Source organism: Stenotrophomonas veracruzanensis, from assembly GCF_032911525.1.
Taxonomy (GTDB): domain Bacteria; phylum Pseudomonadota; class Gammaproteobacteria; order Xanthomonadales; family Xanthomonadaceae; genus Stenotrophomonas; species Stenotrophomonas africana.
The window spans coordinates 1-55,492 of record NZ_JAWJTI010000007.1 but is presented as its reverse complement, the minus strand read 5'-3'; the positions used below and the strand labels follow the sequence as shown (position 1 = coordinate 55,492).

Below are 55,492 nucleotides of genomic sequence, written 5' to 3'. Positions count from 1 at the left end.
CCACTGCGGCGCGATCCCTGCGAGCGGCAGCCACCGCTTCACCAGGTGTGCCTGCCGGCCCCGGCCACGGCTGTCCATCGGCGGCGTCCCCGGCCTGGATGCGCTGCAGGCAGCCGGGCAGGTTGATGGGCGCGGGCGCCTCGTTGGCGGCGGCGAAAGCGGCTTCCAACGGCTGCGCCAGTTCGGGTGGCAGGCGCAGCGCGGCCTCGCCAAGGGTGGCGGTCAGGTACGGGTGATGGGTCTTGGGCATGCGGGCGTCCTCGTCGGCAACAGAGGTGCCACCCGAAGAGGGTGGCGGGCGATGCGTGGCTTCCAAGACCGGGTCAACGAATCGGCGGGCACGAGGCCCCCACGCACCGCCCGCCGTCGATCGGCTAACGGATTGCCAGCCGGCGCCGCCCCTGAAAGGACGACGCCGGCTGGCAAGCGTATACATCGTTGACAACACGGGCTTGGAAGTCCCGACCACCTTTGCAGGTGGCGATTCATCATGCGCACGCGAAATCCCCGCCTGCCAGTCGTTTGTTTCGATGGCATCGGGTGATCTGAAAGGAAAAATGAATTATCGCGTTTGGCCCGTTTCGAGCAGTGCAATGCCAGAAGCGACATATCGCGCAGCGCCGTCATCATCGGCTATCCGGGCCGCGCCACTGTTGCCGCACGGCTTACAGTAGCGTGCGACGTAAAGCTGGCTTAACAGCCTCGGTAAGGCACCAAGGCAACGATACCAGACGTGAATCCCCACGCGCGCTACCGGATCTTGATATTCCTCACGGACCGCCCGCAGCGCCCACCGCATACTGCCGCTACACGCCCACTTGGGCCCCTTCGGGATCCGCACATGCGTCGCCACGCCCTGTCGCTCACCGTCGCACTGTTGTCCACTGCGGTCGTGGCCCCGGCCATGGCTGCGGTACCGTTCTTCAACGCCAGCTGCCCGGGCGGCATCGATGTTCACGCCGACGATGGCGGGCCGGTCTACGTGCAGGGCCGCGAGGCCACGCTGAAGCGCTACAACGACCGCTATTTCGAAGCACGCGATGCCAACAGTGGTATCACGTTGTCGATCAGCCGCAGCGATGACGGCACGCCGCAGATCAGCTACACCGGCCGTGGCGGCGCCAATGGCATCTGCCAGGTCAGTACTCGCGGCACACCCGCGCCCGCCGCAAGTGGCGCGCAATCTCACCACGCCGCCGGTGGCGATGCCGCGCTACCCCGCGAAGTCACCTGCGAATCCACCGGCCAGCAGCAGGTGTCGTGCGATCTGAATACCCGCGGCAACGTGGAAATCGTGCGCCAGCTCAGCCGTACCCGCTGCGAGGAAGGCAAGAACTGGGGGCTGGCGCGGCATTCGGTGTGGGTCAACGGCGGCTGCCGCGCGGTGTTCCGCAATGTGTCCTCGGTGGCCACCCCGGCGCCGGCAGGCGATACCGCGCTGGGTTCCTGCAACATGCGCAAGGGCGCGCAGGGCACGCTGGTGACCCAGATGCCGGTGGGTAGCGACTACCAGGAACTGATCATCGATTACCCCGATGGCCGCTTCCTGTGCATGATGCGCAACAACGGCCAGGTGCAGAGCATGACGCCGGTTCGCCGCCGCGGCGGTTGAGTTCCTCGTGGGCAGGAACCTCCGTCAGCCGCTGCTCTTCCGCAGCAGCACCCACGCCAGCATCAGGGCGAACATGCCGACGACGGTCAGGCCGAACCACAGCGCGGCCACCTTCACGTTGCCGATCAATACCTCCAGCGCGCGGTGCAGTTCGCTTTTCACGATCGGGTATTCAGCGTGTGCCTTGCGCAGGCGCTGCCACCCCAGTCCGAGGAACAGCAGAAACGAGAATGGCGTCAGCAGCAGCGTCGCCTGCATCAGCCAGGCGTTCGGCGACGCATCAATCGAGCTGCTGAAAAAAACCGCAAACGCAGCGATGGGCAGCGCGCCGATGAAAAAGCGGGGCCAGGCGGTGTTGATGAAGGGCGACATCGCAATCTTCCATGAAGGACGGTCGGGTCCGCGCGGCATCATGCCATGCCAATGCCCTGCTGCACCGCCGCGAGTGGTGTCACACAGCTCTGGCTAGACTGTGCTTCTTTTTCCCCCGCAGGAGGCACCCATGGCCCATCCCATCTCCGTATCCCTGATTGGCGTTCCCACCGACGTGGGTGCGGGCCATCGTGGTGCCCGGCTGGGGCCGGAAGCGCTGCGCGTGGCTGGGCTGCCGGAGGCGCTGGAAGCACGTGGGGTGGACGTGCGCGACCTGGGCAATCTGGATGGTCCGCGCAACCCGTGGACCGCGCCGGTGGAAGGCTACCGCCACCTGGATGAAGTGGTGGCGTGGAACCATGCACTGATGGAAGCCAGCTATGCCGAACTGCAGGCCGGCCGCATGCCGATCATGCTCGGTGGCGACCACTGCCTGGGCATCGGTTCGATCACTGCGGTGGCGCGCTGGTGCCGCGAGCAGGGCAAGACCCTGCGCGTGCTGTGGCTGGATGCGCATTCCGATTTCAACACCAGTGATGTCACCCCGTCCGGCAACATCCACGGCATGCCGGTGGCCTGCCTGTGCGGCCTCGGCCCGGACGCGTTGACCCAGCTGGGTGGCAGCGCACCTGCGATCACCCCGTCGCAGATGCACCAGATCGGCATCCGCTCGGTGGATCCGGAAGAAAAGCGCCTGATCAAGACCCACAAGGTAGATGTCTACGACATGCGCTACATCGACGAGAACGGCATGAAGCGCGCGGTGGAAGCGGCGCTGGCCGGTATCGACGAGAATACCCACCTGCATGTCAGCTTCGATGTCGACTTCCTGGACCCGAGCATCGCACCGGGCGTGGGCACCACCGTGCCGGGCGGGGTGAACTACCGCGAGGCGCAGCTGGTGATGGAGATGATTGCCGACACCGGGCGCATGGGGTCGCTGGACATCGTCGAGCTCAACCCCTTGCTGGACAAGCAGAATGCCACCGCCGAACTGGCCGTGGACCTGGTCGAAAGCCTGTTCGGCAAGTCCACTCTGATGCGCGATTGACGGCTCGGCCTGAACGGATCCGTGATCCGTTCACACCCGCTCCACGCCCCTGCCGCCAGATTGCACTTCACGCGGCGGCAGTGGGCATTGGTGCCCTCCCGCCGAGCGAAAGAATCCCATCCGCGAATGAAGCGGTGTAGCGGTGAACCCAAGGAGAAGCCCATGAAGCGCGTAGTTGCCCTGATGCTGTTGTCGATGTTCTCGGTGGCCCTGCTGGCCGGTTGCAACACCATTGCCGGTGCCGGCAAGGACGTGCAGAAGGCGGGCGAGAAGGTCGAGGACACCGCGAAGGGCCGTTGAGCCCTGCACGGAACGGAAAGAGAAAAAGGCCGGGGATTTCCCCGGCCTTTTTTTGCGCGCGTTTCACCGCATGACTGTCTAAGCGGAGTGAACCATTCAAGCAGGTGAGCATCTATTTCATGGCTGGTTGACCGTTAGTCAACAGCCGTTGCGCGAAGCTAGAGCCACGGTAAGAACGCCGTTGCAACCAAGGACTCCCAGCAATGAACAAAGACATCATTTCCGGCAAGTGGTCGCAGCTGAAGGGCAAGGCCCAGGCCAAGTGGGGCGATCTGACCAACGACGACTTCGATGTGGCCGAAGGCAATGCCGAGTATCTGGCCGGTCGCCTGCAGGAACGTTATGGCTGGGCCAAGGACCGCGCTGAGAAGGAAGTCCGTGAGTTCCAGGATGCGGTAAGCAAGGACTACCCGGACTACAAGTAAGCGCTACGGTTTCCCCCACAGCACAACGCCCGCACCGAGAGGTTGCGGGCGTTGTGCTGTGGGGCAGGCGATCAGCGCGCCGGCGGGTCCGGCACGTAGCGGTTCGGGAACGCCTGCGGTTCGCGCGGCAGGCGCGAGGGCGCATCGACCAAGATGCCGCGCGCGCGCAGGTTGCGGGCGCTGTCGTAGCGCAGCTGCAGGACCTGCGCCGGGCTGCGGCTGGCGCGTTCGAAGTCGGTATCGCGTACCGAGGACTGCTCGCGTGCGCCGTGGCCGGTGCCCAGCGCTGGCGCCTGCGACTTGCTGGCGTAGCCCTCGATGCGGCTGTTGCTGGCGCTGGCATCGGCCGCCGCTTCGGCCTGTGCGGCCGGTGCCGGCAGCGGCAGGCCACGGCGCAGGATCGGCTCCGGGCGCCAGCGCCGCGCTTCCTCGAACACCGCAACACCGACCACGCCGATGTTGTTCGGGCGGCCGGTGCGGCTGGCATAGCTGCCGCTGGGGCTGCTGAACACGAACTGCGCCACTTCATCCTGGCTCTTTCGCCAGCCGGTGATGTCGGCGCGCTGGCCGGGGTTGAGCACGTAGCCGGTCTGCGAGGGATCGGCATCCTCGCCGGAGATGGCGTTGACGCCGTCCACCGACAGCACCACCAGCACCCGGCGCGGGCTGTCGTTGTACAGGCGTACGGCGTAGCGGTGGCCGCGTTCCCCGGCCACCCAGCGCTGGCCCTCGGCGGGGTAGCTGCGCAGTTCGGTACCGCGGTCGCGGTCGACCAGGGCCATGCGCACGGGGCCACCCTCGTACGCCGGCGGCGGCATCGGGGCGGGGCGGAAGGCGGCCAGGGGCAGGATCAGCAGCAGGGGCAGCAGGCGTTTCATCGGGCGTCTCCAGCGGGGTTGCGTGAATGAACGCGCCGCGGGCCCTGACGGGGTTGGTGGCGTGCAAGGTAAACTGGCCCCGTTCATCGAAGGTTACCCCACGCAGTCATGACGACCCGAGTCCTTACCGGCATCACCCCCTCCGGCACGCCCCACCTGGGCAACTACGTTGGCGCCATCCGTCCGGCCATCGCTGCCAGCCGCGCGCCGGGGATCGAGAGCTTCTTCTTCCTGGCCGACCTGCACAGCCTGATCAAGTCGCAGGACCCGCAGCGCACCCAGCGCGCGACCCTGGAGATCGCGGCCAGCTGGCTGGCCTGCGGCCTGGACCCGGAACACGTGTGGTTCTACCGGCAGAGCGACATCCGCGAGACCACCGAGCTGATGTGGTTCCTGACCGCCATCGCCAGCAAGGGCATCCTCAACCGCGCGCACGCCTACAAGGCGGCGGTGGACAAGAACCGCGAGGAAGGCGTGGACGATGACGCAGGCGTCAGCGCCGGCCTGTTCATGTACCCGGTGCTGATGGCCGCCGATATCCTGATCTTCAAGGCCAACCAGGTACCGGTGGGCCGTGACCAGATCCAGCACATCGAGATGGCGCGCGATTTCGCCCAGCGCTTCAACCACGTGTACGGCAAGGAGTATTTCCCGCTGCCGGACGTGGTGATCGACGAGCAGGTGGCGACGCTGGCGGGCCTGGATGGCCGCAAGATGAGCAAGAGCTACCACAACACCATTCCGCTGTTCGTGCCGCGCGAGGAGCTGAAGAAGCTGGTGTTCTCGATCCTGACCGACTCGCGCGCACCTGGCGAGCCGAAAGACACCGAGGGCTCGGCGCTGTTCCAGATGTACCAGGCCTTCGCCACCCCGGAACAGACCGCCGAATTCGCCAAGGCCTTCGCTGCCGGCATCAGCTGGGGTGATGCCAAGCAGCAGCTGTTCGAGCGCATCGACAGCGAGCTGTCGCCGCTGCGCGAGCGCTACAACGCGCTGATGGCCGAGCCGGAGAAGATCGAAGCGCTGCTCAAGCGCCGTGGCCAGCAGCTGCGCGAGCAGCTGGCAGCACCGCTGCTGGAAGAGCTGCGCCATGCCGTGGGCCTGCGTGACCTGTCCACCGCCGGCGACATCGCCAGCGAGGACGCCGGCGTTGCCCGCGTGGCACCGCCGCTGTTCAAGCAGTACCGCGAAAAGGACGGCCGCTTCTACTTCAAGCTGACCGCCGGTGACGGCACGCTGCTGATCCAGAGCGAAGGCTTCGATTCGCCGCGCGATGCGGGGCAGTTGATTGCCGTGATCAAGCAGGCCGAGCAGGGCGACCAGCTGCAGAGCGAGCTGTTCAAGCTGGAGGCCGAGGTGGATGCGGTGCTGGCGGCCTTGGCCGCGCTGCGCGAAGAGACCTGATCGCAGGGTCTGCCTGCCCTTTGTAGAGTCGAGCCATGCTCGACTTTGCTACGCCTCTGTAGAGCCGAGCCCATGCTCGGCTGCTTTGCTACCCAGCCGAGCATAGGCTCGGCTCTACAGGGAAGCACCCCGCCGGCACGACCGTGGAACAGCGCCCGTGGCATGATGTCCGCGCGCCTCCGGCGCGATGACATGGAGTCTGCAATGGCCTGGTTGTCGCTGCTGCTGTTCCTGCCCTGGTTCCTGCTGCTGGGCAGCCTGTACTGGCTGTTCCCGCGCCAGCCGCGCACCGCGCGGCGGCGCCTGTTCGATACCACCACCCTGGTGCTGGCCTTCGCCCTGAGCATCGTGTCGATGCTGTGGGGGTACCGCATCGGCGTGGTGCAGCCCGACGCCGGCCCGATCTGGCCACAGGTGCTGGCGGTGCTGTATGCCTACGGCGCGTTCCTGGCAGTGCTGGTGCTGGCATTGCTGTTGCGGCCGCGGTTCGCATTGCGCTGAACCTGGCCCTTGCGCACCCGATGGACCTGCGGTTGGTTGGCCTGCGCTTGCCTTGGTAGAGTCGACTGTTAGTCGACTGCTCTCTGGAAGCCCGCGCTGCGCGCGACAGTCGACTCTACCCGGCCAGCGGCCGGCACTACCCGACCAAAGCCGCATCGAACCCGGGCCGCCTGCGCGCCTACCATGGGCGTCTGTTCCCGATCCTGCCAGGTGCGTGCCGATGACCGCCGACCCCAGCATCCACACCATCGATACCGGCTTCCAGCGTCCCGACTTCGACGCGGCCTATCTGATCGTTGAAAACGGCCGCGCTGCGTTCGTCGACTGCGGCACCGGCCTGTCAGTGCCGGCCATGCTGCAGGCGCTGGCGGACGCCGGCCTGGGTGTGGACGCGGTCGACTGGCTGCTGCTGACCCACGTGCACCTGGACCACGCCGGCGGCGCCGGCCTGCTGATGCAGCAGCTGCCGAACGCAAAGGCGGTGCTGCATCCGCGCGGTGCGCCACACATGATCGACCCGACCCGGCTGATTGCCGGTGCTACCGCCGTTTATGGTGCCGAGGAAATCGCCCGCAGCTATGGTCGCATTGAAGCGATTCCGGAGCAGCGTGTGGTGGTGGCCGAAGACGGCCACCGCATCGATCTGGCCGGCCGCGAGCTGGTCCTGCTGCACACGCCGGGCCACGCGCTGCACCACTACTGCGTGTGGGATGCGCGCAGCCGCAGCTGGTTCACCGGCGATACCTTCGGCATCTCCTACCGCGAGCTGGACAGTGCGCAGGGCGCTTTCATCTTCCCGACGTCGTCGCCGGTGCAGTTCGACCCGGAGGCGATGAAGGCCTCGATCCAGCGCATGCTGGGCTACGGTCCGCAGGCGATGTACCTGACCCACTATGGGCGCGTGCAGCAGGTGCAGAAGCTGGCCGACGACCTGTTCGAGCAGATCGATGCAATGGCCGCCATCGGTCGCCAGTGCGACGGTCGACCGGACCGCCACCGCTGCCTGTTGGCCGCACTGCAGGCGCTGTACCTGGAACGCGCACAGCTGCATGGCTGTGCGCTGGACGATGCGGCGGTGACTGCGGTGCTGGCGATGGACATCGAGCTCAACGCACAGGGCCTGGCGTGCTGGCTGGACCGCATCAGCAGGTAGATCCACGCCATGCGTGGATGACGTGGGCCCAGGCTGCGCCGTGATGTCACGACCACGTTACACTCTGGTGACTTCCAAGCTAGCCGTGGTACTGCCGTGAATCCGATGCGCGTGTTGCTGCTGTCGTCCTGCCTGTTTGTCGGGGGCCTGGCCCATGCGGCCAATGACCTGCCCGGCGGCGGCATCGATCCGCAGGCACTGTCGCGCCACGTGCGTGTGCTGGCGTCGGATGAATTCGAGGGCCGCGCGCCGGCGACCGAAGGCGAAGAACGCACGGTGCAGTACCTGATCGAGCAGTTCCGCAGCTATGGCCTGCAGCCGGGCGGCGTGGACGGCAGCTGGGTGCAGCCGGTGCCGCTGGTGCGCGCGCAGCTGGACGGACCGGCCAAGGCCAGCCTGTCGCTGAAGCAGGGCAAGCGTGCGCTGGCCAACGGCGTGGACGTGACCCTGCAGAGCCTGCAGCCGCGCAAGCGCGTGCAGATCAAGGATGCCCCGCTGGTGTTCGTCGGCTACGGCATCGACGCGCCGGAACGCCAGTGGAACGACTACAAGGACGTGGACCTGCACGGCAAGATCGCTGTCGTGCTGATCAATGACGCCGATTTCGAGGCTGATGCGCCGGGTGCGTTCGACGGCAAGGCGGTGACCTACTACGGCCGCTGGACCTACAAGTTCGAGGAAGCCGCACGCCGTGGCGCCGAGGGCGTGCTGATCGTCCACGAGACCGCGCCGGCCGCGTATGGCTGGGCCACGGTGAAGAGCTCGGGTACCTCGCCGCTGTTTGACATCGAGCGCGGCCAGGCCGAGGCGATGGCGCAGCACACGCCGCTGCGCGGCTGGATGCAGCGCGAGCTGGCCGAGGCGATCTTCGCCGACGCCGGCCTCGACTTCGATGCCGAGAAGCGCAAGGCGATGCGTGCAGACTTCCGCCCGGTGGCACTGGACAACGCGAAGCTGAGCGTGGATTTCGCGCTCAAGCGCGAGCAGGTGGTGACCCGCAACGTGGTGGCCAAGCTGCCCGGTGGTGAACACGCCGACGAGGCCGTGATCTTCTCCGCGCACTGGGATGCCTTCGGTATCGGCCAGGCCGACGCCAAGGGCGACCGCATCCGCCGTGGTGCGATCGACAACGCCACCGGCGTGGCCACGGTGCTGGAACTGGGCCGCGTGTTCGCCGCCGGCCCGCAGCCGCAGCGGACGCTGTACTTCGTGGCCCTCACCGCCGAAGAGAAGGGCCTGCTGGGCGCCAGCTACTACGCCGCGCATCCGCTGGCGCCGCTGGACAAGACCGCTGCAGTGCTGAACATCGAGATGTTCAGCCCGGATGGCCCGACCCGCGACATCGCTTCGTGGGGCAAGGGCCGGGTGTCGCTGGAAGGCGATCTGGAACGCGTGGCCAAGGCCCGCGGCCGCAGCTACAGCCCGGACCCTAACCTGGAAGCCGGCTTCTTCTACCGTGCCGACCACTTCGCCTTCGCCCGCCTGGGCGTACCGGCGATCACCATCGGCCCAGGCCTGGACAAGCTGGATGGTGGAGTTGAAGCCGGCCGCGCGCTGCGCGAGAAGTACTTCGCCGACTGCTACCACCAGGCCTGCGATGCGTGGACCCCGAGCTGGGACCCGAGCGGCCACGCGGCCGACACCCTGCTGGTCTACGACCTGGGCGCCGAGCTGGCCAACAGCCGCCGCTGGCCGACGTGGGAGAAGGAATCGGAGTTCCGCGGCGCGCGCGACAAGAGCGAAGCGGCCCGCCGCTGAGGATCGGGACCGGCAGGGCGTCATGTCATTCCGCCGGGGGTAGGGCCGACTGCTAGTCGACTATCGCGCGCAGCGCGGGTTTTTCCGGTGGCGACAGAGAGAGCAGTCGACTAACAGTCGACTCTACCGATTGCCGATTGCCGATTGCCGATTGCCGATTGCCGGCCGGCACTACCTGCGCCGGCGCAACAGCTTCCACGCGCCCCAGCCACTGGCGACGAGCGCTGCCAGATAGCACGCCACCATCGTACGCAGGCCAACCGGTGATCCTGCATTGATGCCGCGATGCAGGCGCAGTTGCAGCGAGCTGTGGCCGCTGCCCAGGTCCACCGCCAGCTGCAGCGCCAGCGCGCCGCAGAACACCAGCAGGGCGACCCCGAAGCCGATGCGCGGCCACGCGGCCTGTGCGTTGGGACGACGCAGCAGCCAGGCCAGTGCCGTGGCTGCGGCCAGCGTCGCCGCCATCCACATCAGTGGCGTGGCGGGAGACGCAGCGGCCACCGGCAGTGCACCGGTGGCCGCGATCAGGGCAACGCGCCTACTTGCGGGTGCCGTCGAGCCAGTTCGGGCCCTTGTTGGTGAGGAAGAACACATAGACCACCAACGATACCGCGATCGTGGCGGTCACGTAGATGGCGAACCAGTCGACGTGGCCGGTCTTCAGCGCGCCCTGGTAAAGCAGCGGGGCGGTGCCGCCGAACAGCGAGTTGGCCAGCGCATAGCCCAGGCCCACGCCCAGTGCACGCACGTGGGTGGGGAACAGCTCGGCCTTCACCACCGCGTTGATGGAGGTGTAGCCGGTGAGGATGACGAAGGCCATCGCCAGGGTCAGGAACGCCAGGGTGGCGTCATGCTGGTGCGGCAGCTGGGTGATCAGGTACCAGCTGTACAGCACGCCACCGACGCCGAAGAACACCAGCAGGGTCTTGCGGCCGATGATGTCCGACAGCCAGCCGCCGACCGGCTGCAGCACCATCAGGAACGCCAGCACGCCCAGGTTGATCAGGGTGCCGGTCATCGGGTCGTTGCCGGCGAAGGCGCTCTGGATCATCTTCGGGCCGTTCACCGAGTAGGTGTAGAAGGCCACGGTGCCACCGGCGGTGATCAGGAAGCACAGCAGCAGCGGCCGCCACTGGTGCACGAACAGTTCGTACATCGAACCGGACTTCTGCGCCTTGCCCTCGCGCGCGGCCTCGATGGACGACTCCGACAGCGACTCGTCCATGCCCCGGCGCAGCCAGAACACCACCACCGCGGCGATGCCGCCGATGCCGAAGGCGATGCGCCAGCCCCACTCGGAGATTTCCGGCTTGCCCCAGAAGGTCAGCATCAGCAGCAGGGTCAGCTGGGCCAGCACATGGCCGCCGACCAGGGTGACGTAGTGGAAGGAGGACAGGAAGCCGCGGCGGCCGGGAATGGCGGCCTCGGACATGTAGGTGGCGCTGGCACCGTACTCGCCACCGGTGGCGAAGCCCTGCAGCAGACGCGCGAACAGCAGGATCACTGCAGCCCAGATGCCGATGCTGGCGGCGGTGGGGGTGATGGCGATGAGGAACGAGCACAGCGCCATCAACGTGACCGAGACAGTCAGCGCCAGGCGGCGGCCGTGGCGGTCGGCGAAGCGGCCGAAGAACCAGGCGCCGATCGGGCGCATCAGGAAGGTCGCCGCGAAGATCGCCCACACGTACATCGTGGAGTTCTTGTCGTCGGGCGAGAAGAACTGCGATTCGAAGTACACGGCGAACACCGAGTACACGTAGACGTCGTACCACTCCACCAGGTTGCCGGCGGAGCCTTTGAGGGTATTGGAGATCGACCGCCGCAGGGCGGCGCGGTCGTTTGCGGGGACAGCAGGTTGGGACGTGGTGCTCATCTGGGTGGGAATCCTCGATGCGGCGCGTCCGTGCGCAGGGAAAACGGCGCCCGGCCTTGGGGCGGCGCGGCCGGGCAGCCCTCTTGGTACTGCATCGACCGTCAACACGGGGTAGCAGACCAGAGCAGGGTGCATGGATGGATGACAGCGTGCCACCGTATGGGGTCCCGGACCATACTCAAAACGTCCTAGAATCCGCTTTCCCCCGGCTCCCTGGTGTGTCATGTCGGCTCCCCCCTCTTCGTCTGCGGCTGCCCCCCGGGGTGGCCTTGTCGCGCTGGCACTGCTGCTGGTCTACGTGGTCTGGGGTTCGACCTACCTGGGCATCGCCAAGGCCCTGCACGGCGGCGCACTGCCGCTGACGATGGTCTCCGGCAGCCGCTTCATCATTGCCGGCGGCCTGATGTTCCTTGCGCTGCGCTTGTTCTGGAAGCTGCCGAACCCGACCCTGCGGCAATGGCGTAACCTGGTCATCATGGGTGTGACCATGCTGGTACTGGGCAACGGCATGGTGGTGCTGGCCGAGCGCGAGGTGTCCTCGGGCCTGGCCGCCACGGCGGTGGCCTCGGTGCCGCTGTGGATGGCGCTGTTTTCGGCGCTGCGCGGCCAGCATGCCAGCCGCGGTGAGTGGCTGGGCATCGCCATCGGCTTCCTCGGAGTGGTCTGGCTCAATGCCGGCAGCAGCCTGACCGCTTCGCCGACGGGGCTGGTGCTGCTGCTGATCGCGCCGATCGGCTGGGCGTTCGGTTCGGTGTGGGCGCGTGGGCTGGACCTGCCGGGCCCGTTCATGACCGCTGCCGGGCAGATGGTCTGCGGCGGCGTGCTGCTGGTGCTGATCGGCCTGGCGGTGGGCGAGCGCCCGACCACGCTACCCGACACCGGCGGCCTGCTGGCGATGGCCTACCTGTGCGTGTTCGGCTCCATCGTCGCCTTCACCGCCTACGTGTGGCTGCTGCAGAACGTGCGCCCGGCGCTCGCGGGCAGCTACGCGTACGTCAATCCGGTGATCGCGGTGCTGCTGGGCGCACTGCTCAACGGTGAACGATTCGGCTGGCGCGACCTGCTGGCGATGGTGGTGATACTTCTGGGTGTGGTGGTACTGACAATGGCAAGGACGCGAAAGAGATGAGCATGGATGAGAAAGAACAACGCCGGGGCCTGTTGATCACTGCCTCCACCTTCGTGCTGTGGGGGCTGGTGCCGGTGTACTGGCATCTGCTCAACGAAGTGCCCTCGTTCCAGATCATCGCCCATCGCATCATCTGGAGCGCCGTGCTGGTGCTGGCCTGGCTGCTGATCGCCTCGCGGCTGGGCTGGTGGAAGAAGATCGCCGCGCAGCCGCGCGCGCTGCCGATCCTGGCGGTATCGAGCCTGACCATTGCCTTCAACTGGGGCCTGTACATCTGGGCGATCAACGCAGGGCATGTGATCGAAACCAGCCTGGGCTACTTCATCAACCCGCTGGTGAACGTTCTGCTGGGCGTGCTGGTGCTGAAGGAGCGCCTGCGCCGCGTGCAGTGGCTGGCGGTAGCCATTGCAGCGGTGGGCGTGGCCTGGCTGACCCTCGATGCGGGCACGCCGCCGTGGATCGCGCTGGGCCTGGCGTGCTCGTTCGGCTTGTACGGCCTGCTGCGAAAGCTGGTGTCGGTTGATCCGGTGGCCGGGCTGGGCGTGGAAAGCCTGTATCTGTTCCTGCCCGCGCTGGGCTTCGCGCTGTGGTCGGAAAACGGCCATGGCGGTGGCTTCTTCGGTGGCTGGGGCTGGGCCAACGATCTGATGCTGATCTTCGGCGGGGTGATCACGGCGGTGCCGCTGATCGGCTTCGCCTACGGGGTCAAGCGCATCCCGCTGTCGCTGGTCGGCATCCTGCAGTACATCGCACCGAGCCTGCAGCTGCTGCTGGGCGTGTTCTTCTTCCATGAAGCGTTCGACACGGCCAAGGCGATCGGTTTTGCCGCGATCTGGGCCGGCCTGGTGCTGTTCGTCGGTGACAACATCCGCACGATGCGCGCTGCAAGGCGCTGACTGGGCCTGCGTCGGATGGGACGGGGTCAGAGCCCTTCGCAGGGCGAAGGGATCCGACCCCCGCTTCCCGAAAAAAAGAACGGCGCCCCGAGGGGCGCCGTTCTGCTTCCGTCCACCGCCAGGAGAGAGATGGCGGTGGCGGGAACGCGGTTGCAGCCTTAGAAGCGCTGCTGGTACTTCATGTACATGAAACGACCGATGTCGAAGCCACCGTAGTAGGTGAAGCTGCTGTTCGGCTGGCTGTACATGATCGGACCCTGGTGGTCGAACACGTTGTTCACGCCCAGCGACACGGTGCCGTCCCACGGCAGGCTGTAACGCACCTGCAGGTCGTGGAAGGTGTTGGAGCCCACCTTGCGGCTCGGCTGCGCATCGGTATACGGCGAGACGAAGCCAGCCATGTTGCAGTCCGGGCCACCGCCCAGATCGTACGAGCAGGCTTCCTTCATGCCCGAGTAGTAACGGGCGGTCCAGCCGATGCCCAGATCGCCGTACTGCCAATCCAGGTTGAAGGTCGAACGCACGCGGAAGTTGCCCTGCCAGCCGGTCTTCTGCTCCACCGGCGTGGTGGCGGCGCTGTCGTTGCGCTGCTCCAGGTAGTCGGTGTAGGTGGTGTTCCAGTTGACGGCGAACTTGCCGTACGCGGTTTCCGGCAGGCGGTAACGCACACCGATGTCATAACCGGCGGTTTCGCGGTAGCCGGCGTTGACCAGCGAGCGATCCAGTGCCGAGACCTGGCCACGGGTGGCCGCTGCGGTGGAACGGGTGAAGCGACCGCAGGCCGAATCCACACCCTGCACGTAGCACTGGTTGAGGATATCGGTGGCCGACTCGCCGACGATGGCGTTGTTGATGCGGATCTTCCACCAGTCCAGGCTGACGTCCAGGCCCTGCACGAATTCCGGGCTGTAGACCAGGCCGACGGTCCAGGTCTTGGCGGTTTCCGGCTTCAGTTCCGGGTTGGAACCCGAGTTGAAATCGGAGGTGGCCTGCTGGCCCGGGCGGTTGGCAAGGTTGCCGTCCGCACCGGTCTGCTGACGGAAGTTGGCGGGCACATTCAGCGCCTTGCAGCGTGCTGCCACGGTCGGGCTGCTGGCGGCGATGCCGAACTTCGTATCACACGGATCGGTGAACGAATCGCGGCTGGACACTGCGCCGCCGTACAGATCGTCCACGGTGGGTGCACGGAAGCCGGTACCGTAGGTCGCGCGCACCAGCAGGCTGTCGATCGGCTTCCACTTCAGGCCGAACTTGCTGTTGGTGGTCGAACCGAAGGTGTTGTAGTCGGTGTAACGACCGGCCAGGTCCAGCGACAGTTCACGCGCGAACGGCAGGTCGGCCAGCAGCGGCACCTGCATTTCCAGGTAGACCTCGTTGAGCGAGTAATCGCCACGGGTCGGCTGGCCGGTGGTGCCGGCGATCTGGCCCTTCTGCACCATCAGGTCCGGGGTATAGCTGGCTTCTTCGGTGCGGTGCTCGAAGCCCATCGCACCCATGATGTCACCGGCCGGCAGAGTGAACAGCGAGCCGGAGATGTTGGCGCTGGCCACCTTGGTGGTGCTCTTCATCTTGTCGACGAAGCGGGTGAACAGGTAGTCCTGTACGTCCTGGTTACTCAGCGAGCCCGGGCCCGCATAGCCCATGGGCGCGGCCGGGTTCCACGGCACGCAGCCGGCGATCACTGCACCCGGGGTGCCGCAGCGTGCCACGGTGCCATCCATGAAGGACGGGCCGACCGCCAGGTCGACGTGCGGCTGGTACATGCTGCCGGTACCGATGCGCTCGCCTTCGTTGCGGTTGTACATGTAGCTGACGTTCCAGTCCCAGTAACGCGAACCGGTTTCGAAGCTGCCTTCCAGGCCGATGCTGGCACGCTTGGTGTCCAGGTTGTTCTCGGTGCCGCGCGGCAGTTCTTCAGTGCGGTGCGAGAACAGGACGTCCTGGCCCCACTTGTTGAAGGTGCTGTCCTTGGACAGGGCGGCACGGGTGCCATTGCGGGCCTGTGCGGCCGATACCGAGTACGGGTAGCCGGCCAGGTGCTTGGTGGACTCGCGCTTGCTGTACAGCGCGTCGGCCACGATGCGCAGGTTGTCGGTGATCGAGAAACCACCGTTGGCGAACACCGAGGTGCGCTCCAGACCGCTCAGCAGGCTCATGTTGGTCTTGGCGTTGGCACCATCCGCCGGGTCCGGGGTGTGGAAGTTGCCGGCCTGGCTCGGATCACCGCCCGGGCCCACGGTCAGCGGCTTGCCGCCGACGGTGACGGTGCCCCATTGGGTGGTCGGGCTCAGGGCGTCGACGTCATCGGCGTGGCGCGGGCCACCCGGGTAGCGGCTGAACTCGCGCTCGCTGCCGAGGATCTCGTCTTCCTTGGTGCGCTCGGCGCCGACGCTGAACCAGCCGCGGTCGAAGGTCTTGCCGAAGGTGGCGCTGTAGGAGCGCTTCTGGCCGTCGCCTTCACCGTACTGGCCGACGTAGACGCTGGCTTCGCCGCCGTCGAAGTTCTTGCGGGTGATGATGTTGACCACACCGGCGATGGCGTCCGAGCCGTACAGCGCCGAGGCACCGTCGGTCAGCACTTCCACGCGCTCGACGATTGCCGAGGGAATCGAAGCCAGGTCGGAGTAGCCACCGGCGCTGACGCCCATGCGGCGGCCGTCGATCAGCACCAGGCTGCGTTCCGGGCCGAGGTTGCGCAGGCTGACGTAGGTGCCGCCGAAGTCACGCGAAGAACTCAGCGACGACGAGCGGCTCAGGCTCGGAGCACCGGCGGCGGTGACGTCCTGCAGGATGTCGGCGACGTTGATGTAGCCCTTCTTCTCGATCTCGGCGCGGTTGAGCGCGACGACCGGCTGTGCGGTTTCGACACTGGCCTGGCGGATGCGCGAGCCGGTGATTTCGATGCGGTCGAGGTTGGTCGGGGTTTCGCCGGCGCTCTGTGCGAAGGCGGGGGTGGTGCAGCTGGCAGCCAGCGCGATCACGATCGCGTTGCGCAGCGGATTGGTTTTCAGGGACATCCGTGACATCTCGTGTTTCAGGAAAAACAAGCGCCCGTTCTCTGGACGCGTGGGGTGCTGCAAACCAACGTGGGGGGCGCGATTCTAGAGTGTTTCCATTCGTAACTGTTTGTCTCTGCGCCGCGGATGGGCGCGAAAATGAATCGCAACCAACAATCCACAGATCGGTTGTGCGCAGCGTCACGCGCGCTGCGTTTGCGATGGGCAGAGGCACCGATAGCGGCGGATTTCCTGCAATCTGTAGCCACGCGTATACGTCGGCATCCATCCACGCCACGCGTGGATGACACTCAAACAAAAAGGGACGGAGCGTTCGCTCCGTCCCCCTGCGCGATGCGCGTGGTATCGCTGCGAAATGCTCAGGTTTCGCGCAACGCCGTGGTGATCGGCAAACGCGCCGCGCGCAGCGCCGGGAACAGGCCGCCGACCAGGCCGATACCCAGCGCCCATTTCAGTCCGGTCCACAGCAGTTCCGGCGAAACATGGAACTTGAACACCACCGCGCTGAAGTTGCTGCCGATGGTGGACACGCTGTAGCCATTGAACAGCAGCCAGGCCACCGCGCATCCCAGCAGGCCGCCCAGCAGCGCCAGCAGCATCGTCTCCAGCATCACCGCAGTGACCACCGGCAGGCCACGGAAGCCGATCGCACGCATCGTGGCGATCTCGCGTGCGCGCGTGGCCACGGCGGCATACATCGTGTTGAGCGCGCCGAACACCGCGCCCACCGCCATGATCGTGCCGATCACCTTGCCAAGGATGTCGATCAGCTTGGTCAGCCCGCCGCCCTGCTTGCTGTAGTAGACGCGGGTGGTTTCCACGTCCAGCTTCAGGCGCGGATCGGCGGCGACTGCCGCCTTGAACTGCTCGAAGCCTGCCTTGCCATCGGTACGCACGCTGATCGACTGCCAGGCGCTGCGCTGGTAGGTGGTGGCCAGCGTATCGGCGTCGGTCCACAGCTCCGAATCATGCGCATCGCCGGTGGCGAACACGCCGACCACGGTCCAGGTCTGGTTGCCCAGGGTCAGCGTCTTGCCAACGTCAAGATCGCGGAACTGGCCCTTTGCGCCCTGGCCGACCACGATCTCGCGCAGGCCAGTGGCGAACTTGCGGCCTTCGACAATCTTGACCTTGTCATGCACCGCCCACGCCTGCGGGCCGACGCCGCGGAACTGCGCGTTGACGTCGGTGCCATCGGACTTCGACACCAGGTTGACCACCTGCGACAGCTCCGGTGACAGCAGCGGCCGGCCTTCGGCATCGCGAGTGATGCCGGGCAGGGTGGACAGCGTCGGCACCTGTTCGCGGGTGATGACCGAATTGGTTTCGGCCTGCGAGCCGCCACGCAGCACGATGGCGGTGGTGTCATCGCCGGTGTTGTTGAGCGTGGCCTGGAAGCCTTCGCCCATCGCCAGCATCGCCACCAGCACGCCGACCACGCCGGCGATGCCGACCACGATCACCGAGGACGCGCCCCAGCGCTGCGGCAGGCTGGCCACGCCGATGCGGGTGGCGGCCAACGCCAGCCGTCCACTGCGGGTCAACAGCAGCCACAGCGCTACCAGCACGGCCACGGCCAGCACGCCAAACCACGGCAGGCTGATCCACAGCACCAGGCCGACCGCCAGCAGCAGCACCATCACACCGTTGCCCAGCCACTTCTTCAGTTTGCTCTTGAACATGTCGGTGTCCTCCTCAGCGGCCGGCCAGTGCGTCGACGATCTTCAGGCGCTTGGCGCGCAGCGCGGGCAGCAACCCGACGATGATGCCGATCACCACGATCAGGCCCAGCCCCATCAGCCAGGTTGGGGTTGGCACGTGTGGCGGCAGCATGCCCATGCTCTTCGGGCCGATGGCCGGCAGGATCAGCGCGGCCAGGCCCATGCCGATCAGGCCGCCCAGGCCGATCAGCAGCACCGACTCCACCATCACCAGGGTCAGCACGGTGCTGTCCTTGAAGCCCAGCGTCTTCAGCGTGGCCAGTTCGGGCACGCGCTCGCGCACCGCCTGCGCCATGGTGTTGCCGGTCAACAGCAGCAGGGTGAAGAACACCGCACCCATGATCGAAGTGACGATCATGCCGATATCCGCGAACTGCTTGACGAAGGCCTGCTGGAACGCCGATTCGGTCTGGGTCTTGGTCTCGTGGTCGGAGTTGGCCGAGATCGCATCGATGGCCTGTGCCACCCGCGAGGAGTGGTCCGGGTTGTCCAGCGTCACCGTGTACCAGCTCACCTGGTTCTTGATGTAGTCGTTGGACTCATCGAAGTACTTCCAGTTCATCATCAGTTGGCGTTCTTCGTTGGCCGCCAGCGCACGGTCCTTTGAACGGTAGATGCCCTTCAGTTCCAGCGGCCAGTCGTTGCTGCCGCCGCGCGGGAAGATCGTGGCCTGCAGCGGGATGGTGTCGCCGATCTTCCAGCCGAACTGCTTGGCCAGGGTTTCGCCGACGATGGCGCCGGTGCGGGTCTGCTTCCAGTCTTCCAGCTGCGCCGGGTCGATCTGCAGTTCGCGGTAGACATCGAAGTAGTTGGGCGACACCGAGAAATTCGGGAAGAAGTTCTTCGGATCCTGGTAGATGCCGCCGAACCACATGCCATAGGCCACGTCGCGCACGCCGGCTACCTGGCGGATCTGCGCTTCAAGGCGGATCGGCAGCGACTGGGTGATCGACAGTCGCGAAGCCACCACCAGACGGTTGGCGCCTTCCACGCTGCCACCGGAAGTGAACGCCACGCGCACCGAGTCGAGCATGCCGAACAGCAGGAACGCGGCCACCACCGAGAGCAGGGTCAGCAGGGTGCGGGTGCGGCTGCGGAACAGCTGCGCCCAGACCAACGAGAAGTATTTCATTGCCGTGGCCTCCGTCAGTGGGCCAGCGGCGCGTCGGCCAGCTCGCCCTTGTCCAGGTGCACCGTGTGCGTGGCGTACTCGGCGGCCTTAGGGTCATGGGTGACCATGATGATGGTCTTGCCGTGTTCGCGGTTGAGCTGCTGCAGCAGGCCCAGGATCTCCTCGGCGGACTGGCGGTCGAGGTCGCCGGTCGGTTCGTCGCAGATCAGGAAGGTCGGGTCGGAGACGATCGCCCGCGCGATCGCCACGCGCTGCTGCTGGCCGCCGGACAGTTCATTGGGACGATGGCTGCGGCGGTCGGCCAGGCCGACCAGAGTCAGCGCGATCTCCGCGTTGCGCCGGCGCTGCGCGGCATTGAGGTGGGTCAGCAGCAGTGGCAGTTCCACGTTCTTCTGCGCGGTCAGCATCGGCATCAGGTTGTAGAACTGGAACACGAAGCCGACGTGATGGCTACGCCAGGTCGACAGCTGGCCGCCGCTCATCTGGTCGATGCGCTCGCCTTCGATGCTGATCTCGCCGCCACTGGGATTGTCCAGGCCGCCAATCAGGTTGAGCAGGGTGGTCTTGCCGGAGCCGGATGGGCCCATCAGCGCCACGAAGTCGCCGCTGGCGATGTCCAGGTCGATGCCGTGCAGCACCTGCACTTTCTCGGGACCACGCTGGTAGGTCTTGGTGATGTTGCGCAGTGAAACCAGGGTCGACATGGGTGGTTCTCCACGGAAGACGGGAAACGGGGAAGCGCACCTGCGGTGGCGCAGGCGTGCGTCGAGCGGTGTTGCCGGCGGCGCCCATGGGCGCCAGGCCGTTACTGCGCTTGTTTCTGTTGCACCTTGGCGCCATCGCGCAGGGTGTCCGGCGGGTTCACCACCACCGATTCACCTGCGCTCACGCCCTTGAGGATCTGGCGGTCCTTGCCCATCGCCTGGCCAGCCTCGACCGTGCGCTGCTGCACGCGGTTCTCATCACCCAGCACGAAGGCCACCGAGGCGCCCTCGCGCTGGACTACGGCGCCGCCCGGTACGCGTACGCCCTGCGGCTTGGCGGCCGCCTGCGGCTGCGCCTGTTCCAGGAAGCTGACCCGCACGCCCATCTCCGGCACGATGCGCGGGTCTTTCACCTTCAGCGCCACGCGCACCTTCACCGTGGCCTTGCCGCGGTCGGCGGTGGGGATGATGGCGATGACCTCGCCGGGAATCTTCCATTCCGGGTAGGCGTTGAGCGTGGCTTCCACCGGCATTTTCGGCTGCACGCGGCCGATGAAGGCCTCGCCCACCTCGACTTCGATCTCCAGCGAGTCCATGTCGACGATGGTGCCGATGCCGGTACGGGTGAAACCACCGCCCGCCGACAGCGGCGAAACGATTTCGCCCGGCTGCGCGGCCTTGGCGGTGACCACCCCGGAGAAGGGAGCGCGCACGATGTTGTTGTCCACGCCCAGATCGGCAATGGCCAACTGGTCGTTGGCCACCTTGACGTTGCGCTGGGCCGTTTCCAGCTGCGCACGCAGGCTGTCGCGCTGGGCCACGGCCTGGTCGTACTGCGAACGTGACACCAGCTGCTGGCCGACCAGTGCCTGCAGGCGGCTGGCCTCGGCGGTGGCCTGCTTCTGCTGCGCCTCCAGCCCGGCCACCTGGCTGCGTGCGGCCTGCAGCTGCGAGGCATACAGGCTGCGCTGGGCGTCGGCATCGATCGGGTCCAGCGTGGCCATGATCTGGCCCTGCTCCACCCGCATGCCTTCCTCGATCATCACCTCGCGCACCTTGCCGGTGATCTTGGCCGAGACCGTGGCCATGCGCCGGGCGACCACGTAGCCGCTGGCATCGAGCACCGAACTGCTGGCGTTGCCCTGCTGGATGGCCACGGCGGGCGCGGTTTCCACCTCCACGGCCGGCACGCGGCCGAACAGGAAGGCTACGGCGGCGGCGATCAGCAGCACGATCACGATGATGGCGATCCACAGCCAACGACGTCCACCGCCATTGCTGCCACCGGAGGCGGGCGGCGGCGATTTGCGGTCGATACGGAGTTCCTTCAACAGCTCGGCAGAAGCGTTCATTCGTTCCATCACAGGCATTCGGGCGGGTGTGGCCGGAAGAGCGGACGGCGGCGGTTCCGGCGGTGGAGCGTGCGGCACAGCATGAAGGCAGGTACGGCGATGACGGCAGTGACAGCTGTCACCCGATGACACTGACGGCGGCAACTGCGAAATGTGACCACGGCGGCACAGGATGGCAACGTCCCCGCTACCGGTACCGCCCATGGATCCGATCGCCCCGTCGCTGGCCCGCCTGCAGCAGGTGCAGGTGCGCTATCGCGACCATACCGCCCTGCAGGGCATCGACCTGCAGGTCCGCGCTGGCCAGGTGCTGACATTGCTGGGCCGCAACGGTGCCGGCAAGAGTACCGCGATCAGCGTGCTGTTGGGTCTGCGCCGCGCCGATGCCGGCCAGGTCGAGCTGCTCGGCGGTGACCCGCAGCAGCGCAGCCGTCGCCTCGGCCTGGGTGTGATGCTGCAGAGCACCAGCCTGCCACCGGTGCTGCAGGTGGACGAACTGGTGGCGCAGGCCAGCGCCTGCTATCCGGACCCGATGCCGTTGCAGGAGATACTGCAGCGCGCCGGTCTGCAGGTACTGGCACGCCGCCGCTACGGCCAGCTTTCCGGTGGCCAGCAGCGCGCTGTGCAGTTCGCCATCGCCCTGTGTGGCCGCCCGCGGGTGCTGTTCCTGGACGAGCCCACCACCGGACTGGACATCCAGGCGCGACAGGCGATGTGGCAGGCGATCCGGCAGCTGGTGGCCGAAGGCTGCGGCGTGCTGCTGACCACCCATTATCTGGAAGAGGCCGAAGCGCTGGCACAGCAGGTGGTGGTGCTGGAGCAGGGCCGGGTGCTGGCCGACGCGCCGTTGAGCGAGCTGCGCCTGGCCGATCGGCCGCGTCGGATCCGTTGCCGCAGCGTGTTGCCCGCCGAAGACGTGCAGCAGTGGCCGGGCGTGCAGCAGGTGCAGCGCGACGGCGAGCACCTGCAGCTGCTGGCGAGCCCGGCCGAGCCGGTGGTGGCACGCCTGCTGGCCGCCGATGCGCAGCTGCGCGAGCTGGAAGTACAGGGCGCGGCACTGGCCGACGCTTTCCTCGACATGACCCGGGAGGCCGCATGAACACGATGACCCGTACCGGCACTACACCCGCGCTCGCATCTGCCTGGCGCCAGGCGCTGCGTCCGTACCGCGCCGAGCTGGTGGCCGAACTGCGCCGTGCCTGGCGCACGCCGGCGTTCGCGGTGCCCTCGCTGCTGTTCCCGGTGCTGTTCTATCTGCTGTTCGGTGTGCTGCTGGGGCGTGGTCACGCACCGCTGTACCTGCTGGCCACCTACTGTGTGTTCGGCGCGATGGCCCCGGCCCTGTTCGGCTTCGGGGTGCAGCTGGCGCTGGACCGCGAAGGCGGCCTGTTGACCCTCAAGCGCGCGCTGCCGATGCCTGCTGCAGCGCCGCTGCTGGCACGGTTGGCGATGGCAGTGATGTTCGCGCTGCTGGTGGCTTCGCTGTTGATCGGCGCGGCGCACGCGCTGGGTGGCGTGCGGTTGCAGGCGCTGCAGGTGCTGCAGCTGATGGCGGTGGCCGGACTGGCCGCGTTGCCGCTGGGGGCGATCGGCCTGCTGATCGGCAGCCATGTCAGTGCCAGCGCGGCGCCGGCGATGGTCAACCTGGTCTACCTGCCGCTGGCCCTGCTGTCGGGCCTGTGGCTGCCACTGTCGGCGCTGCCTGTGCTGTTCTCGACGATGGCACCGCTGTGGCCGACCTGGCATCTGGCGCAGCTGGCGCTGCCGGTGGTCGGGCTGCCGTCGGCGGGCAGCATCAGGGGCCATCTGCTGGTGCTGCTGGCGGTCACGGTGGTGGCGCTGCTGTTGGCACGGCGTCGCCTGCGCCGGATCGGCTGAACTGGCATGATCGGCAACGTTCGTCCCCGCCTGGATCCTCCCGTGTCGTTGAGCTGGCTTGCGTCCCTGCTGCGCCCTGCGCCGGATTCGGCCGTGGCCGAACTGCTGCGACGTGGCAAGTCGCCCTGGAGCGGAGCGATCCACCTGCTGTGGTCGGTATGGATCTTCCTCACCCCGGTGCTCGGCAATGGCTTCACGCTGCGCTGGCTGCTGCTGACCCTGGCCAGCTATCCGCTGTTCCTGCTGCTCTATGCCAAGGTGATGCTGGCACCCCGGCACCATGGGTGGCGCTATGCGCTGGGCATGATCGTGCTCGCTCTGGTACTGCTGCCATGGTACCCGTCGGGTCTGAGCTACTTCGTGTTCGGTTGCGTGATGATCCGCATGAGCAGCCGTGGTGGTTGGTGGGTGTACCTGTTGCAGCTTACCGGGCTGAACCTGTTGTTCTGCGGTGCTGCGCTCTACTTCGGCTATCCGTGGCAAGCCATGGTGTGGATGCCGGCAGTGTCGTTCATTGTCGGGCTGGTGGTGAACGTGGAGGCCTTGAGCCAGCAGCGCGACGTTGCCCTGCAGCTGTCGCAGGACGAAGTGCGGCGGCTGGCGACAACTGCCGAGCGCGAACGCATCGGCCGCGACCTGCACGACCTGCTCGGTCACACCCTCTCGCTGATCACCTTGAAGCTGGAACTGGCACGCAAGCTGTACGACCGCGATGACGCGCGTGCACGGCAGGAGATCGGTGAGGCCGAGGCCATCGCCCGCGAAGCGCTGGCACAGGTGCGCAGCGCGGTGACCGGTATCCGTGCCAGCGACCTGGCCGGCGAACTGGCGTCGGCCCGTCTGCTGCTGGAATGCCAGCAGGTGCACCTGCAGTACACGACGCCACCGCCGATGCCGGTGGACGTGGAACGTGGACTGGCGCTGGTACTGCGCGAGGCCGCAACCAACATCGTGCGCCATGCGCAGGCGACCCGCGTGCAGGTGGATTTCATGCTGGAGGACCGACAGTTGGCGATGCAGATACGCGATGACGGACGCGGTGGCGTGCAGGCCGAGGGCAATGGGCTGTGCGGCATGCGCGAACGTGCGGCGGCGCTGGGTGGGCAGCTGACGCTGCAGTCGCCCCGCGGCGAAGGCACGCTGCTGACCGTGCGCGTGCCCTTGGGGGCCGCCACCATGCCGCTGTCCTCGGCATCGCCGGCACAGGGGGGACCCGCATGATCCGCATTCTGCTGGCCGAGGACCAGGCGATGGTGCGCGGCGCGTTGTCGGCGCTGTTGGGGTTGGAGCCTGATATCGAGGTGCTGGGCAGCGCGGCCGACGGCGAAGCTGCGTGGCGGATGCTGCAGCAGCTGAAGCCGGACATCCTGGTCACCGACATCGAGATGCCGGGCCTGTCCGGGCTGGAGCTGGCGCAGCGCATCGCCCGCCATGAGCTGCCGATCAAGGTGGTGATCGTGACCACCTTCGCCCGCGCCGGTTTCCTGCGCCGCGCGCTGGAGGCGGGCGTGCTGGGCTACCTGCTGAAGGACGCACCGGCCGAGAACCTGGCCGATGCACTGCGCAAGGTGAAACAGGGCATCCGTGCGATCGACCCGCAGCTGGCGCTGGATGCGTGGTCGCAGGCCGATCCGCTGACCGACCGCGAGCGCCGTGTGCTGCGTCTGGCAGGGGAGGGCCGAACCGCCAGCGAGATTGCCGAACAGCTGGGGTTGTCGCACGGTACGGTGCGCAATTACCTGTCCGAGTGCATCGGCAAGCTGGGCGTGGCCAACCGGATCGAGGCGTATCGGCTGGCGCGGCAGAAGGGGTGGTTGTAGGGGCGTGCGCCGACGCAGGTAGCGCCGGGCGCTGCCCGGCGGATCATTTCCGCGCCTGCGGAGAGGTGTCGCTTTCTTTGCTCGTGCAAAGAAAGTAACCAAAGAAACACGCCGCCAGAGCGCGAGCCGTCGCTACGCGACGGTTCCCTGCGCTTCTCGGCGAATCAGGGGACGGCGCCGAACTCGCTGCGCTCAGACACCGGCGCCTCTGCGCCCCTGATTCCCCTGCGATGCTTGGCTCGCTCAAGGCGGACCCAACGTCAAAGGAAAAAGCTGCACCCAGTAGATCCACGCCGCGCGTGGATGCTCTTGCTGTTGATCTTGATCTTCAAGTCCGCCTTCAAGCGAGCCGAGCACCGCAGGACCGGCGAGGGCGAAGAGGCGCGGGTGTCTGAGCGCAGCGAGTTCCCGCGCCGTCCCTCGACGGACCGAGGAGCGCAGGGCACCGGCGTGCGAAGCACGTCGGCTCGCGGCCGGCGGAGCGTTTCTTTGGTTACTTTCTTTGCGCGCAAAGAAAGTGACACCTCTCCGCAGGCGCGGAAACGATCCGCCGGGAACTCCCGGCGAACCCGATCAATCCTTCCCGCGCGCCATCGCCTGGAACACCCCATCGCGCCGCACCCACAGGTGGAACAGCGCCGCACCCACGTGCATCAGCACCGTTGCGAACAGCACGTAGGCCAGCAGACTGTGCGCATTACGCAACGCGGCGTACAGCGCCGGGGTGTGTGGCACGATCGGCGGCAGATGCAGGCCGCCCCACAGCACGATCGGGTACCCACCGGCCGACAGCATCGCCCAGCCGATCAGCGGCATCGCAAGCATCAGCGCATACAACATCCAGTGCGAGGCCTTGGCCGCCAGCACCTGCCAGGCGGGCAGGTCGGAAGGCAGCGGCGGCGGGCGATGGCGCAGCCGGTTGTACAGGCGCAGCAGCACCAGCACCAAGATGGCGATGCCCAGCGGGCGATGCAGATCGATCAGCATTGGCCGCAGGTGCAGCGAGGCAACCATGGTCACGCCGATGAACAACATGGCGATGATCATCAGCGCCATGGACCAGTGCAGCACCCGCGCCAGCAGGTTGAAGTGGCCGTTGCCGGTGCTCATCGTGCGGCCTCCTTCGGTTGTTCGACGTTGCCGGTGGCGCGCTCGCGTTCGCGGCGGTTGAAGGACTGCGAATACACCGCCGAGCGGGCGGCCAGGATCGGATCGTCACTGCCGCGCACGCCGCTGGGCAGGATCAGCGGATCGAAGTTGATCTGGCCGCACGCACCCTGTTCCTGCGACTGCATGCGGTCCAGGCTGAGTACGCCGGCTACCACCTGATCGCGCGACTCGGGCCACGGTACGGACGGATCATCGATGGCATCGCCAGGCTCGGCGGTAGTAACCACCAGGTTCCAGCGCACCGGGCCGCTGGCCAGGCGCTGCCGCAGTTCCTGGCTGAGGAAATCGACACTGGCCTGCGTGCGCGTTTCCGCATCCATTTCCACCACCGGCGCCTGTGGCTGCCAGCGCCAGCGCACCGCGCGCTTCTGGCCCTGCGCATTGGTAAACCAGAAGCTGTTGACGCTGTTGAAGGTGGTGTCGGCCCAACTACTTGTCCACGGTGCCGTCTTGGCCCACTGCTGGAACGCCTGCGCACTGGGGTACTTGGCCAGTACGGCGGCCATCTTCTGCGGGTCGGGCTTGCCGGTGGCCGGGTCGGGAATGGAAGCACGGGTTTGTTCGAAGAAGGCTTCGGCGTTGGGCACGGCGAAGAACGGGAAGCTGTTCATCGCCATCCGCCATTCCTGGCCGTCATCGCTGACCATCTGCACCGCCAGGCTGCGTACGCGTGCGGTGTTGTCGGCGCCGTAGGGATCACCGCCGCCGATCGACAGGCGGCCCATCACCGGTACGCGTGGCTGCGAGAACACGCGGGCGCTGGACAGGGTAGGGGCTTGCGCGCTGGGTTCGAACCAGCCGCTCACGCAGATGCCCTTGCTGTGCGCGCGTCGGAAGCCCGGATGGGCCGGGCCGGTGGCCTCGATGGTGTCGGTGAAGCGCTGCGCGGTCAGGCGGTCGCCGATCCAGCCGGCCAGCCAAGCGAACGCCAGCGCGATGCCACCCAGAATGAGCGCGATCAGTGCGATCCAGGGCAGCGGCGAATGCGTGCGCGGTGTGCCCGGCGTCTGGCCGGAGCGGGTGTAGCGGAAGAGCGACATGGTCGGAGTCCTGCCTTCACGGAGCGTGTGGGTGGTCGACCCACACATCCTCGCAGAACCCGGCCGGGCCCGAAATTCAATTTTTCGTCAGATTTTCCGGGGACGGCGTGCCGACCAACGGTCGGCACCCACCCGATCAGCTATAGCGCTGCTTCAGCATTGCCCACGCCGAACGCAGCGCCAGCGCTTCGCCACCGGCCGGACGGCCCGGGCGTTCACCGTCGTTCCAGGCGTACACGTCCAGATGCGCCCAGCGCTGGCCGTCTTCCAGGAAGCGTTCCAGGTACAGCGCGGCGGTAACCGAACCGGCCATGCGCGAGCCGGCGTTGGCCAGATCGGCGATGCCACTGGTCAGGTAACGCAGGTAGGGGCGCCACAGCGGCATGCGCCAGACCGGGTCGCGGGTCGCATCACCAGCCTGCAGCCATTGCTGCGCCACGCTGTCGTCATTGCTGAAGAGCGCCGGCAGATCCGGGCCAAGCGCGATGCGCGCGGCGCCGGTGAGGGTGGCGAAGTCCAGCACCAGGTCCGGTTTCTGCTCGCTGGCGAAGGTCAGTGCATCGCACAGGATCACGCGGCCTTCGGCGTCGGTGTTGTCGATCTCCACGCTCAAGCCCTTGCGGGTGGCGATCACTTCGCCCGGGCGGAAGGCATCGGGACCGATCGCGTTTTCCACTGCCGGCACCAGCAGGGTCAGCCGTACCGGCAGCCCGCGTGCCATCACCAGGCCGGCCAGGGCCAGGGCATGCGCGGCGCCGCCCATGTCCTTCTTCATGTTGCGCATGCCGTCGGCCGGCTTGATGTCCAGGCCGCCGGTATCGAAGCACACGCCCTTGCCGACCAGCACCAGTGCTGGATCGGTGTCCTCGCCCCAGCGCAGCACGACCAGGCGCGGGGCGCGGTGCGATGCGCGGCCCACGGCGTGGATGGCCGGGAAATTCTGCTTCAGCAGTTCGTCGCCGGTGATCGCCTCGACCTGCGCGCCATGCGCATCGGCCAGCGCGCGTGCGGCATCTTCCAGCTGCTGCGGACCCATGTCTTCGGTCGGGGTGTTGACCCAGTCACGCACGCGCAGGCTGGCGGCGATCAGGTCGGCCACTTCGCCGGTCGGCTCAGCCACCAGGCGCGCCGGCGCACGGTGGCGCTTGCGATAGCGGTCGAAGCGGTAGCTGCCCAGGCCCCAGCCCAGCTGCAGCAGCGCCAGTTCGGCGGCCGGCAGTTCGCTGGCCAGCTGCCACACGCTGCCTTCCGGCAGGGCATGCGGGGCATGCGAATAGCTGTAGGCATCGGCACGATCACCGACACCGATCACCGCTCCGGCCAGGCCATCGGCGCCGGGCAGCAACGCCGTGGTGAAGGCACCGGCGGTGAAGCCCTGCGACGCCAGCCATGCCCGGGTGGCGGCCGGCTGGCCGTCCTTCCAGACCGCGAACTGCTCGCGGTCCAGCACGTACAGCGGCAGCGCTGCGGCGGTGTCGGCAGTGAAACCAGTGATCTCGCTCATGCGTCAGGTACTCCGGGGTGCGGCAGCGTCGAGGTTGGCATCCAACCAGTCGGCCAGGCCGGTGAGGGTGTCGAACTGCAGGTCCGGCTGCAGTTGCGGATGGGTCCAGGTGGCTGCTTCGCGGTTGATCCAGCAGCCGCGCAGGCCGGCGGCGATCGCCCCGGCCACATCCATTTCGGCGTGGTCGCCGACGTGCAGTACCTGTGCCGGCGCAACACCCAGGCGGGTGCAGGCGGCGTGGAAGATGCTCGCCTCCGGCTTGGCCGCGCCGTGTTCGCGCGCGCCCAGCTGGAAGGCGAAATGATGGGCCAGGCCGATCCGCTCCAGATCGGCATTGCCGTTGCTCAGCGCTGCCACCGGCACCCGCGCGGCAATCCGCGCCAGCGCATCGATCGCATCGGGGTAACACTCGACCTGGTTGCGCGCGGCGAAGAACACTTCATACGCCGGCTCCAGCAGCTCCAGGCTGGCACCACTGGAGTGCAGCGCTTCGTGCAGGGTCAGCCGGCGCAGTGCGCTCAGGTCGTGGTGGAGGTGCGGATGGGCGTGGTACAGGCGCTCGCGCAGTTCGCGCATCGCCGCCACCGGATACATCGCGGCCGTGGCGGGGCTGTGTTCGCGCATCCACTCGTGCAGGACTAGGTCGATGCGGGCGCCGATCGGAGCGAACGGCCACAGCGTGTCGTCAAGGTCGAGGGTGATGGCTTGGACGGGGAAATTCACCCCGCCATTCTACCCCTGCCCGCGCGGGCTTTCATTCCAGCAGCCGCGCCCAGCCCTGCATGCCGTCCAGCCGCGCCAGCACCAGCTTGATGCATACCAGCAGTGGCACCGCCAGCAGCAGCCCGATCATGCCCCAGGCCCAGCCGAACACCATCAGCGCCAGGATCAGCACCAGCGGCGACAGCTTCATGCGCCGGCCCAGCACGATCGGGGTCACCATCTGTCCCTCCAGGGTGTGCAGGGCCAGGTAGGCGGCCGCCGGCAGCAGCGCCTGCAGCGGGTCGCGGAATTCCACGAAGCCCATCAGCAGCATCAGCGCCACGCCGATCAACGGACCCACATACGGCGCAAAATTCAGCAGTGCGGCCACCGTGCCCCACAGCAGCGCTTCCTGCAGGCCGATGCCGAGCAGCATCAGCACGCCGGCGAACACCAGCCCGACCAGGGTGTTTATCACGCTGATGGTCAGCACGTAACGCGAGACCTCGCGCTCGATTGAACGCAGGATGTCCGTGGTGAAGCGCTGCTGCTGGCGATTCGGGAACAGGGCGATCGCCGCGCGCTGCAGGCTCTGCCCGTAGATCATGAAGAACAGGGTCAGCAGCACCACCGCCAGCACCGAGGCGGCCAGTCGCGGCGCACGGGTCAGCATGCGGTACGGGTCGTCGAGCTGGGTGCGGATCACCTGCACCTTGCGGTTGCTGTCACCACCGGCCACGCGGGCGAAGTTTTCCGCAGCCTGGTTGGCCTGCTGCACCGGTTTGGTCAGGTCCTGCACCTGGCGAGCGACCTTGCGCAGCTGCTGCGGCGCTTCCTGCGCCCACTCCATCGCCGGCCCGATCAGCTGCACGGCCAGCGATCCGGTCACGCCCAGGCCGGCGCCAAGGATCAGCAGCGCGCCCAGCGCACGCGGAATCCACAGCTTCTGCAGCAGGCGCAGGATCGGATTGCCGACCAGCGCGAAGAACATCGCCAGCAGCACCGGCAGGATGATGTCCTGCGCGGCCCACAGCGTGTAGCCCACCGCCAGGGTTGCCAGCACCACCAGCGACATCGGTCCGCGCGGGCGCGATGCGGGCGGCAGCGGTGCGTCGGGCTGTTCGGGGTCGGCCGGTGACGGGGACAGGAGTGACTCGCTCATCGACGCATCAACCGGAAAGGGGAGCGCATTATCCGCCGGCCGCGATCGGCGCGGCGGATTTCGTGGATCAACGTTCGGACAGCTCGGTGGCGGCTTCGGCCGGGCGCGGTTCGCGCACTTCCGGTTCCGGTGCTGCCTGCGGCTGTGGTGCTGGGGCCGGTCGAGCGCCCGCCGCCGATGCTGCGGCATGTGCCTGTTCGCTGGCGTCGTCGGCTTCTTCGGCTGCATCGTCAGCGGTGGCCGCCGCCTGTGCTGCCATCGCCGTGGCGAACGCGGCCTGCGCACTGGCGAACAGGTTCGAGACCGAACCCACCATCTGCAACCAGCGGGCACCGTTGACCTTGCCCGGGACTTCCAGTTTGCCGGCAATGAAGCCACCGGCGAGGCCGACCACCACGATGCGCAGCGGCGACCAGCCTTTTCGCCAGACGTCGCTGAGCGTGGACCAGTGGTCCTGGGTTTCGACCAGTCGCACGGTCACCACCTGTTCGCAGCGTTTGACCCGCCGCTGCAGCGCACCGAACTTCATGGCTTGCCCTCAGGCAGCTGCACATCGGCATCGGGATCGTCTTCGCTGGGCTCGTCGAACAGGCCCAGGCGTGACAACTGGCGCCGGGTGGCGTGCATGCCGGTGTGGTGGAAGAAGTAGGACACCCGCCAGATCGCATAACCGGTGACGGCCAGGCTCAGCAGCGAGGTGATCAGAAGGGCCTGCAGCCAGCTCAGGCCCCAGCTCTGCAGCAGGGCGATGAGGGTAGCGGCCATCAGCAGCCAGGCCGAGGCACCGAATACGATCGCCACGCCGGCCCAAGCCAGCGCACGGCCGAACGCGCTGCGCGCCAGCGCGAAGTCGGCCGAGGCCAACCGGCGCAGCGAACGCAGCGAATGCTTGGCCGAATCGGCGGCGGCACGACCGGCCGCGCCGACCTGACGGATGCTCTCATCCAGCGGCGGGGTGGCCGCTGGATCAGGGGTTTGCGCGTTGTCTTCGCTCACGCCGCGGCTTACTTGTCGCTGCTGCCGCGGGCCAGCTTGGCAATGATCCAGCCGGCAGCAAAGGCGACGCCGAACGAGGCCAGCGGACGTTCACGGATCAGCTCAGCGGCGCTGTCGATCAGGTCCTTGCCCTTGTCCATCAGTGCGTCGACCTGTTCCTTGGCGGCGGCACCACCGAACTCGGCGGCAGCCAGGCCGGACAGCGCGCTGTCGGACAGTTCAGCCTTGACGTTGGCCTTGCCGATACGCAGTTCGTCGCCGGCTGCGCCGGTTGCGCCCTTGATCGCACCGCCGGCGGCCGACGCGGCCTGCTTCAGGTGGGAACCGGCTTCACCCAGGTGTTCCTTCAGGTTCTCGGTATTGGTGGGGCTCATCGAATCACTCCTGTTGCGATGGGGGAACGGGTGTCGGCGGTGCCGACCTGGACTGACAGCAATAGCATTGCCGGGGTATAGGGGGTGTTACGGCAGGGCGATCACCGCATCACGAGCTGGCCCTGCTGCTGGCCATTGTTGCGCAGCACGCGTACCACCAGGGTCGGCGGGCGCTGCTGGAAGTTGGCGCGCCAGCTGGCCAGGTCGGCGAATTCGCCCACCGTGGCATCGGTGATGATGTCGCCCTGCTGCAGGCCGTTGGTGGCCGCGCGGCTGCCGCGCTTGACCTCACTGACCAGCACGCCGCCGACTCCGGACTGGCGCAGTGACTCGGGCAGATCGACGAAGGTGGCCCCGGTCAGGCGTGGGTCCAGGCTCTCGCCGGTGACCGCGCGCGCCTGTTCCTTCAGCGTTGCCTTGATCTGCAGTGGCTTGCCTTCGCGGCGTACGTCCAGCGTCAACGCGCTGCCGACCGCGGCCAGGCCTTCCACGTTGTGCAGGGCCTCGGCGCTGTCCACGCGCTGGCCATTGGCCGAGACCACCACGTCGCCCGGCTTCAGGCCGGCAGCGGCGGCGGCCGAACCGGCCAGCACGCGGGTGATCAGTGCGCCACGGGTTTCGCCCAGGCCCAGGCCCTGCGCGATCTGCGCGGTCAGGTTCTGGCTTTCCACGCCCAGCGTGCCGCGCACCACGACGCCGTGCTTGACCAGCTGGTCGACCACGCTGCGCGCCAGGTTGGACGGAATCGCCAGGCCCAGGCCGATGTTGCCGGCCATGCTGCCCTGCGGGTTGAAGCTGGCGGTATTGATGCCGACCAGCTGGCCCTGCAGATCGACCAGTGCGCCACCCGAGTTGCCCGGGTTGATCGACGCGTCGGTCTGGATGAAGTTCTGGTAGCCCAGCCCGCGGATGCCGCTGCGGCCCACCGCCGAGACGATGCCCGAGGTGACCGTCTGGCTGAAGCCGAACGGATTGCCGATCGCCACTACGAAGTCGCCCACCCGCAGCTGGTCGCTGTTGCCGAGCTTGATGTCGGTCAGGTTCTGCGCCGGGATGCGGATCAGCGCGATGTCGGTATCGCGGTCCGAACCGAGGAACTCGGCCTTGACCGTGCGCCCGTCGGCCAGTGTCACCTGTACGTCATCGGCGTTGTCGATGACATGGTGGTTGGTCAGTACCAGGCCCTCCTTGGCGTCGATGATCACGCCCGAGCCCAGCGACTCGTTGATGCGTTCCTGCGGGATGTCCGGGAACAGGCGGCGGAAGAACGGGTCGTTGAAGAAGGGGTTGCGCACGCGAACCACCTGCTTGGTGTTGACGCTGACCACCGCCGGCATCGCCTTCTCCAGCATCGGTGCCAGCGACGGTACCGCTTGCCCGGCCACCGAGGCCGGCAATGCAGCGGTGGTCGGCACGACCGCCGGCAGCGGTGCGGCATCGGCCCGGTTGTCCAGGTGCGCATTGATGCCGGTGGCAACGAAGCCACCGAAGGCGGCGGCGATTGCGAGCGTGAGCAGGGTGGGAAGCGGTCGCATGGGAGTCGGTTCGCTGGCGTGGATGGGGACGGTTCGGCCCTACGGTAAAACATGCTGAATGAGTGTGTCGCGATCTGGATAAATGCGCCATGAAAACCATAGGCCGCGAAGGGGGGGCGGAGGATGGCAACAAGGCTGTGGCGACGCCCGCAGGGGCGATTCCTGCACCACCGAAGACCATCGCACGGCGCGTGGACACAGACTGATACTTGCGCAGTTCCGCGCAACAGGGCGCCGCAATGCGTCACAGCGCGCACTGGACGCTGCATCCGTTCAACGGCACGCAACGGCCATCCTCGACCACGCGGTCGATGTGGCGTAGTCCTTAAAAAAAGGGGTTTCCTGTAAACCCGCCACTGCTGCAGCAGTGGCGGGCTACACCATTGCCGTCGCATCAGATGCGATTGCTGGTGCGTGCCCCGTTCCACGATCGTCAATGTCGGTATAGCATCGCCCCGTTTTGATACTTAAGGCCCCCAGGAGGGCAACATGAGCAACGGTAATGGTGTGTCGGTCGTGACCGACGCCGTCGAGAACGTCAAAGAAACCGCCACCAACGTTGGCGAGACCATCGCCCACGCCGCCGAAGACGCCGTGAAGTCGGTCAAGAAGACCGTCAAGCGCGCCACCAAGGCTGCCGGTACCCGCGTTGCCAAGGCCAAGAAGGCTGTGGCCAAGGTCGAGAAGACCGTTGCCAAGAAGGCCGAGAAGGCCGCCAAGTCGGTCGGCAAGACCGTTGCCAACGCCAAGAAGAAGCTGGAAGCGGCCAAGAAGAACGCCAAGGCCGAAGCCGCTGCCCTGAAGAAGGAAGTGGCCAAGAAGAAGGCAGCTGCAGGCAAGGCTGTGACCAAGAAGGCCGCCGCTGCCAAGAAGACCACCAAGGCCGCCACCAAGGCTGCCGGCAAGAAGGTCGCTACCGTGAAGAAGGCCGCCACCAAGAAGGCTGCCGTCGCCAAGAAGACCGTTGCCAAGAAGACCGTTGCCAAGAAGACCGCGGCCGCCAAGAAGGTTGTCGGCAAGAAGGTCGCCACCGCCAAGAAGGCCGTGGCCAAGAAGACCGTCGCCGCCAAGAAGGTCGCTGGCAAGAAGGCCGTGGCTGCGAAGAAGGTTGTCGGCAAGAAGGTTGCCGCCACCAGGAAGGTCGCCACCAAGAAGACCGCCGTCGCCAAGAAGGTTGTCGGCAAGAAGGCTGCCGTCGCCAAGAAGGCCGTCGGCAAGAAGACCGCCGCTGCCAAGAAGGTGGTCGGCAAGAAGGCCGCCGTTGCCAAGAAGGCAGTTGGCAAGAAGGTTGCCGCCACCCGCAAGACGGTTGCCAAGAAGGCTGCCCCGCTGAAGAAGGTCGCCGCCAAGAAGGCGCCGGCCAAGAAGACCGTGCGCAAGGTCGCCAAGCGCAAGTAATCGGGAGGCCCCCTGTTGTATGTTGTGACGGGGGGCCTACTTGCAACTGGGTTGAATTGGTGGAAGGTGTCAATTAGAGCGTTTCAGTGCATGTAAGTTTTTCGGCGACTCATGCCCACTGACTGCAATAAGCACAGGGAAGGCATTGAATGGACTACCAAGATGAGTTGGTGAAGGCAGTTCTATCAGTTTCCGCGAAGGAGGCTGTGTCAAGGCTTGTAAAAAAGCTGGGTGGTAGAGCTAAGGCTGAAGTTGATCAGGAACTCGTCCAGTCGCGGTTGGCTCTATATGCTTCGCGACTTCTTCATGTCAAAACTCTTCTCGCGCCAGAGAATCTGACCTCGCTTTCACAGTTCTATTGCGTGCCTCGTGTCTCCGGTCCGCTATACAAAAATCGTCCCAAAAGCGTTGACGACTTTAAGCATGACCATATATTGATTGAGGGAGTGGCCGGACAAGGAAAGTCAATGCTGTTGCGCCAGCTTTGTGCGACAGCGATTCTGGAAGAAGGAAAAATTGGGCTATTCGTCGAGCTTCGGAGATCCGATAAGTCTAAGCCGCTTGCCTCGGCTATCCTTCAGGACCTTAGGAACTTTGGGCTTCCAGGGAATACGGAGGGTCTTAAGGCTCTCTCCGTGGGGCGCGATGTGGTTGTGTTTCTGGATGGATTTGACGAATTAGACCAGAAAATGGCGGAGAAGATTGATAGAGATATTGCCTATATCACGTCAACGTTCCCGTACGTCCGTCTGTTCGTAACATGCCGCCCTCATGTTGGATTGGCCGGCAGCCCTGATCTGCAAGTCTGCAAGATCGAAAGATTAAATCATCAAGATGTCAGGCAGCTCGTAGCAAAGCTATGTGGAGATGACTCGCTTTCAGGCTCTCTAAATGTTGCTCTCGCGGCTCATAAAGGTAATGCCCTGAAGCTTCTGGAGACGCCGTTGCTGGTGACTCTGCTTGTGGCGCAGTACAGGCAAACGCAGCAATTGCCTGAGCAGCTCGCAGAATTCTACGACAACATTTTCCCTGTTCTATTTGAGCGGCATGATAGCTTTAAAACGCCTTTTGTCAGATATCGACGAATGGGTTTGACGACTCTTTCGTATAGGAAGGTCTTTCAAAAGTTCTGTTTTGCCAGCATGTTCGCGGGTGAGTTGACTGTAGATAGAGCTCTTAAGCTGTCTGATTGGGCCTTGGAGCGAGCGGGGGTTAGGGGCGATTCCCAGGATTTTCTGTTGGATGTTGCTGACACCTCGTCGCTTGTCTCTCTGGAGGGTAAGTGTTGGCATTTTATACATACGAGTATTCAAGAGTATTATGCGGCATCGCATCTTCTTGCTGGAGATGACGTGGAGCTTAGTGAGGGGGCGAGCAGATTAATGAAGGCGGAGGCGCCTGCATCTGTTGCTCAAGTATTTAGATTCGTTTCCGAAATAAATGAAGATAGGTTTTGGAAATTTGTGGAGCTTCCAAGAAGGAGGAGGCTCTGTGATCCGCTCTCGTCAACTTCAATTTTAACTCCAGAGGCGATGAGTGAGTGGCTGATCGTTAGATTGTCTTCAGTAAGCTGGGACTCCAATAAGATTGAGGGTTTCAGGTCAATGGCGTTGCGTATTAACGATGATGAGATTGATTTGATTAGGTTGCTCGTGCCGACGTCGAACGATCTTTGCCTTTGGGCTGATTTAGATCTTAGGCGATCAGATGTCTTGGGTCGGGTGTCGACCGAAGAGCCTATGAAGTCGCGCCTCCGCAAGGAGTTGACTTCTAGAATTCAGGGAATTCAAATGTTGCTGCGCGAATCGGAGGAGCGGGTTTCCTTGATTAAGACGAGCGAAAGCGAATCGCTTAACTTTCTTGAAGGATTGTTGGGCGGGGCCAAGTAGTAGGAATCTCTAATCATGCGCGGTATCGACTTCAGTTCCTGGCAGGGCGTGCTGTCCACGCTGGCCGGCCTGGTCCTGATCACTCTGCTGGGCGTGGGTGTCCGCCTGCTGGTGATGCAGACCCTGCAGCAGCGACGTGAGCGCGAGAACCGGCAGATCAACGAGCGGCTACGCACCTTGATGGCCGCCTACAAGACCTTGGGCGGCTCGTTCACCGGCGAACTGGGGGTGGATCCCAGCCATCGCCGCGACCTGCGCCAGCGCGAAGAGGCGGAAGGCATTGCCGAGCCGCGTTCGGATCGCACGCGCCGCATCCGCGATGCCGTCGAGGCCGCGCTGTCGGACATCCTGCTGCTGGGCACCGACGAACAGGTGCGGCTGGCCGCGCGCGCGGCCAACGAACTGGCACAGGGGCGACCGGTGCACACCCACGAACTGGTGGTCTCGCTGCGTGACTTCGTACGTGAAGCGCTGGACCTGGCGCGGATCCCCGCCGACCTGCTGATTCCACCACAGGGGCCGACCCAGCCCGGCGCCAGCGGCGGCGGCAAGGGCCGCAATGACGGAGATGCCAAGGGCGGTCGTGCGGGTGGCGGTGGTGGCGGTGGCGGAATGGGTGCCGGCATGGGTGGGCTTGGCGCCGGTGCTGCACTGGGTGCCGGCCATGCTGCCGCCAGCGATGAAACGGACGCGCGCTGAGCGCGCCCGCCGAGCCCTGCGCTGAGGTCAGCGCTTCAGTTCGTAGATTGGCACGAAGCCGCCGTAAATCATCCGCGCGCCGTCGAACGGCATCGGGTTCTTGGCCGGATCCATCCGCGGGTCTTCCATCATCTTTGCCATGCCGGCGTCCCGGGTCGGCTTGTCCGGCCATTCGATCCAGGAAAACACCACCGTCTCTTCCGCCGTGGCCTTCACTGCGCCGAAGAAGTCGGTGGTCTTGCCGTGTGGCACGTCGTCGCCCCAGCACTCGACCACGCGCAGCGCGCCGTACTCGATGAAAACGGGATCCCCTGTGCGTGCATGGGCGAGGAACTTCTCTTTGTTGGCGGTGGGCACCGCCAGGACGAAACCATCGATGTAGCTCATTGCCTGCCTCCGGATGGACCGTGCCGCATGCACGGCCTTCAAGTACCCGACGAACCAGGGCGTCGGGGATCGACATCCTGTGTGCGCCTGTTCAGCCCGGGCCACCGGGCAGCGGCGCCAGCACCGTATCCGGCGGCTGCTGGCCGGCCAGGTGGCGCACGAAGTAGTCCCACATGCGGTGCGTGTAGGTGGCGTCGTTGCGGAACAGTTCGTGGTCCTGCCGGGCCAGGTACAGCAGGTCGTAGCTGCGCTGGGCCTTGTTCAGGGCGGCGGCCAGCTGCAGGGTCAGCGCCGGTGGCGCGTTCTCGTCCAGTTCGCCATAGACCAGCAGAAGATGCCCGCGCAGGTTGCCGGCCAGTGCCGCATTGTCAAGCCCGGCAAAGGGCGCCGGCACGCCATCGGCCATGGCCGTAGCTGGCAGCACGCCACCGAACAGCCGGTCCATGCCGTGCAGCGCGCCGCCGTACATGCCCTGGAAATTGTGGCTGCCGGCCGAGGCCACGCCCACCTTGTAGAACGCCGGGTAGCGCAGCAATGCACGCGCCGCGCTGTAACCGCCGAACGAATGCCCATAGATGCCGACCCGCTGCAGGTCGATGCCCGGGTAGCGTTTGCCCAGCTGGCGCAGCGCGGCCACATGGTCATCCAGCTGCACATCGGCGGCGCGCAGGAAGCTGCTGTCATGGAACGCCTTGTCGCGGCCACCGGTGCCGCGCGCATCGATGCTGACCACCACGAAGCCGAGTTCAGCCAGGCTGGCGCGTGACACCGGATTCAAGGCAGATACCGCCTCGGCGTAGGTCACCGGCGCATTGCTGATGAAGGAACCACCGTACACCGCGTCGATCACCGGGAAGCTGCCGTCATCGCGATAGTCACGGGGCAGGTAGACGGTGGCGAAGATCGGCGTGCGCCCATCGGCGGCCAGCAGCCGCTCGCGCCGTGGTGGGCGCCAACCGGCAGCAACGATCGCGCTGTCATCGGCTGTTTCCAGCACCATCACTTCACGGCCGTCATCGCTGGCCCGCAGCACGGTGCGTGGTGGCTGGTCGAGACGGGAAACGGTATCCACCAGATAGCCGCCGCCAGGCGACAGCGCCCGCGGCGCGCGTGCCCCGAACAGCGCGCCGGTACCGGCATCGGCCATGTGGTCGTTGCCATCAGCGGTCAGGGGCTGGATCGGACCGCCCTGCAGCGATACCCGGTACAGGCCGCGCACGTAGGGGTCGCCACCGTCGACGCCACCGGCGCTGAAGTACGCCCAGCCACCCGCAGCGTCCACACCCAGCAGGTCACGCACCACCCATCTGCCGCGGGTGAGCTGGCGCAGCACTTTGCCGTCGGACAGGCGCACCCGGTACAGATGGCCCCAGCCATCGCGCTGCGAGAACCACACGGCGGTGTCCTGCCCGGGCAGGATGGCCACCGCGGGCCGGTTGTAGGAATACACGTTGAGCTGCAGGCGAGTGTCGCTGGCTTCTTCCAGAACCGTGCGCAATGCACCGCTGTTGGCATCGACCTCCACCAGGCGCAGCCTGCGCGGTGTGCCGAAGTGCGCGATCACGGCATACAACCGATCACCGTCCCAACCCAGGATGCCGGCCTCACTGAGCGTGTTCCAGCCCTCGGGCAGCACGATGTCATGCTGCCTGCCGCTGAGGATATCGATCACATACAGGCTGTCGCGGACCTGCTGTGCATCGCCCAGCACCCCCAGCTTCACGGTATGCACACGTGGCCGCGCGCTGTGGGTCGGGCTGCTTTCCAGATAGGGGTAGTCCTGCAGCGCGCGTTCGTCGTAGCGGATGCCGGCCACGTAGCGCCCATCCGCTGACCAGCCGACCGCGAACGGGCGCACCGGCATCCGGCCCTGACGGCGTGGAATGCCGCGCAGGGTGAAGTCCGGCAGTACGCCATAGCCATGCCCGGCCTCACCGCCGTGGGTCAGTACCTGCGGCGCCGTTCCAGAGCGCTGCAGCCACAGATTGTGATCACGTACCTGCAGCCAGGCGTCACCGCCGGGCGAAGGCAATGCATCGGCTGGCGGCGACGGCTGCGGTGCGGCCGTGCACTGCAGGCGTGGCCATTGGCAGTTGATTGCCGCCTCGCCGTTGAACTGCAGGCGCAGGCCATCATCCAGTACCTGCACACTGTTCAAGCGCAGGCGTGGCCCGCCGGCACCGAGAGGTGCTACTGCAGCGTCCAGCGCAGCGGGTTCGAACAGGATCTGGCGCGTAGCCTGGGCTGGATCGACCAGTATCGCCTGGCGCCGGCCCTGCGCGTCTTCGCGTTCGTACCAGAACCGCCCATCGGCCAGCCAGTGGGGCAGCACCGAAGCATTGCGCAGCGCACCGCGCAGATGACTGTCATGCACGCGTTCGGCGCTCTGGTAGTCAGCCGCCTGCAGCGCGTGCGCAGCGTGGATTGGAAACAGGAGGGCAGCGCAGGCCACGAGGGCGGCGCGGACAGGCATCAGCAGCGGATCGGAAACGTGCAAGGCAACCTCCTGTTGCAATCGACGACGAATCACAAATGCACGCGCGCCGCGCGCGTATGCCAGACGCAGCCTGAATCAAGCCAAAAAATTCAGCAATGCGAAGACCGCTGTTTTCAGGGAGCGTTGTGGCGAATAACGGAGAATTTACATTCCCGATGCGATGGCGCTCTGGCGCTGCTGCACACCATAAGAAAGTAAAGGTGTACCCCCATGAAGAATTCGCTGATTGCTCTGGCTCTGGCCGCTGCCCTGCCGTTCACCGCCTCGGCTGCTGAGAACCTGTCCTACAACTACGCCGAAGCCGACTACGCCAAGACCGACATCGACGCGTTCAAGGCCGACGGCTGGGGCGTGAAGGGTTCGTACGGCTTCCTGCCGAACTTCCACGCTTTCGGTGAGTACAGCCGCCAGGAAATCGACCACACCAACATCAAGCTGGACCAGTGGAAGATCGGCGCCGGCTACAACGTTGAAATCGCTCCGACCACCGACTTCGTTGCCCGCGTTGCTTACCAGAAGCGCGACCAGAAGCACGGCCTGGACTTCAACGGCTACAGCGCTGAAGCCGGTATCCGCACCGCCTTCGGTGCCCACGCCGAAGTCTACGGCATGGTCGGCTACGAAGATTTCTCGAAGAAGCACGGCATCAATCCGGAAGGCCAGTGGTACGGCCGCCTGGGTGGCCAGGTCAAGCTGAACCAGAACTGGGGCCTGAACGGCGAGCTGAAGATGAACCGCGACGGCGACAAGGAATACACCGTCGGCCCGCGCTTCAGCTGGTAATTGCTGGCTCGGCGCGCCCGCGCGCTGAAGATGCCTCGACAGGCCCGGCTCATGCCGGGCCTGTTGCGTTGTGACGACCCGAAACCGCAGCTGAGCATGTTCCGGGGCCGCTGCTGCGTTGCAATAAATTGGATTCCGCTGCTCCCGGCGCGGGCCTACGGTGGGCGCTTCGTACCGTCGGATCCATGTGATGCCGCCTGCCGTTCCCGCTCTGCCCCTCGATCGGCCCCGCCGCCTGGCAATGCTGGCGCCGCATCCCGTGCTGCGTCTGGGGGTGGAGGTGGTGCTTTGCCAGCACGGTGGCGTGCAGGTCTGTGGCAGCTTCACCCGCGAAGGTGATCTGCTCGATCTGCTGCAGCGCCAGCCAGATGGCATCGACCTGTTGCTGATCGACCTGCTGGCGCCGTGCGGACCCGAACAGGGTCTGTCCCTGTTGCGGCTGTTGTCACGGCGCTGGCCGCTGCTGCCGGTGCTGGTGCTGTCTGCGCACTGCAATGCCAGTACGGTGACCATAGCGATGCAGGCCGGCGCGCGCGGCTTTCTGTCCAAGGGAACCACGCCGGAGATGCTGCGGCGCGCAGTTGACGTACTGGCCCGTGGCGGCCGCTTCGTGCCACCGGAGTTGCGTACGCAGTTGAGCCGATCGCGCATGCGGCGCACACCGGCGCCGGTGCTCACGCCCTTGAGCCGACGTGAGCGCGAGGTGCTGCGGCTGGTCCTGCAGGGCTGCACCACCGGGGAGGTGGCGCGGCGCTTCGGGCGCACGGCCAGTACCGTCAGCACGCAGAAGCGGACCGCCTACGAGAAGCTGGGCATCCACAGCGATGGTGAGCTGTTCCGCATCCGGCACCTGCTCGATTGCGGATGAGCGGGCCTATTCGCCCTGGTACTGCTTCTCTTCCACCAGCGCCGAACCGGCCACGCGGTTGATTTCGTTTTTCACCTGCACGCGCTCGCCATTGGTGCCATAGACACCGCGTGCCAGCTGGATGAAGGTATCGTCGAACACCTGGGCCGCTTCCTTGTCGCGCAGCTGGTCCTGGATGTCCCACATGCGCTCGTTGATGGCCTTCAGCTGCTGCTTCAGCACGGCCAGCGCCGGCTGTGCCTGCAGCTGCTGCTGCAACAAGGGCAGCAGGCCGTCCAGTTCGGTGCGCACGTTGCTCAGCTTGGCGGCATCGTCGATGCGCTCGGCCTTGATCTCGAGAATGGTGATCTTGTCGATCAGCTCGCCGATCGATACCGGGGTCAGGATGGCGTCCACGCGGTTGGTTCCTGGAAACAGGGCGCCATGATACCGCGCTGATGGCATGTGGCCCCGATCCGCGGATTTACGCCGAATTTGCGCCACGGGCCCGGCAGCACCCTCGATCCGTTACGGCCACCACCCCGACACTGCGTTCCCGGCGGCGTGACCGCCTTCGACGAGGAACACAGTGCAGTGAACAGCAAGGGGATGACGGCGGCCGTGGTGGCCGCCCTGGCAGGGCTGCTCGGGATCGGCAGCGCGCAGGCACAGGTGCAGGTCAGTGGCAGTGCCGCATTGACCAGTGACTACGTGTGGCGCGGCAGCTCGCAGAGCGACGGCGACCCGGCGGTGCAGGCCGGCGCGAAGGCCTCGATCCCATCGGGCTGGTACGCCAGCGTGTGGGGTTCCAACGTTTCGTTCAAGCCGGACAACGGCGCGCGCAGCGAGTTCGACCTGGTGGCGGGCTGGTCCGGCGCGCTGGCCCCGGACTGGACGCTGGATGCCAACCTGACCCGCTACATGTACCCGGGCACTGGACGCGCGCTGGACTGGACCGAACTCAATACCAGCGTGACCTGGAAGCAGCGCGCCTGGTTGCAGGTCGCCCATTCCAACGACGCGCTGGCGGGCGGCCATCGCGGCACCTATGCCCAGTTGGGCGTGCGGGTACCGCTGCACGAGCGCTTCCGCCTGGAAGCGGCGGTGGGCCAGTACTGGCTGGCCACCGCGCAGGGGCCGGACTACCTGCATGGCCAGATCAGTGCCATTGCCACGCTGACCCCTGCATGGGAGCTGCGCGCCACCGTGCATGACACCGACAACGCAGCCAAGCGACTGTTCCCGGGCAATGCCGGTGGACGGTGGGAACTGGCGCTGCAGGGCAGCTTCTAGTTCGGCGACACCGCCTGGCGCGCGCGCAGCGCGCCGGGCAGCCACAGCAGCAGGGCCAGCACGGCCACCGCAGCACCGGCCACGCAGACGCCGGTCCAGCCGAAGCGCTGGTAGACCTGCGCCGACAGCAGCGAACCCAGCGAACCGCCGATGAAGTAGCCGGTCATGTAGCCGGCATTGAGGCGGTTGCGTGCCGCAGGCTGCAGCGCATAGATCAGGTTCTGGTTGCTGACGTGCAGCAGCTGTGCGGCCAGGTCCAGCACTACCACGCCGACCAGCAGCGCCAGCAGCGAATGTGCCGACAGCCCCAGCGGCAGCCACGACAGCAGCAACAGCACCAGCGCGATGGCGGTTGCACGTCCGGTCTGCCCGCGGTCGGACATGCGCCCGGCCAGGCCGGCCGCCAGCGTGCCGGCCGCGCCGACCAGTCCGAACAGGCCGATGGTGGCGTCGCTGTAGTCGTAGGGCGGTTGTGCCAGCAGGAACGCCAGTGGCGTCCAGAAGATCGCGAACATGGCGAAGCTGCAGGCGCCCAGCAGCGTGCGCTGGCGCAGGACCGGCTCCTGCACGAACAGCACACCGATCGAGCGCAGCAATGCGAAGTAGCCAAGGCCGGCGCTGTGGTGGAAGCGCGGCAGGCCGCGCTGCAGTGCCAGTGCGGTCAGCACCAGGGTGCCGGCGGCGATCGCGTATACCAGGCGCCAGTCGCCCAGGCTGGAAAGCAGGCCGGCCACGGTACGTGCCAGCAGGATGCCCAGCAGCAGGCCGCTCATCAGCGTGCCGACCACGCGACCGCGATGCTCCGGCGCGGCCAGCGTAGCGGCGAACGGTACCAGCACCTGTGCCACCACCGAGAACAGGCCGGTGATCGCGGTGCCCACCAGCAGCCAGGTCAGCGACGGCGCGCAGGCACTGATCACCAGCCCGCCGGCGGACAACAGGCTCATCACCACGATCAGGCGGCGGCGTTCGAACAGGTCTCCCAGCGGCACCAGCAGGATCAGTCCGGCGGCATAGCTCAGCTGCGCGGCAGTGACCACCATGCCGACTTTGCCGAATGGCACACCGAAGGCATCGGCAATGGTGTGCAGCAGCGGCTGCGCATAGTAGTTGCTGGCCACGGCCACGCCGGTAGCCACCGACATCAGCAGCACCTGCCAGCGGTGCAGAGGGGGGAGGGACGGACTCACGCGGTGTTCCAGGAAGCGGGGTGCACAGTGTCCGCCTGCTGCGACCATGATGGAAATGAATCATCATCATCCATGCCATCTGGAAACGAGATAGTTGGATGAATCTCAAGCAGCTCGAATTTGCCGTCGCCCTGGCCGAAGAGGGCAATTTCACTCGTGCTGCCGAACGCTGCCATGTGGTGCAGTCCGCGTTGAGCCACCAGATTGCCTACCTGGAGCAGGAACTGGGCACGCCGCTGTTCGAGCGCCTGCCGCGGCAGGTGCGGGCGACGGCGGCCGGTGAGGCGCTGCTGGTGCACGCACGCCAGGTGATGGCCAGCCTGCGCCACCTGCGCGCCGACGTGGCTGCGGTCAGTGGCGAGGTGCGTGGCCTGCTGGCGATCGGGCAGATCTCCTCGCTGACCGACATCGATGTGGTGGCAATGCTGGCTGCCTTCCAGCAGGCGCACCCGCAGGTCGAGTTCCAGCTGCGGGTCGACAAGAGCGAGGACTTGATCGCGCAGGTGCAGTCACGCGACCTGGATGTGGCACTGGTCGGTCTGGCGCCTTCGGCAGCGCTGGATGGCGTCTGCCACCAGATGCTGCAGGAAGAAGACCTGGTGGCGGTGCTGGCGCCGTCGCACCGCCTGGCCCGGCGCAAGCAGCTGCCCTTGACCGAACTGCAGGACGAGGCGCTGGTCGACTTCCCGCGCGGCACCGGTGCGCGGCGGCAGACCGACGATGCCTTCGCCGCCGCTGGCCTGCCGCACACGGTGCGCTTCGAGGTCAACCTGATGGAACTGGTCGAGCGCTTCGTCCGCCATGGGCTGGCGGTTGGCATCGTGCCGGCGTTGATCGCCGAAGGCTTTGAAGGCGTGGTGCGGATTCCGCTGCAGCCGACCCCGACCCGCCGCGTGCACCTGGTCTGGCAGCGGCTGCCGACACCGGCGGCGCGGGCGTTCGTCGAGGCCGTGCTCAGCCGCGCAGGCGCAGGCTCAGGCCCTTGAGGAAGTTGCGCAGCATCTGGTCCAGGCACCGCCGGTAATTGGTGTGCCCGGGCTGGCGGAACAATGCACCCACTTCCGACTTGGACACGTTGAAACCGGCGCTGGCGAAAATCTCCATCAGATCGACGTCGCGCAGCTGGAACGCCACGCGCAGCTTCTTCAGCACCAGGTTGTTGTCGATGCGGGTTTCCACCGCACGCTGCGGCTGGCTCTCGTCGCGACCGCGCAGGTGCACGATCAGGCCGTCGAGGAAGTGCGCCAGCGCGCTGTCGCTCATCGCTTCGAAACCGGCTTCGTCCTCGCGGCGCAGCCAGGCCTTCACCTGTTCGGGATCCACGGCGAAGGCCGGGTCGGCCATCTGGCACAGGGTCACCACGTGGTGGTCGCCCAGGTCCAGGGAGTAGCGCACGCTGCGCAGGACATCGTTGTTGATCATGGCCCAATTGTACCGGTCACCCCGGCAGGCGGGGCCGGATCCGGCCGATCAGGCAACGCAACCCCCGGCCGACGGTGCCAGAATGGGGGTCTGGTTTTCCCCCTGGAGTTGCCTGATGACCCGCACTGTCCTGATTACCGGCGCCACGTCCGGCTTCGGCGCCGCCGCCGTCCACCGCTTCGCCCAGGCGGGCTGGAAGGTGATCGCCACCGGCCGCCGCAGTGAACGCCTGCAGCCGCTGGTCGAGCGCTACGGCAAGGACGTGGTGCATGCGGCCGCCTTCGACATCCGCGATCCGGTCGCGATGGAAGCCGCGCTGCTGGCACTGCCGCCTGCCTTCGGCGAGATCGATCTGCTGGTCAACAACGCCGGTCTGGCACAGGGCACCGCGCCGGCACAGAGCGCCAAGCTGTCGGACTGGACCACGATGATCGACACCAACATCACCGCGCTGGTGACCCTGACCCATCGCCTGCTGCCGCAGCTGGTGGAGCGCAAGGGCGCGATCATCAACATTTCGTCGGTGGCCGGCGTCTACCCGTACCCGGGCGGCAACGCCTACGGTGGTACCAAGGCCTTCGTCAGCCAGTTCTCGCTGGGCCTGCGTTCGGACCTGCACGGCACCGGCGTGCGCGTGACCACGATCGAGCCGGGCATGGCCGAAACCGAGTTCACCGTGGTGCGTACCCATGGCGACCAGGCGGCATCGGACAAGCTCTATACCGGCGCCAACCCGATGACCGCCGAAGACATCGCCGAACAGATCTTCTGGGTGGCCAGCCTGCCGCCGCACCTGAACATCAATCGCCTGGAACTGATGCCGGTCAGCCAGTCATTTGCTGGTTTCCAGGTGGCACGCGAAGGCTGACCCGCACCGTGCGACGTCTCGTGTGATCGCTGGTGGGGTAGGTCCTGTAGAGCCGAGCCCATGCTCGGCTTCGTCTGGATTCAGCCGAGCATGGCTCGGCTCTACAGAAACAAAAAAGCCGGGCAGTGCCCGGCTTTTTCATTAATAGCGGCAGACTTACTGCGCCTTGATCGCCATCGCCTGCAGGCCGGTGCCATCCAGCTTCTGCTTGGCTTCGGACAACTCGCCGGCACTGCCATACGGCCCCATGCGCACGCGGTACACGGTCTTACCGTTGATCTGCGCCGATTCCACGCGTGCTGCCAGGCCCATCATCGCCAGCTTGGCCTTGGTCGCTTCGGCATCGCCGGAGGCACCGAACGCACCCGCCTGCAGGATGTAGCGGGCGTTGTCGGCGGCAGCCGGTGCAGCAGCGGCCGGCGTACTGGCCGTGGTCGGCGGGGTTTCCGCACGCGCTGCCGGAGTGGCGGCGGCGCTGGTCGACGCCGTCGGCGTGCTGGCCGGCGGCGTTGCCGCAGCCGGGCGTTCACTCAGCGGTGCCGGCAGCGGACGGCTGGTAGCGGTCACCGGCGCAGTGCTGGCGACGCTGGCCGTGGCCGGCGGTGCGGTGGCCGCAACCGGCGGAACCGGCTTGCCTTCCAGTGCCGCCTGCGCGCGCTGCGCTTCGGCCTTGGCCCGGCGCTGGTCTTCGGCACGCGCGCTGGCGGCCAGTTCGGCGTCGGACATTTCAACTTCCTTGCCCGGCAGCAGGGTGTAGAAGTCGTACTGGGTGGCGGCCGGCTTTTCCGGTTCGGCCGGCTTCGGCGTGGCCGGCTGCGCGGCCGGCTGGGTGCCCACATCGCTGTCGGCATCCGCGACCGGGGCCGGCTGCGCGTTCGGGTTCGGCTGCGGACCGGCGCGAAGGAAGCCATCGCCTTCGCCCTTGAACAGGTTCGGCGCCGCCAGGAACACCACGGCCGCAATCGCCACGCCAGCGACCAGCCACACCCATCCGGGTGTGCCCTGGCTGCTGCTGTTGCGTCGTGCCTGGTTTTTGCCGCGTCGTGCTGCCATGGGTACTGCGTCTCCTGATGCTTACATTTTTTCCGGGGCGCTGACGCCCAGGAGTTCGAGGCCGTTGGCCAGCACCTGCCGCGCGGCGCAGGCCAGGGTCAGCTTGGCGTTGCGATCGGCGGCGTCTTCCACCAGCACCGGCGTCCCGTGATACCACGTGTGGAAGGCGTGCGCCAATTCACGCAGGTACTGCGCCACCAGGTGCGGTTCCAGCGCCACGCCAGCCGCCTCCACCACTTCCGGGTACCGCGAGATCTCGTTCATCAGCAGCAGCGAAGCGTCGTCAGCCAAGCGGCCAAGGTTGGCCAGGCCGTTGCCCTGTTCGTACACCAGGCCCTTCTCCTGCGCCTGGCGCAGCAGGCTGCAGACGCGGGCATGGGCGTACTGTACGTAGAACACCGGGTTGTCGTTGCTCTGCTGGCGGGCCAGGTCGATGTCGAAGGTCAGCTGCGAATCGGGCTTGCGCGCGATCAGGAACCAGCGGGTGGCATCGCGGCCGGCTTCCTCGATCAGGTCGCGCAGGGTGAAGTAGCTGCCGGCACGCTTGGACAGCTTCACTTCCTCGCCGCCACGCATGACGGTGACCATCTGGTGCAGCACGTATTCCGGCCAGCCCTGCGGGATGCCCACTTCCATCGCCTGCAGGCCGGCGCGCACGCGTGCCAGCGAGCCATGGTGGTCGGCACCCAGTTCGGTGATCGCGCGCTCGTAGCCGCGCTGCCACTTGGACAGGTGGTAGGCCACGTCCGGTACGAAGTAGGTGAAGGTGCCGTCGGACTTGCGCATCACGCGGTCCTTGTCGTCACCGAAGTCGGTGCTGCGCAGCCACAGTGCGCCACCTTCTTCATAGGTATGACCCGAGGCCTGCAGCTTGGCCACCGCTTCGGCCACCTTGCCGTCGGCGTACAGCGAGCTTTCCAGGAAATAGATGTCGAAGTCGACGCCGAACGCGGCCAGGTCCAGATTCTGCTCGTTGCGCAGGTAGGCCACGGCGAAGCGGCGGATTGCCTGCATGTCGTCCGGGTCCTTGGCGCCGACCACGGTGCTACCTTCCAGGTCGACGCTGGCACCGGCCATGTAGGCGCGGGCGACGTCGGCGATGTATTCACCGCGGTAGCCACCTTCCGGCCAGCCGTCCTGGTCCGGCGCGATGCCCTTGATCCGCGCCTGGGTGGACAGCGCCAGGTTTTCGATCTGTACGCCGGCGTCGTTGTAGTAGAACTCACGCTTGGCGTTCCAGCCGTTGGCATCGAGCACGCGCGCCACGCAGTCGCCGATCGCCGCCGCGCGGCCATGGCCGACATGCAGCGGACCGGTCGGGTTGGCCGACACGTACTCCACGCCCACCGTGCGGCCGTTGCCGGACAGGTTGCGGCCGTAGTCGTGGGCTTCCTTGATGACCGAGGCGGCTTCGCGCTGGTACGCGGCCGGGGCCAGGTGGAAGTTGATGAAGCCGGGGCCGGCGATCTCGACCTTGCTGACGTCCTCGCTGCGCGGCAGCGCCTCGACCAATGCCTGTGCCAGTGCGCGCGGATTGCTGCGCGCGGCCTTGGCCAGCAGCATCGCGGCGTTGGTGGCGAAGTCGCCGTGGTCGCGGGTCTTCGGGCGCTCGACCACGAAGTCCGGCGGCAGGGAGTCGGCGGGCAGGGTGCCATTGGCGCGCAAGGCTTCGATGCCTTGGCTGATCAGGGCGCGGAGGAGATTTTTCACGAGGCCTGCTGTGAGAATGAGCGGCGGAATCGCCCATTTTAGCGCAGATGCCCGCGCCCACGCTGACCAGAACATGCCTGTGGGGGCGGCCGATGGCGCCCGAAGGGGCCGCGCTCAGCCGAACAGGCGTGGCTGGGGCGGGGATAGCAGGCCCCGTTCAGCAAATGAAACGGGACGGCCCTCGCCGACCACGAAGTGGTCCAGCAGGCGCACGTCCACCATTGCCAGCGCCTGCTGCAGTTCGTCGGTGATGCGGGTATCGGCGCTGGAGGGTTCCGGGTCGCCGGAAGGGTGGTTGTGGCTGAGGATCACCGCCGCCGCGTTGTGCAGCAGGGCGCGCCGGACCACTTCGCGGGGGTAGACCGGTGCGGCGTTGATGGTGCCGTGGAACAGCTCCTCGCAGGCGATCAGGCGGTGGCGGTTGTCCAGGAACAGGGCCATGAAGATCTCCCGGGCCTGCCCCCGCAGGCGGTGCTGCAGATAGCGGCCGACCGCGGCCGGGTTGTTGCCGACCGCTTCGCCGTGTTCCAGCTCGGCGGCCAGGTAACGGTGGGCCAGTTCCAGCCCGGCAGCCAGCGTACAGCTGCGCGCCGGGCCCAGCCCGGGCAGGCGGGCCAGCTCCCGCGCGGGCCGATCGAGCAGCACCCGCAACGGGCCATGCGCCTGCAGCAGGTCGCGCGCGGTCTGCACGGCATCGCGGCCGCCGAACCCGGAGCCGAGAAACAGGGCCAGCAGTTCGGCGTCGGAAAGTGACGTGGGCCCGCGCGCGATCAACTTCTCGCGGGGGCGTTCCTGTTCGGGCCAGTCGTGGATGGGCATGCCTGCATCATCGCCAGCCCAGGCGGCGTCTCCCATCAGGGCTTGCCGCAGGCCCGGGTCGGTCGATGCCTCAGTCGCGCCGGGTCTGCAGGTAATCGAACAGTTCCTGGTTGTTCTGCAGGCCCAGCTTGCGCTTGGCTTCGGCCTTCTGCCGGCTGATGGTCTTCGGGCTGCGCCCACAGCGCTCGGCGACTTCGTTCACGTTGAGACCGGCCGCCAGCAGCTCCAGCACTTCCTGTTCACGTGCCGACAGCGGCGCCGGTTCGCGCGGAAACAGCAGGTCGCGCGCCTGCAGGTGGTGGCGCAGCTGCTGGGAGACGAATACCTGCCCGGCCAGCGCGGCGTTCAGCGCCTGGGGCAGTTCGGCGAAATCGGCACACTTGTCGACAAGGCCGCTGATGCCCTCCCGCAGCAGTCCGTCCAGCAGGCCGGGATGTCGGGCGCCGGTCAGCACCACCACCGGCAGGCCAGGGCGGCGCATGCGCAGCGCGTCGATCAGCTCTGGACCATCCGGGCCGGCACCCGGCATCGACAGGTCGGTCAGCACTGCATCGCAGTCGTGGTGGTCCACCAGCTCCAGCAGCTGGGCACCGTCACGTGCACTGCCGACGATGTCCATCAGATGGGTCTGCAGCACGATACGGATGCCATGCAGGACCACGGGATGGTCGTCGGCGATGATGATGCGTGGATGCACGCGGCTCCTTGAGGATCGAACAGGCCACGGTGAGCGGCAGCCAACGCCTGATTCTGCAAAAGAGCAGGGCCGCAGAGGTATAGGAAAGGTCCGAAACCGATACCCGGCAAACTCCGGGTCAAGCGCAGCGCGCTCCATCTGCTGATAGCTGTCTGCTATGTGCACCCTGCACCGGGACATTACCGACCATCGGGTAAGCTAGCGCCCTCGTTTGCACAGGAATTCCAGGTGGCTGACTCCCCCAACGCTTCCCCCGCGCCGGCCCGCGCGCTGGAAGGTCAGAAACTGCTGTTGTGCGTCGGCGGCGGGATCGCGGCGTACAAGGCGCTGGAACTGGTGCGGCGCCTGCGCGACGCCGGTGCCCTGGTGCAGGTGGCGATGACCGCCGGTGCCCAGCAGTTCGTCACTCCGCTCAGCTTCCAGGCCCTGTCCGGGCAGCCGACCCGCACCACGTTGTGGGACAGCGCCGCCGAACAGGCCATGGGCCACATCGAGCTGGCCCGCTGGGCCGACCGCATCGTGGTCGCCCCGGGCACCGCCGATCTGCTGGCACGGCTGGCCCAGGGCCACGCCGATGACCTGGTCAGCACGTTGTGCCTGGCCAGCACTGCGCCGTTGACGATCTGCCCGGCGATGAACCACCGCATGTGGCTGCATCCGGCCACCCAGGCCAACATCGCCCTGCTGCGCCAGCGCGGCGCGCAGGTGATCGGTCCGGTCGACGGTCCGCTGGCCGAAGGTGAGTCCGGTCCGGGTCGTCTGGCCGAGCCCGGCGACATCGTGGCCGCGCTGGCCGCCAATGGCAGCAGCGCCGCGACAGTTGCCGCGCCGGAAATCCGCGCGCTGCAGGGCCTGCGCCTGCTGATCAGCGCCGGTCCGACCTATGAAGACATCGATCCGGTGCGCTACGTCGGCAACCGCAGCAGCGGCAAGATGGGCTTCGCCCTGGCCGCGGCTGCCGCGACGATGGGCGCCCAGGTGGTGCTGGTCAGCGGCCCGGTACAGCTGCCGACGCCACCCGGCGTGCAGCGGGTCGACGTGCGCTCGGCCGCGCAGATGCGCGATGCCGTGCTGAAGTCGCTGCCGGCCGACATCTATATCGGCGCCGCCGCGGTGTCCGACTACACGCCGCGCCAGGTGGCTCCGCAGAAGCTGAAGAAGACCGCCGAGAGCCAGTCGCTGGTGATCGAGCTGGTGCGCACGCCGGACATCCTTGCCGAAGTTGCCGCGCAGACGCAGTCGCTGAAGCTGGTGGTCGGCTTTGCCGCCGAAACCCACGACGTGGAGAAATATGCGCGTGGCAAGCTGGTCGACAAGCGCCTGGACCTGGTGATCGCCAACCAGGTCGGCATCAGCGGCGGCGGTTTCGAGAGCGACAACAATGCCGCCACTGCCTTCTGGCAGGACGGTGAACAGGTATTCCCGGCCACCTCCAAGCGCGAGCTGGCCGAACAACTGCTGGCGCTGATCGCGCGGAGACTCCAGGCATGACCCAGGCTTCCACTTCCCAACCGCTGCAGGTCAAGCTGCTCGATCCGCGCTTCGGCGACAGCTGGCCGCTGCCGGCCTATGCCACCGAAGCCAGCGCCGGCATGGACCTGCGCGCCGCGCTGGATACCGCGCTGACCCTGCAGCCGGGCGACACTGCGCTGGCGCCCAGCGGCCTGGCCATCCACATCGCCGATCCGAACCTGTGCGCGGTGATCCTGCCGCGCTCGGGGCTGGGCCATCGCCATGGCATCGTGCTCGGCAACGGCACCGGTCTGATCGACGCCGACTACCAGGGCCCGCTGCTGATCAGCGTCTGGAACCGTGGTCGCGAGGCCTTCACCATCGAGCCGGGCGATCGCATCGCGCAGCTGGTGGTGGTGCCGATTGCCCGCGTCAGCCTGCAGGTGGTGGATACTTTCACCGACAGCGTGCGGGGAACGGGTGGATTCGGCCATACCGGGGTGCGTTGACGGGGGACATCGATGAGCGGCATCGGGGAAGGACAGCGGGGACGGTCGTTGGGACGCAGCGCGCCACTATTGGGGGTGCTGCTGGTCCTGCTGGCTGGCTGGTTCGGATGGAGCGCGGTGCAGCAATGGCGCCAGGAGGCCAACGGCCAGGCGCTGGAAGAAGCACGTGACCAGGCCGTGCAGGGCCTGCAGGAGGCGGCCGCCGGCCAGCTGAAGCAGCTGCAGCAGCAGCTGAAGAACGAACGCGTGCAGCAGGCGCTGCAGGCCGGTGATGCCGCGGCAGCGGCGCTGGCCGTGCGCGAGAGCTGGACCGGCGTGGAGCAGGCTGACGTGCTGACTGCCGATCTGGCCAACGCCTACGCCGACCCGGCCGCCTTTGGCTATGCCCGATTGGCGCTGCTGGAAGCGGCATTGGCCGAAGGCAAGCCCAGCCTGCGCGTGGTCCGCGATGGCGGTGGCAATCGCCTGGGCCTGGCAGCGCCGGTTCAACTGGGCAGCCTCGGCCCGGCGGTGCTGTATGTGCGCCAGCCGTTGCTGCGGCTGACCTCACCGCTGGATCAGGTCAGCGCGCCGTCCACGGGTTTCCTCGGATTGCGCCAGGGCGCGCACGACCTCGTCGCCCAAGGCGATTCCGGCTTGGCGGAAAGCGCCGAGGCACTGGCACGGCCGGTCGCCGGTACACCGCTGCGGCTGGTCGCCGCGGTGCCCAATGTTGAAGCCGGCCCGCTGGGCCTGGGCGCGCTGGCCAGCGCCATCGTCGCGCTGCTGCTGGCGTTCATCGCCGTGCTGCTGGTGGTCGGTCGTGGCCGACTGCCGAAGACCCTGCCACTGCCGCGCCGTGCCGCTGCAGCGGAGGCCGACCATGGCCCAACCCTGAGCGAGAGCCTGCAGATGGCGCCGCCCCCGCTGGCCGCCGCCAGCGACGAAAGCACGCCGCCGCCGCCGCCGGTGCCGGCCGAGGAACTGGCCGCCGGCATTTTCCGCGCTTACGACATCCGCGGCGTGGTCGGCAGCGAACTGACGCCGAAGACCGCTGCGTTGATCGGTCAGGCCATCGGCACCGTGGCCCTGGAACAGGGCCTGCGCGAGGTGGTGGTCGGCCGTGATGGCCGCCTGTCCGGGCCGGAGCTGGCCGCAGGCCTGGCCGAGGGCCTGCGTCGCGCCGGTTGTGCGGTGATCGACATCGGCCTGGCGCCGACCCCACTGGTGTACTACGCCGCCTTCCACCTGCGTACCGGCACCTGCGTGGCGGTCACCGGCAGTCATAACCCGCCCGAGTACAACGGCTTCAAGGTGGTGATCGGCGGCGAGACGCTGTCCGGCGATGCCATCACCGATCTCTACCAGCGCATTGTCGAGGGCCGCCTGGTGCAGGCCGCCGAGCCGGGCGATTACCAGCAGCGCGATGTCAGTGCCGACTACATCCAGCGCATCGCCGACGACGTGCAGCTGGACCGCCCCCTGAAGGTGGTGGCCGATGCCGGCAACGGCGTCGCCGGTGCGCTCGCACCGCAGCTGCTGGAAGCGATCGGCGCCGAAGTCATTCCCTTGTACTGCGATGTCGACGGTACCTTCCCCAACCATCATCCGGACCCCAGCGAGCCGGCCAACCTGGAAGATCTGGTAGCGACGGTCAAGCGCTTCGGTGCCGACCTGGGCGTAGCCTTTGATGGCGACGGTGACCGGCTGGGCGTGGTCACCGGTGAAGGCAAGATCATCTATGCCGACCGCCTGCTGATGCTGTTCGCCGCCGACGTGCTGATGCGCAATCCGGGCGCGATGGTGATCTACGACGTGAAGTGCACCGGCAAGCTGTCCGACCACGTGTTGCGCAATGGTGGCAGCCCGTTGATGTGGAAGACCGGGCACTCGCTGATGAAGGCGAAGATGCGCGAGACCGATGCCGAGCTGGCTGGCGAGATGAGCGGCCACTTCTTCTTCAAGGAGCGCTGGTTCGGTTTCGACGATGGCCTGTATGCGGCGGCGCGTCTGCTGGAGATCCTGGCCCAGCGCGAGGAAACCCCGGATGAGGTCCTGGCAGAGCTGCCGGAGATGGTGGCCACGCCGGAACTGAAGGTGCCGGTGGCCGAAGGCACGCCGCATGCGCTGGTGGCGATGCTGGTGGCGGCGGCGCAGTCGCCGGACAACCCGTATGTGGGCGGCCGCCTGTCGACCATCGACGGCTTGCGCGTGGACTTCCCCGATGGCTGGGGCCTGGTGCGTGCTTCCAATACCACGCCGGTGCTGGTGCTGCGCTTCGAGGGCAACGACGAGGCGGCACTGGAACGCATCCAGGCGTTGTTCCGCAGCCAGCTGCAGCCGGTGCTGGGCGACACCCCGCTGGGGTTCTGAGGTCGGGCCGGGCTGCGCCCGGCACCCGCCGAAGCAACGGCAACGGCAACAGCAACATCAACATCAAAAGCGGGCGATCCGCGGGATGGTGGGGCGGTGCCGGAGTGCGGGGACGCCGCAAGTACGTCCCTGTAGGCTTGGCAGCCGCATCCATGCGGCTGACACCCC

The 55,492-nt window shown here is 66.7% G+C and carries 53 protein-coding genes (1 of these 53 cut by a window edge); 25 read left to right on the top strand and 28 right to left on the bottom strand.

What is annotated here, in order from left to right:
• On the bottom strand, positions 1-250 hold the 5' portion of the coding sequence (locus tag R1H25_RS07620; RefSeq protein ID WP_317223226.1) for a hypothetical protein. 158 nt of this gene lie to the left of the window's left edge; only the first 250 of its 408 coding nucleotides appear in the window; it begins with the start codon at positions 248-250; its stop codon lies off the left edge, out of view.
• A gap of 591 nt (positions 251-841) precedes the next feature.
• On the opposite strand from R1H25_RS07620, the gene R1H25_RS07615 reads away from it, so the two are divergent.
• Positions 842-1,612, top strand: coding sequence for a DUF3011 domain-containing protein (locus R1H25_RS07615; RefSeq protein ID WP_317223225.1), 771 nt, complete (start codon positions 842-844; stop codon positions 1,610-1,612).
• A 24-nt stretch (positions 1,613-1,636) separates the two neighbouring features.
• Here the strand turns inward: R1H25_RS07615 and R1H25_RS07610 are convergent, their stop codons facing one another.
• Positions 1,637-1,984 carry a hypothetical protein gene (locus R1H25_RS07610; RefSeq protein WP_317223224.1) on the bottom strand — a complete coding sequence of 116 codons (348 nt, stop codon included), beginning with the start codon at positions 1,982-1,984 and terminating at the stop codon, positions 1,637-1,639.
• A gap of 130 nt (positions 1,985-2,114) precedes the next feature.
• On the opposite strand from R1H25_RS07610, the gene rocF reads away from it, so the two are divergent.
• From rocF to R1H25_RS07595, 3 genes are all read left to right on the top strand, one after another.
• Complete coding sequence (rocF, locus tag R1H25_RS07605) at positions 2,115-3,035, top strand: arginase (RefSeq protein ID WP_107378954.1); 921 nt, start codon at positions 2,115-2,117, stop codon at positions 3,033-3,035.
• A 162-nt stretch (positions 3,036-3,197) separates the two neighbouring features.
• Complete coding sequence (locus R1H25_RS07600; RefSeq protein WP_008266021.1) at positions 3,198-3,335, top strand: entericidin A/B family lipoprotein; 138 nt, start codon at positions 3,198-3,200, stop codon at positions 3,333-3,335.
• A 203-nt stretch (positions 3,336-3,538) separates the two neighbouring features.
• Positions 3,539-3,760: a CsbD family protein gene (locus tag R1H25_RS07595; protein ID WP_004153772.1), complete on the top strand. Its 222-nt coding sequence runs from the start codon at positions 3,539-3,541 to the stop codon at positions 3,758-3,760.
• A 71-nt stretch (positions 3,761-3,831) separates the two neighbouring features.
• On the opposite strand, the gene R1H25_RS07590 is transcribed toward R1H25_RS07595, so the two are convergent.
• Positions 3,832-4,638 carry a hypothetical protein gene (locus R1H25_RS07590; protein WP_317223223.1) on the bottom strand — a complete coding sequence of 269 codons (807 nt, stop codon included), beginning with the start codon at positions 4,636-4,638 and terminating at the stop codon, positions 3,832-3,834.
• 108 nt (positions 4,639-4,746) lie between these two features.
• Here R1H25_RS07590 and R1H25_RS07585 point away from each other — a divergent pair, with 108 nt between their 5' ends.
• The 4 genes from R1H25_RS07585 to R1H25_RS07570 all read left to right on the top strand — a co-directional run bounded on the left by R1H25_RS07585 (position 4,747) and on the right by R1H25_RS07570 (position 9,454).
• On the top strand, positions 4,747-6,042 hold the full coding sequence (locus R1H25_RS07585) for a tryptophan--tRNA ligase (protein WP_317223222.1): 1,296 nt from the start codon (positions 4,747-4,749) through the stop codon (positions 6,040-6,042).
• A 204-nt stretch (positions 6,043-6,246) separates the two neighbouring features.
• On the top strand, positions 6,247-6,543 hold the full coding sequence (locus R1H25_RS07580; RefSeq protein ID WP_049448240.1) for a hypothetical protein: 297 nt from the start codon (positions 6,247-6,249) through the stop codon (positions 6,541-6,543).
• 220 nt (positions 6,544-6,763) lie between these two features.
• Positions 6,764-7,696: an MBL fold metallo-hydrolase gene (locus R1H25_RS07575; protein WP_317223221.1), complete on the top strand. Its 933-nt coding sequence runs from the start codon at positions 6,764-6,766 to the stop codon at positions 7,694-7,696.
• Between the two features lie 105 nt (positions 7,697-7,801).
• A complete protein-coding gene (locus R1H25_RS07570) occupies positions 7,802-9,454 on the top strand; it encodes a M28 family metallopeptidase (protein ID WP_317223268.1) in 1,653 nt (550 codons plus the stop codon).
• A gap of 171 nt (positions 9,455-9,625) precedes the next feature.
• On the opposite strand, the gene R1H25_RS07565 is transcribed toward R1H25_RS07570, so the two are convergent.
• Both R1H25_RS07565 and R1H25_RS07560 read right to left on the bottom strand, forming a co-directional pair.
• On the bottom strand, positions 9,626-9,925 hold the full coding sequence (locus tag R1H25_RS07565; RefSeq protein ID WP_057500017.1) for a hypothetical protein: 300 nt from the start codon (positions 9,923-9,925) through the stop codon (positions 9,626-9,628).
• Between the two features lie 67 nt (positions 9,926-9,992).
• Complete coding sequence (locus R1H25_RS07560) at positions 9,993-11,327, bottom strand: MFS transporter (RefSeq protein WP_010486964.1); 1,335 nt, start codon at positions 11,325-11,327, stop codon at positions 9,993-9,995.
• A 223-nt stretch (positions 11,328-11,550) separates the two neighbouring features.
• On the opposite strand from R1H25_RS07560, the gene yedA reads away from it, so the two are divergent.
• Both yedA and rarD read left to right on the top strand, forming a co-directional pair.
• Positions 11,551-12,456, top strand: coding sequence for a drug/metabolite exporter YedA (gene yedA, locus R1H25_RS07555; protein WP_317223220.1), 906 nt, complete (start codon positions 11,551-11,553; stop codon positions 12,454-12,456).
• On the top strand, positions 12,453-13,352 hold the full coding sequence (gene rarD, locus R1H25_RS07550) for an EamA family transporter RarD (protein WP_088480275.1): 900 nt from the start codon (positions 12,453-12,455) through the stop codon (positions 13,350-13,352). The genes yedA and rarD overlap by 4 nt, the downstream gene beginning before the upstream one ends.
• 158 nt (positions 13,353-13,510) lie before the next feature.
• On the opposite strand, the gene R1H25_RS07545 is transcribed toward rarD, so the two are convergent.
• The 5 genes from R1H25_RS07545 to R1H25_RS07525 form a co-directional block, all read right to left on the bottom strand.
• Entirely contained in the window at positions 13,511-16,369 is a 2,859-nt protein-coding gene (locus R1H25_RS07545) for a TonB-dependent receptor domain-containing protein (protein WP_317223219.1), read from the bottom strand.
• 359 nt (positions 16,370-16,728) lie between these two features.
• Positions 16,729-18,051 (bottom strand): ABC transporter permease, encoded by a 1,323-nt coding sequence (locus R1H25_RS07540; RefSeq protein ID WP_317223218.1) that lies wholly within the window; start codon positions 18,049-18,051, stop codon positions 16,729-16,731.
• Positions 18,052-18,064: 13 nt separating this feature from the next.
• A complete protein-coding gene (locus R1H25_RS07535; RefSeq protein WP_049448254.1) occupies positions 18,065-19,222 on the bottom strand; it encodes an ABC transporter permease in 1,158 nt (385 codons plus the stop codon).
• Positions 19,223-19,236: 14 nt separating this feature from the next.
• On the bottom strand, positions 19,237-19,926 hold the full coding sequence (locus tag R1H25_RS07530) for an ABC transporter ATP-binding protein (protein ID WP_004137569.1): 690 nt from the start codon (positions 19,924-19,926) through the stop codon (positions 19,237-19,239).
• Positions 19,927-20,027: 101 nt separating this feature from the next.
• Entirely contained in the window at positions 20,028-21,278 is a 1,251-nt protein-coding gene (locus R1H25_RS07525) for an efflux RND transporter periplasmic adaptor subunit (RefSeq protein ID WP_317223217.1), read from the bottom strand.
• A gap of 202 nt (positions 21,279-21,480) precedes the next feature.
• Here R1H25_RS07525 and R1H25_RS07520 point away from each other — a divergent pair, with 202 nt between their 5' ends.
• The 4 genes from R1H25_RS07520 to R1H25_RS07505 are packed head-to-tail and all read left to right on the top strand — an operon-like array spanning position 21,481 to position 24,976.
• A complete protein-coding gene (locus R1H25_RS07520) occupies positions 21,481-22,377 on the top strand; it encodes an ABC transporter ATP-binding protein (RefSeq protein WP_317223216.1) in 897 nt (298 codons plus the stop codon).
• Positions 22,374-23,156, top strand: a complete 783-nt coding sequence (locus R1H25_RS07515; RefSeq protein WP_317223215.1) for an ABC transporter permease — start codon at positions 22,374-22,376, stop codon at positions 23,154-23,156. Before R1H25_RS07520 ends, R1H25_RS07515 begins: the two co-directional genes overlap by 4 nt.
• 6 nt (positions 23,157-23,162) lie before the next feature.
• On the top strand, positions 23,163-24,377 hold the full coding sequence (locus R1H25_RS07510) for a sensor histidine kinase (RefSeq protein ID WP_317223214.1): 1,215 nt from the start codon (positions 23,163-23,165) through the stop codon (positions 24,375-24,377).
• Positions 24,374-24,976, top strand: coding sequence for a response regulator transcription factor (locus R1H25_RS07505; RefSeq protein WP_317223213.1), 603 nt, complete (start codon positions 24,374-24,376; stop codon positions 24,974-24,976). The genes R1H25_RS07510 and R1H25_RS07505 overlap by 4 nt, the downstream gene beginning before the upstream one ends.
• Positions 24,977-25,549: 573 nt before the next feature.
• On the opposite strand, the gene R1H25_RS07500 is transcribed toward R1H25_RS07505, so the two are convergent.
• The 9 genes from R1H25_RS07500 to R1H25_RS07460 all read right to left on the bottom strand — a co-directional run bounded on the left by R1H25_RS07500 (position 25,550) and on the right by R1H25_RS07460 (position 33,459).
• Positions 25,550-26,086 carry a cytochrome b gene (locus R1H25_RS07500; RefSeq protein ID WP_317223212.1) on the bottom strand — a complete coding sequence of 179 codons (537 nt, stop codon included), beginning with the start codon at positions 26,084-26,086 and terminating at the stop codon, positions 25,550-25,552.
• The gene (locus R1H25_RS07495) at positions 26,083-27,186 is read right to left on the bottom strand and encodes a catalase family peroxidase (RefSeq protein ID WP_317223211.1); all 1,104 of its coding nucleotides are present in this window, start codon (positions 27,184-27,186) and stop codon (positions 26,083-26,085) included. Before R1H25_RS07495 ends, R1H25_RS07500 begins: the two co-directional genes overlap by 4 nt.
• Positions 27,187-27,322: 136 nt before the next feature.
• Entirely contained in the window at positions 27,323-28,690 is a 1,368-nt protein-coding gene (locus tag R1H25_RS07490) for a M17 family metallopeptidase (protein ID WP_317223210.1), read from the bottom strand.
• 3 nt (positions 28,691-28,693) lie between these two features.
• The gene (locus R1H25_RS07485; RefSeq protein ID WP_317223209.1) at positions 28,694-29,413 is read right to left on the bottom strand and encodes an HAD-IA family hydrolase; all 720 of its coding nucleotides are present in this window, start codon (positions 29,411-29,413) and stop codon (positions 28,694-28,696) included.
• Positions 29,414-29,444: 31 nt separating this feature from the next.
• Positions 29,445-30,554: an AI-2E family transporter gene (locus tag R1H25_RS07480; protein ID WP_107378977.1), complete on the bottom strand. Its 1,110-nt coding sequence runs from the start codon at positions 30,552-30,554 to the stop codon at positions 29,445-29,447.
• Positions 30,555-30,621: 67 nt separating this feature from the next.
• Positions 30,622-31,083, bottom strand: coding sequence for a protein sip-5 (locus R1H25_RS07475; RefSeq protein ID WP_317223208.1), 462 nt, complete (start codon positions 31,081-31,083; stop codon positions 30,622-30,624).
• Entirely contained in the window at positions 31,080-31,550 is a 471-nt protein-coding gene (locus R1H25_RS07470) for a phage holin family protein (protein ID WP_057499892.1), read from the bottom strand. Before R1H25_RS07470 ends, R1H25_RS07475 begins: the two co-directional genes overlap by 4 nt.
• Before the next feature lie 8 nt (positions 31,551-31,558).
• On the bottom strand, positions 31,559-31,924 hold the full coding sequence (locus R1H25_RS07465) for a hypothetical protein (RefSeq protein ID WP_032128158.1): 366 nt from the start codon (positions 31,922-31,924) through the stop codon (positions 31,559-31,561).
• 101 nt (positions 31,925-32,025) lie between these two features.
• Entirely contained in the window at positions 32,026-33,459 is a 1,434-nt protein-coding gene (locus R1H25_RS07460) for a Do family serine endopeptidase (RefSeq protein ID WP_049448706.1), read from the bottom strand.
• A 489-nt stretch (positions 33,460-33,948) separates the two neighbouring features.
• Between R1H25_RS07460 and R1H25_RS07455 the strand changes: the two genes are divergently transcribed.
• The 3 genes from R1H25_RS07455 (at position 33,949) to R1H25_RS07445 (ending at position 37,445) form a co-directional block, all read left to right on the top strand.
• Positions 33,949-34,857, top strand: a complete 909-nt coding sequence (locus R1H25_RS07455) for a histone (protein WP_317223207.1) — start codon at positions 33,949-33,951, stop codon at positions 34,855-34,857.
• Between the two features lie 149 nt (positions 34,858-35,006).
• A complete protein-coding gene (locus R1H25_RS07450; protein ID WP_317223206.1) occupies positions 35,007-36,746 on the top strand; it encodes an NACHT domain-containing protein in 1,740 nt (579 codons plus the stop codon).
• A gap of 15 nt (positions 36,747-36,761) precedes the next feature.
• Positions 36,762-37,445: a hypothetical protein gene (locus R1H25_RS07445; protein WP_317223205.1), complete on the top strand. Its 684-nt coding sequence runs from the start codon at positions 36,762-36,764 to the stop codon at positions 37,443-37,445.
• A 27-nt stretch (positions 37,446-37,472) separates the two neighbouring features.
• Here the strand turns inward: R1H25_RS07445 and R1H25_RS07440 are convergent, their stop codons facing one another.
• On the bottom strand, positions 37,473-37,832 hold the full coding sequence (locus tag R1H25_RS07440; protein ID WP_317223204.1) for a DUF1428 domain-containing protein: 360 nt from the start codon (positions 37,830-37,832) through the stop codon (positions 37,473-37,475).
• Between the two features lie 91 nt (positions 37,833-37,923).
• Positions 37,924-40,329 carry a DPP IV N-terminal domain-containing protein gene (locus R1H25_RS07435; RefSeq protein WP_317223203.1) on the bottom strand — a complete coding sequence of 802 codons (2,406 nt, stop codon included), beginning with the start codon at positions 40,327-40,329 and terminating at the stop codon, positions 37,924-37,926.
• Between the two features lie 210 nt (positions 40,330-40,539).
• Here R1H25_RS07435 and R1H25_RS07430 point away from each other — a divergent pair, with 210 nt between their 5' ends.
• Together R1H25_RS07430 and R1H25_RS07425 are read left to right on the top strand one after the other, a co-directional pair.
• On the top strand, positions 40,540-41,112 hold the full coding sequence (locus R1H25_RS07430) for an Ax21 family protein (RefSeq protein ID WP_032130335.1): 573 nt from the start codon (positions 40,540-40,542) through the stop codon (positions 41,110-41,112).
• A gap of 190 nt (positions 41,113-41,302) precedes the next feature.
• A complete protein-coding gene (locus R1H25_RS07425; protein ID WP_317223202.1) occupies positions 41,303-41,980 on the top strand; it encodes a response regulator transcription factor in 678 nt (225 codons plus the stop codon).
• A gap of 6 nt (positions 41,981-41,986) precedes the next feature.
• On the opposite strand, the gene R1H25_RS07420 is transcribed toward R1H25_RS07425, so the two are convergent.
• Entirely contained in the window at positions 41,987-42,376 is a 390-nt protein-coding gene (locus tag R1H25_RS07420) for a DUF6165 family protein (protein WP_317223201.1), read from the bottom strand.
• A gap of 177 nt (positions 42,377-42,553) precedes the next feature.
• Between R1H25_RS07420 and R1H25_RS07415 the strand changes: the two genes are divergently transcribed.
• Positions 42,554-43,252, top strand: coding sequence for a TorF family putative porin (locus R1H25_RS07415; protein ID WP_317223200.1), 699 nt, complete (start codon positions 42,554-42,556; stop codon positions 43,250-43,252).
• On the opposite strand, the gene R1H25_RS07410 is transcribed toward R1H25_RS07415, so the two are convergent.
• The gene (locus R1H25_RS07410) at positions 43,249-44,397 is read right to left on the bottom strand and encodes an MFS transporter (protein ID WP_373695557.1); all 1,149 of its coding nucleotides are present in this window, start codon (positions 44,395-44,397) and stop codon (positions 43,249-43,251) included. The two genes, R1H25_RS07415 and R1H25_RS07410, sit on opposite strands and share 4 nt — an antisense overlap.
• Positions 44,398-44,540: 143 nt before the next feature.
• Between R1H25_RS07410 and R1H25_RS07405 the strand changes: the two genes are divergently transcribed.
• Positions 44,541-45,428, top strand: a complete 888-nt coding sequence (locus R1H25_RS07405; RefSeq protein ID WP_197616210.1) for a LysR family transcriptional regulator — start codon at positions 44,541-44,543, stop codon at positions 45,426-45,428.
• On the opposite strand, the gene R1H25_RS07400 is transcribed toward R1H25_RS07405, so the two are convergent.
• Positions 45,397-45,864 (bottom strand): DUF1456 family protein, encoded by a 468-nt coding sequence (locus tag R1H25_RS07400; RefSeq protein ID WP_005411992.1) that lies wholly within the window; start codon positions 45,862-45,864, stop codon positions 45,397-45,399. The two genes, R1H25_RS07405 and R1H25_RS07400, sit on opposite strands and share 32 nt — an antisense overlap.
• A gap of 115 nt (positions 45,865-45,979) precedes the next feature.
• On the opposite strand from R1H25_RS07400, the gene R1H25_RS07395 reads away from it, so the two are divergent.
• Positions 45,980-46,732, top strand: coding sequence for an SDR family NAD(P)-dependent oxidoreductase (locus tag R1H25_RS07395; protein WP_049448698.1), 753 nt, complete (start codon positions 45,980-45,982; stop codon positions 46,730-46,732).
• Positions 46,733-46,888: 156 nt separating this feature from the next.
• Here R1H25_RS07395 and R1H25_RS07390 read toward each other — a convergent pair whose 3' ends face one another.
• The 4 genes from R1H25_RS07390 to R1H25_RS07375 form a co-directional block, all read right to left on the bottom strand.
• Positions 46,889-47,785: an SPOR domain-containing protein gene (locus R1H25_RS07390; protein ID WP_317223198.1), complete on the bottom strand. Its 897-nt coding sequence runs from the start codon at positions 47,783-47,785 to the stop codon at positions 46,889-46,891.
• A gap of 21 nt (positions 47,786-47,806) precedes the next feature.
• Complete coding sequence (argS, locus tag R1H25_RS07385) at positions 47,807-49,495, bottom strand: arginine--tRNA ligase (protein ID WP_012478915.1); 1,689 nt, start codon at positions 49,493-49,495, stop codon at positions 47,807-47,809.
• A 114-nt stretch (positions 49,496-49,609) separates the two neighbouring features.
• Positions 49,610-50,314 (bottom strand): DNA repair protein RadC, encoded by a 705-nt coding sequence (radC, locus tag R1H25_RS07380; RefSeq protein ID WP_049448728.1) that lies wholly within the window; start codon positions 50,312-50,314, stop codon positions 49,610-49,612.
• A 70-nt stretch (positions 50,315-50,384) separates the two neighbouring features.
• Positions 50,385-51,011, bottom strand: coding sequence for a response regulator transcription factor (locus R1H25_RS07375; RefSeq protein WP_049448694.1), 627 nt, complete (start codon positions 51,009-51,011; stop codon positions 50,385-50,387).
• A gap of 228 nt (positions 51,012-51,239) precedes the next feature.
• Between R1H25_RS07375 and coaBC the strand changes: the two genes are divergently transcribed.
• Genes coaBC through R1H25_RS07360 form a run of 3 tightly spaced genes read left to right on the top strand, consistent with a single transcriptional unit; the run spans position 51,240 to position 55,324 of the window.
• Positions 51,240-52,502 (top strand): bifunctional phosphopantothenoylcysteine decarboxylase/phosphopantothenate--cysteine ligase CoaBC, encoded by a 1,263-nt coding sequence (gene coaBC, locus R1H25_RS07370; protein ID WP_317223197.1) that lies wholly within the window; start codon positions 51,240-51,242, stop codon positions 52,500-52,502.
• Positions 52,499-52,972: a dUTP diphosphatase gene (dut, locus tag R1H25_RS07365; protein ID WP_317223196.1), complete on the top strand. Its 474-nt coding sequence runs from the start codon at positions 52,499-52,501 to the stop codon at positions 52,970-52,972. Before coaBC ends, dut begins: the two co-directional genes overlap by 4 nt.
• A 12-nt stretch (positions 52,973-52,984) precedes the next feature.
• Entirely contained in the window at positions 52,985-55,324 is a 2,340-nt protein-coding gene (locus R1H25_RS07360) for a phosphomannomutase/phosphoglucomutase (protein WP_317223195.1), read from the top strand.
• Positions 55,325-55,492 lie beyond the last annotated feature (168 nt).

What these genes read in the sequence shown, in the direction of transcription:
- R1H25_RS07615 (WP_317223225.1), top strand. Translation starts at nt 842, where the DNA reads ATGCGTCGCCACGCCCTGTCGCTCACCGTCGCACTGTTGTCCACTGCG.
- R1H25_RS07610 (WP_317223224.1), bottom strand. Translation starts at nt 1,984, where the DNA reads ATGTCGCCCTTCATCAACACCGCCTGGCCCCGCTTTTTCATCGGCGCG.
- rocF (WP_107378954.1), top strand. Translation starts at nt 2,115, where the DNA reads ATGGCCCATCCCATCTCCGTATCCCTGATTGGCGTTCCCACCGACGTG.
- R1H25_RS07600 (WP_008266021.1), top strand. Translation starts at nt 3,198, where the DNA reads ATGAAGCGCGTAGTTGCCCTGATGCTGTTGTCGATGTTCTCGGTGGCC.
- R1H25_RS07595 (WP_004153772.1), top strand. Translation starts at nt 3,539, where the DNA reads ATGAACAAAGACATCATTTCCGGCAAGTGGTCGCAGCTGAAGGGCAAG.
- R1H25_RS07590 (WP_317223223.1), bottom strand. Translation starts at nt 4,638, where the DNA reads ATGAAACGCCTGCTGCCCCTGCTGCTGATCCTGCCCCTGGCCGCCTTC.
- R1H25_RS07585 (WP_317223222.1), top strand. Translation starts at nt 4,747, where the DNA reads ATGACGACCCGAGTCCTTACCGGCATCACCCCCTCCGGCACGCCCCAC.
- R1H25_RS07580 (WP_049448240.1), top strand. Translation starts at nt 6,247, where the DNA reads ATGGCCTGGTTGTCGCTGCTGCTGTTCCTGCCCTGGTTCCTGCTGCTG.
- R1H25_RS07575 (WP_317223221.1), top strand. Translation starts at nt 6,764, where the DNA reads ATGACCGCCGACCCCAGCATCCACACCATCGATACCGGCTTCCAGCGT.
- R1H25_RS07570 (WP_317223268.1), top strand. Translation starts at nt 7,802, where the DNA reads ATGCGCGTGTTGCTGCTGTCGTCCTGCCTGTTTGTCGGGGGCCTGGCC.
- R1H25_RS07565 (WP_057500017.1), bottom strand. Translation starts at nt 9,925, where the DNA reads ATGTGGATGGCGGCGACGCTGGCCGCAGCCACGGCACTGGCCTGGCTG.
- R1H25_RS07560 (WP_010486964.1), bottom strand. Translation starts at nt 11,327, where the DNA reads ATGAGCACCACGTCCCAACCTGCTGTCCCCGCAAACGACCGCGCCGCC.
- yedA (WP_317223220.1), top strand. Translation starts at nt 11,551, where the DNA reads ATGTCGGCTCCCCCCTCTTCGTCTGCGGCTGCCCCCCGGGGTGGCCTT.
- rarD (WP_088480275.1), top strand. Translation starts at nt 12,453, where the DNA reads ATGAGCATGGATGAGAAAGAACAACGCCGGGGCCTGTTGATCACTGCC.
- R1H25_RS07545 (WP_317223219.1), bottom strand. Translation starts at nt 16,369, where the DNA reads ATGTCCCTGAAAACCAATCCGCTGCGCAACGCGATCGTGATCGCGCTG.
- R1H25_RS07540 (WP_317223218.1), bottom strand. Translation starts at nt 18,051, where the DNA reads ATGTTCAAGAGCAAACTGAAGAAGTGGCTGGGCAACGGTGTGATGGTG.
- R1H25_RS07535 (WP_049448254.1), bottom strand. Translation starts at nt 19,222, where the DNA reads ATGAAATACTTCTCGTTGGTCTGGGCGCAGCTGTTCCGCAGCCGCACC.
- R1H25_RS07530 (WP_004137569.1), bottom strand. Translation starts at nt 19,926, where the DNA reads ATGTCGACCCTGGTTTCACTGCGCAACATCACCAAGACCTACCAGCGT.
- R1H25_RS07525 (WP_317223217.1), bottom strand. Translation starts at nt 21,278, where the DNA reads ATGAACGCTTCTGCCGAGCTGTTGAAGGAACTCCGTATCGACCGCAAA.
- R1H25_RS07520 (WP_317223216.1), top strand. Translation starts at nt 21,481, where the DNA reads ATGGATCCGATCGCCCCGTCGCTGGCCCGCCTGCAGCAGGTGCAGGTG.
- R1H25_RS07515 (WP_317223215.1), top strand. Translation starts at nt 22,374, where the DNA reads ATGAACACGATGACCCGTACCGGCACTACACCCGCGCTCGCATCTGCC.
- R1H25_RS07510 (WP_317223214.1), top strand. Translation starts at nt 23,163, where the DNA reads ATGATCGGCAACGTTCGTCCCCGCCTGGATCCTCCCGTGTCGTTGAGC.
- R1H25_RS07505 (WP_317223213.1), top strand. Translation starts at nt 24,374, where the DNA reads ATGATCCGCATTCTGCTGGCCGAGGACCAGGCGATGGTGCGCGGCGCG.
- R1H25_RS07500 (WP_317223212.1), bottom strand. Translation starts at nt 26,086, where the DNA reads ATGAGCACCGGCAACGGCCACTTCAACCTGCTGGCGCGGGTGCTGCAC.
- R1H25_RS07495 (WP_317223211.1), bottom strand. Translation starts at nt 27,186, where the DNA reads ATGTCGCTCTTCCGCTACACCCGCTCCGGCCAGACGCCGGGCACACCG.
- R1H25_RS07490 (WP_317223210.1), bottom strand. Translation starts at nt 28,690, where the DNA reads ATGAGCGAGATCACTGGTTTCACTGCCGACACCGCCGCAGCGCTGCCG.
- R1H25_RS07480 (WP_107378977.1), bottom strand. Translation starts at nt 30,554, where the DNA reads ATGAGCGAGTCACTCCTGTCCCCGTCACCGGCCGACCCCGAACAGCCC.
- R1H25_RS07475 (WP_317223208.1), bottom strand. Translation starts at nt 31,083, where the DNA reads ATGAAGTTCGGTGCGCTGCAGCGGCGGGTCAAACGCTGCGAACAGGTG.
- R1H25_RS07465 (WP_032128158.1), bottom strand. Translation starts at nt 31,924, where the DNA reads ATGAGCCCCACCAATACCGAGAACCTGAAGGAACACCTGGGTGAAGCC.
- R1H25_RS07460 (WP_049448706.1), bottom strand. Translation starts at nt 33,459, where the DNA reads ATGCGACCGCTTCCCACCCTGCTCACGCTCGCAATCGCCGCCGCCTTC.
- R1H25_RS07455 (WP_317223207.1), top strand. Translation starts at nt 33,949, where the DNA reads ATGAGCAACGGTAATGGTGTGTCGGTCGTGACCGACGCCGTCGAGAAC.
- R1H25_RS07450 (WP_317223206.1), top strand. Translation starts at nt 35,007, where the DNA reads ATGGACTACCAAGATGAGTTGGTGAAGGCAGTTCTATCAGTTTCCGCG.
- R1H25_RS07445 (WP_317223205.1), top strand. Translation starts at nt 36,762, where the DNA reads ATGCGCGGTATCGACTTCAGTTCCTGGCAGGGCGTGCTGTCCACGCTG.
- R1H25_RS07440 (WP_317223204.1), bottom strand. Translation starts at nt 37,832, where the DNA reads ATGAGCTACATCGATGGTTTCGTCCTGGCGGTGCCCACCGCCAACAAA.
- R1H25_RS07430 (WP_032130335.1), top strand. Translation starts at nt 40,540, where the DNA reads ATGAAGAATTCGCTGATTGCTCTGGCTCTGGCCGCTGCCCTGCCGTTC.
- R1H25_RS07425 (WP_317223202.1), top strand. Translation starts at nt 41,303, where the DNA reads ATGCCGCCTGCCGTTCCCGCTCTGCCCCTCGATCGGCCCCGCCGCCTG.
- R1H25_RS07410 (WP_373695557.1), bottom strand. Translation starts at nt 44,397, where the DNA reads ATGTCGGTGGCTACCGGCGTGGCCGTGGCCAGCAACTACTATGCGCAG.
- R1H25_RS07405 (WP_197616210.1), top strand. Translation starts at nt 44,541, where the DNA reads ATGAATCTCAAGCAGCTCGAATTTGCCGTCGCCCTGGCCGAAGAGGGC.
- R1H25_RS07400 (WP_005411992.1), bottom strand. Translation starts at nt 45,864, where the DNA reads ATGATCAACAACGATGTCCTGCGCAGCGTGCGCTACTCCCTGGACCTG.
- R1H25_RS07395 (WP_049448698.1), top strand. Translation starts at nt 45,980, where the DNA reads ATGACCCGCACTGTCCTGATTACCGGCGCCACGTCCGGCTTCGGCGCC.
- R1H25_RS07390 (WP_317223198.1), bottom strand. Translation starts at nt 47,785, where the DNA reads ATGGCAGCACGACGCGGCAAAAACCAGGCACGACGCAACAGCAGCAGC.
- radC (WP_049448728.1), bottom strand. Translation starts at nt 50,314, where the DNA reads ATGCCCATCCACGACTGGCCCGAACAGGAACGCCCCCGCGAGAAGTTG.
- dut (WP_317223196.1), top strand. Translation starts at nt 52,499, where the DNA reads ATGACCCAGGCTTCCACTTCCCAACCGCTGCAGGTCAAGCTGCTCGAT.
- R1H25_RS07360 (WP_317223195.1), top strand. Translation starts at nt 52,985, where the DNA reads ATGAGCGGCATCGGGGAAGGACAGCGGGGACGGTCGTTGGGACGCAGC.